Consider the following 56400-nt stretch of genomic DNA (forward strand, 5'->3'; position numbering starts at 1 on the left):
TGGCGCTGCATGTCGCGGACGCCAACCTCTACACTAAGAATGACGGCCGCAACCGCTGCGTGACGCCGGCGGCATGATGCTTAGTGCCGACCGGCTGCTCCTCCTGATGTCAGGCGGCACGCGGAGGATATTCGTTGGCAGCGAACACGTGATGATGCACTTTGCCGGTGAAAAGCTTCAGAAGCTCGCGGGTGACCTCGCGGCTCTGAAACCGCACGTCGGAGAGAAGTGCTGCGTTCACGGCCTCCATGTGAGGATACCGAATGGCCAGAGCCATGGCGTAGACCGGAGCACCCTCGTCGCGCTCGACCCCGTCCAACACCCGGATTTCTTCGGCTCCGGGAAATTTCGTCCACAAAGGGACAAGGCGCTGTCTCACAAAGTCGCGGAATTCCTCTTCCCGACCGGGATGGATTTCGCCCTCAAACAAAGCATAACGAATGATCATAGGTTCTCTCTTCCAAAACTCGCCGGAGCTGGATCGGTAGTGATGTGATGTCAGGGGATCAGGGCGTACCGGTCGATACGCCCTTGGAAAGGCTTATTTGCCCCAGATTTTCTTGTATTGATCGCGATAGCCATTATCGGGATCGAAGCTGTTCTTCGGTCCGCCGTCGAATTCGACATTCTCACTGGTCACTACGTGCAGCGGCGAGACATAGCCCGACCACGGCGCGTCGGCGAAGGCGCGGTTCAATTCATCGACGAGCTGCCAGCCCTGCAAATTGAGCGGCTCGGCCACCGTGACGGCCTGGTACTGCTTGGCACGGATACGCTGATAGGCGCTCTCCGAGCCGTCACCGGCCGCGACATTCACCGGTTTGCCGTCGCCGGCAATGCCGGCCGAGGCAAGCGACGGGCCCATGAAGTCATAGTAGAGGTCGTTGATCGCCAGAGAATGCGTCCATTTGGCGCCGTACTTCTGCAGCAGCGACGTCGTCAGCTGCGGCATGCGCTGGGAGGTTTCGGCGATCGGCGTGTCGACATATTCGAGCACGGTGCCGCCAAGATCTTCGATCTCCTTCTTCATGCGGTCGGCCTTGGCAATGGCGATCGCATAGGTGGAGTCGGTGAAGATGATGACGCCCGGCTTGCCGCCGGCATCGGCGAAGGCCCAATCGGCCGCAGACTTCGAGACTTCCATCGCGTCGGTGGTCACATTGGCGAAAACGCCGACCTCGGGAACCGGGCCGACCGCCGAGGCGGCGTGCCAGGAAACCATCGGAATGCCGGCCGCCTTGGCCGCTTCCATCGCCGGCTTCTGCTCGACGGCGTCGAAGCCGTTGATGATGATGCCATCGGGCTTCAGTGCCATGGCCTGGCCGAAAGCCGCCGTGCGTCCGCCGATCGAACCGGCGCCGTCCAGCACCTTCACCGTCCAGCCCAATGCGCCTGCCGCCTCCTGAACGCCATTGGCCACGCCGAGGATGCCGCCGTTCTTCATATCGGCAGCAAGAATGACGATGTTCTTGCCGGTGGTGCCCTTCGGGCCGCTCGTCGGCCCGTCCCAGGCGCTCACCTTGGACGCATACTTGTCGACCACGGCCTTGGCGTCAGCCATCGAATCCGCCATCGCCGGCACGCTCAGCATAAGGGCGACGGTTGCGACCGTTGCCTGCATTAAAGTCCTGCGCTTCATGTTCACTCCTCCATTTTGTTTGTTCTGGAATGCCGGATGAGCCGGCATCCTCATTTGGATGCGGGTGTGATCCTCCTCACAGCTCCGCGCTTGCGCTGAGCATAACCTGCTATGCCGATGGCAATCAGCAGTGTCACGCCGTTGAACAGCGGTTCGACGAAGAACGACCCGCCGAATTGCTGAATTCCTGAAATGCCGACCGCCAGGATGATGACGCCGATCAGCGTGCCCCAGACGTTCACCCGCCCCGGCTTGATCGTCGTCGATCCCAGGAACGCGCCGACAAGCGCCGGCAGCAGATATTCGAGCCCAACGCTCGCCTGGCCGATGCGCAGCTTCGAAGCGAGAAGAACCCCGGTCAGCGCCGCCAGCAGGCCCGATGTGACGAAGGCGCCGATCACGAATTTGCGGACGGGAATGCCATTGAGTGCCGCAGCCTTGGGATTGGCGCCGATAGCATAGAGATAACGGCCGATCGGTAGATATTCGAGCACGATCCACATGCAGATGGCAATCAGCAGCACGTAGAAGCCGGTGATCGGCAGGCCGAAGAGCATGGTGCCGTTCAGCGCGTAAAAACCCTCCGGCAACACGCCGACCACCTGCCGCCCGCCGGTATGCCAGAGGGCAAGCGCGTAAAGAACCGTTCCGGTGCCGAGCGTGGCGATGAAGCTGTCGATCTTGGCGACCTCGACCAAAAGGCCATTGATGAAGCCGGTGAGGATGCCGAGCGCGAGAACGATGAGGACGGCGACCGGCCAGGGCAGGCCGTAGACCGTCTGCAGGCTGATGGCGAGAATGTGCCAGAGCACGATGCCGTAACCGACGGTCAGGTCGATGCGGCCTGACGCCATCGGGATCATCGCGGCTAGCGACAGAAGCGCGATGATCGCCTTGTCGGAGACGATCGAGCGGACGTTTAAGACGGTCGGAAAGGTGTCGGGCAGCATGATCGAGAAGAGCAGGATCAGGCCGACGGTCAGGATCACCAGCCCGTAAACGGGGATCAGGCGCCCGATCTTCTGTCCTGTGGACAAGCCGGCCATTTCGCTCTTGGTCGGCTCCAGGGCCGTGGATTCAATGGATTGCATGGCTGTTCTCCCGATGGCTCAAGCGGCTTCCGATGCGGACGCGGCCGTGATGACCGCCTCCGTCGTGAGCGCGCTTCCAGTCAGTTCGCTGACGATTTTGCCGCGCGAGAAAACCAGCGCGCGGTGGCAGATATGGGCGATTTCCTCGAAGTCGGTCGACACCACGACGACTGCGAGACCAGCTTGCAGCGCCTGGGTGATCAGGCGGTAGATTTCCGCACGCGCGCCGATGTCGACGCCGGCGGTCGGATCTTCCGCAATCAGCAGCTTACGGCCGGTCGCCAGCCAGCGGCCGACGACCACCTTCTGCTGATTGCCGCCCGACAGGGCCTCGACAGGCAGATCCGGATCGTTCGGCCTGAGGCCGACGGACTGGCCGATCGCATGAGCAAGGTCGGCTTCCCCACGCGGAGACAGGAAGGAAAAAAGTCCGCGTCCGACGGCGCCGGGGTTGATATAAGTATTTTCCCGAATGGACAGCGAGAGCGCGACGGATTCCTCCGTCCGGTCGCGGGCGATCAATCCGATGCCCGACGCCATCGCCCTGAGCGGGCTGGAAAGATCCGGCGCCTCGCCACGCAGCAGAACCGAACCGTTGAAGGGCTCGCAGCCGAACAGCGCCCGGCCGATTCTTTCCTGGCCGGCGCCGCGCAATCCAACCAGGCCGAGCAACTCACCCTCGCGGATATCGAAGGAGATCGGGCTCGTGCCGGTGCAAACGAGATCGCGAACCTCGACGATTGCCTTGCCGGGTTTGATCTCGGCTTTGGAAAAGAGGCTGTCACTGCTGCGGCCGATGATCATCGTCACCAGTTCGTCGGGGGTGGTCTCGCTGACCGGCTTCTGCCCGACCATGCATCCGTCGCGCAGCACGGCGACGCGATCGGCGATGCGGAAAATCTCGTCGAGCCGGTGGGAGACATAGATCATGCCGACGCCGCGCTCCTTCAGGGGACGGATGGCGTTGAACAGCCGATCGACTTCATCGGCGGGCAGGCTCGCCGTCGGCTCGTCGAGCACCAGAACATCGGCTTCGACGGCAAGCGCGCGGGCGATGGCGACGAGCGATTTTTCGGTGCGCGACAGGGCCGAGACCCGCGTCGTCGGATCGAAGTCGCAGCCGACCAATTTCAAGGCTTCCTTGGCCCGCGCCTGCGTTCTTCCCCAGTCGATCAGGCCGCTGCGCATCGAGAAACCCTGCGACAAGCCCATATTCTCGCCGACCGTCATCCACTCAATCAGACCGAGATCCTGATGGATGAAGGCGACCGGCTGCCGCTCGTTCGGTTTCGGCGGACGATGATGGTAGCTCTGGCCGCGAAAGAGGATGTCGCCATGATCCGGCTTGTAGATGCCGGCAAGCGTCTTGATCAGGGTCGATTTCCCGGCGCCGTTTTCGCCCAGCAGCGCCAGGATCTCGCCCTCGCGCAGATCGATCGATACGTCACGCAGCGCCTGCGTGCCGCCGAAGCTCTTGGTGATCGATTGGAACTCCAGCAGTCTCTTGGCTTCCACTGTGGCTCCTCCCAAAGCTGCAGCTGTCCTGACGGAAATATGTTATCGATAACATTCATCTGTAGTCAAGCGGAAAGTGACAATCTCCAACGCCCTCGAAGAGGATGTCAGTCGGCCTGCAATCCGTCGAGCAGGCGCATCATCTCGGCCGAGTCCTTCGGCCCAAGACCGGCAGCGCAGAGCAGGCGGTGAATCTCGACCGCCGCGCCCGTCATCGGCAGCGGCGTCTTCGTCTTCAGCGCAAAGGCCTGAAGCGAATCCAGGTCCTTCAGCATGTTGTCGATCCTGCCCGTCGGCGAGAAATCGCGGGCCGCGAATTTCGCCATGAACTCCTGCAGGATGCGGCTATCTGCCCTGCCGCCGGCAAGAGCGGCCGGAATGGCGGAAGGATCGACGCCGCCGGCTTCCGCCAGCTTGACGGCTTCGGCGACCGCCTGGAACAGCACGGCGCAGAACAGCTGGTTGATCAGCTTGGTCGTCTGGCCGGCGCCGGATGGGCCCATCAGCGTGTAATTGGCGGCAAGATGCCGCATCACCACCCGCGCCCGCTCGAAATCCTCGGGGCTGCCGCCGGCCATGATCGTCAGTTTTCCGCCAAGCGCACCGGGCACGCCGCCCGACAGCGGGCAATCCACCCATGCCATGCCGGTTTCCTCGCGCAGCCGCTTTGCCATGTCGGCGGTCTCCGCCGGGTCGATCGAGGACATATCGATCAGCAGCTTATCGGCGTTTGCCGCCGCCGCAACCCCCTTCTCACCGAAGACCACGGCGCGGACGATGTTTGCGTGATTGAGGCTGAGCACACAGAATTGCGACGCGGCGACTGCATCCTCCACGGAACTCGCCGCGTGCGCGCCCTTTGCCGTCAATGCCGCGACCTTTTCGGCATCGAGATCGAAGACCGAGACGTTGTGGCCGGTTTCGATCAGTCGCGTGACGATCGCCGTTCCCATGATGCCGGCGCCGATGACGGCGACATCTGCTCTATAATCATCCTGCATGAAACCCTCCCTTGACGGCCGCGCTTTTCAGCCCCTCACAAGCCAGCGCCACCATATCATCCAAAGCCATATCGATCGCCACCGTGACCACACCGGCTTCACCGTTCGGCGGCTCCAGCGTCTGCAGCTGGCTATCAAGCAGCGACGCCGGCATGAAGTGGCCCTGACGGGCCTGCATCCGCGACAGCAGAAGCTCGCGCGGTCCTTCGAGAAAAACAAACGCCAGGCGTCCGCCCGCAGCCTGTCTCAGCCTGTCCCGATAATTTCTCTTCAGCGCCGAACAGGAAATCACCAATCCGCGCGACGCCTTTTGCGCCGCCCTTATTTCCTCGCCGATCCGGTCGAGCCAAGGCAGGCGGTCTTCGTCGGTGAGCGGGATGCCCTTAGCCATTTTCTCGACATTGGCGGCCGGATGGAGTTGGTCGCCTTCCACAAACCGCATGCCGTTTCGCGCGGCGACGCCCGCTCCAACCGAGGATTTGCCGCAACCGCTGACGCCCATGACCACGACGGCCAGAGGCAGCACTTCTTTCCCGAGCTCCATCGTCGCGTCCCTGTCAGAGGCAGGTAGTGATGCCGCCATCGACATAAAGCGTGTGGCCGTTGATGAAAGACGAGCCACGACCGGAGAGGAAAACGGCGGCCCCCACCAGTTCCTCGACATTGCCCCAGCGTCCGGCCGGCGTCCGTTTCTCCAGCCAGGAGGAGAATTCGGGATTGTCGACGAGCGCCTGGTTGAGCGGCGTCTTGAAATAACCGGGCGCGATCGCATTGATCTGCAGGCCATGTTTGGCCCAGTCGGCGCACATGCCGCGCGTCAGGTTGCGCACCGCGCCCTTGGTCGCCGTGTAAGGGGCAATGCCGGGACGGGCGAGCTCGCTCTGGACGGAGGCGATGTTGATGATCTTGCCATGCCCGCGGGCAATCATCGCCTTGGCAGCCGCCTGGCCGACGTAAAAGACGCTCGAAATATTGGTGGTCAGCAGCAGCTCCCATTTGTCCGCCGGGAAATCTTCCAACGGCGTGCGAAACTGCATGCCGGCATTGTTGATCAGGATGTCGAGCGGGCCGATATCGGCCTCGATCGCGTCGATGCCCGCTTTGGCGGCGTCCTTGCTGGTTACGTCGAAGATGGCCGCATGGGCAGTCAGTCCCTGCGCCTTGAGGCTCTCGACCGCGCGCTTGACGCTTTCGGGCGTCCGGCCGTTGATGACCACCGCGGCGCCGTGCTGCGCCAGGCCCTCGGCCAGCGCATAACCGATCCCCTGGCTCGAGCCGGTGATCAGGGCAAGCTGCCCGGTCAGATCAAACAGGTTCTTCATGCAAATCACTCCTCCGGTGTCGCTGCGAATGACGGCTTATACCGCCACTTCAGGTGAAACTCACTTGACATCCCTTGCTCGGATTATATGTTATCGATAACATAATCAACAGCCAAAATGCGGGATGGAAACGAAATGCCTGACGTAGAAATCTTGATGGCCGGGGCCTATCCGGAGTGGGACATGGTCGATCTGGAGGCGACCTACCGCATCCACCGCCTGTGGGAAGCCGCGGATCGGCAGGAACTGATTTCGAAGGTCGGCAGCAATATCCGCGCCATCGCGACGCGCGGCGAACTCGGCGCTTCCGCCGATCTGATGAAGCAACTGCCGAAGCTCGAAATCGTTTCCTGTTACGGTGTCGGCACCGACGCCATCGACCTCTCCTATGCCCGCGCCAACGGCATTCGCGTGACGAATACTCCTGACGTGCTGACCGAAGACGTCGCCGATATCGCCATCGGACTGCTGCTTGCCACGGCACGCCAGATTCCGCAGGCCGACGTTTTCGTCCGCGCCGGCCAGTGGGGCAATGTCGCCATGCCGTTGGTAACGCGGGTTTCGGGCAAGAAGGTCGGGATCGTCGGCATGGGGCGGATCGGCAAGGCGATCGCCAAGCGGGCTGCCGCTTTCGGCTGCGACATCTCTTATTTCGCCCGCAATAGGGACCAGGACGTCGCCTATGGTTATGAAGCCAATCTGGTCGCGCTTGCCAATTGGGCCGACTTCCTGATCGTCATCGTTCCCGGAGGGGCCGCGACCATGAAGATCATCAACGCCGAGGTGCTGGAAGCGCTCGGTCCGGAAGGCATGCTGATCAACGTTTCGCGCGGAACGACCGTCGATGAGGAGGCACTGATCGCAGCGCTTCAGAACCGCACCATCCAAGCCGCCGGCCTTGACGTTTTCCTCAACGAGCCGAAAATCGATGCGCGCTTCCTGACGCTGCCAAACGTCGTGCTGCAGCCCCATCACGGCTCCGGCACCATCGAAACCCGCAAGGCCATGGGCAAACTGGTCAGAGACAATCTCGCCGCGCATTTTGCCGGTCGCGCGCTTCCGACTCCGGTCGTATGAGGATCCCGATATGAAAGCCATCGTCATTCACGCCGCCAAGGATCTCAGGATCGAAGAGCGCGAGCCGGAGGTTGCCGGAGCTGGGCAGGTGGAGATCGCCATTGAAGCCGGCGGCATCTGCGGCTCCGACCTGCATTATTACAATCATGGCGGCTTCGGCACCGTTCGCCTGCGCGAACCGATGATCCTCGGCCACGAGATCGCCGGCACCGTCAAGGCGCTGGGTGCCGGCGTGAGCGACCTTGCCGTTGGAGACCGCGTTGCGGTTTCCCCGAGCCGGCCGTGCAGCCATTGCCAATATTGCCTGAAGGGACAGCAGAACCACTGCCTGAACATGCGGTTCTACGGCAGCGCCATGCCCATGCCGCACATTCAAGGCGGCTTCCGCCAGCGGCTGGTGGCGGAGCGCTGGCAATGCCACAAGGTCGCCGACGGCATTTCCATTCATGAGGCTGCCTTCGCCGAGCCCTTCGCCGTGACGCTGCATGCGGCAAGCCGCGCCGGATCGCTGCTCGGCAAGCGGGTGCTGGTCACCGGATGCGGCCCCATCGGCATGCTGGCGATCGTTGCCGCCCGCGTTCTCGGCGCCCGCGAAATTGTCGCGACCGACGTCACCGACAGCGTTCTGGCGATTGCCCGCACCAGCGGCGCAGATCGAACGATCAATGTTGCCACTGATGCCGCCGAACTTGCCGCCTACGGCGCCGACAAGGGATATTTCGATGTCATGTTCGAGGCGTCGGGCAATGAGCGGGCGGTGCGCGCCGGCCTGGAGGTGCTGAAGCCCCGTGCCGTTCTCGTGCAGCTCGGCCTTGGCGGCGATGTCTCCATTCCGCAGAACATGATCGTTGCCAAGGAAATTGAGATGCGCGGCACATTCCGCTTTCACGAGGAGTTCGGGCTCGCCGTCGAACTGATCAATGCGCGCCGCGTCGATCTGAAGCCGCTGCTGACAGGGGTTTTTGCCATCGAAGAGGCTGTCGCCGCCTTCGAACTGGCCAGCGACCGCAGCAAGTCGATGAAGGTGCAGATCGCCTTCTGACGCTTATGCCTAACCTATGAGGCGCCGCTGCGATCGGTACTTTCGCGCAGAACGACCCTGTAGCCTGTCAATGTAATCTCGTCGCCGGTCGCCTCGCCGCTGCCCTGTAGGGCATCGAGTAGGCGGGCGGCGGCCTGACGGCCGATGCCGTAACAGTCGACATTGATGGTGGTAATGCTGGGATGACAGATCGACGAGATCTCGTAATCGCCGAAGCCGGCCACGGCGATATCACCCGGCACGCTCATTCCCCTGCGCTTGCATTCCATGATCGCGCCGAAGGCGGAAAGGTCGGAAACGCAGAGGACCACTTCCGTGTCCGGCCAGCGCTCCAGCAGGCTCACGATCGCCTGGCCGCCCTGTTCCATGGTGATCGGCGGCACGCCGAAGGAAATCGCCCGACCAGGCCCCAGGCCCAGTTCCTCGACGGTCTTCAGGAAACCGCTTCGCCGCTGGCTGCCGCGCGTATCGCGCGCCGTCGTTCCGCCGATATAACCGAACTTCCGATAACCCTGGCTCGCCAGCGTCCGCACCAGCAGCGACATCGCCTCGCTGTTGGAAAAGCCGACCACATGGTTGATCGGCTCCTCCGGAAGCTCCCAGGTTTCCACCACCGGAATGCCGGCCTTATCAAGCATGCGTCGGGCGCGGTCGGTATGCGAACCGCCGGTCAGGATGACGCCTTCGGGGCGCCGTCGCAGCATCGCCTCGATCAGCTTTTCTTCTTTCTCGGCGGAATAGTCGGTATAGCCGAGAAGAAGCTGAAGGCCGGTATTCTCCAGCGCATCGGTAATGCCGCGGGCGGTGTCGGAGAAATTCGAATTGTTGATGGAGGGCACCAGCGCCGCGATGAAGCCGCTGCGCCGCGAGGAAAGACTGCCGGCCGAAAGGTCGAGCACATAGCCGAGCGCATCGACGGCTTCCATGATGCGCTTGCGCGTCTCTTCGGAAACACTCGCATCCTGCCGAAAGGCGCGCGAGACGGTCATAGCCGATACGCCGACATATTTGGCGACCTCAGCCATCGTCAGCTTCTGGGCGTCTCCTCCTTTGAGACGCTTGTCTTTTGGCTCATCCTCGTTTTTCAATGGGCCCCGCTTTCAAAACAGCTTCCGAGTTGGGCAACTCTGGACACGATAAAGTTATCGCTATCATCGCACAATCGATATTATTGCAGGAATGCGTCGTTCCACAGTCCGTGGGGTCTCTGTACGAAGACTGCAAAACAAGGCAGGATGATATCGATAACAAGTTGGAAGGGAGCATCATGTTCGGAGAAATCGAGGGTACGGGCTTTGAGGTTCTCGACCCGCGCTTTGAAAACTGCTTCGTCGGCCATGCCCGCGTCGAGCGGCTTTGGACGGGCGGTCGCTGGCTGGAGGGACCGGCCTGGTTCGCCGCCGGGCGCTACCTGGTCTTCTCGGATATCCCCAACAATCGTATGATGCGCTACGATGATACCAGCGGGCAGACGTCGGTCTTCCGCTCGCCCAGCAACAATTCGAACGGCAACACCGTCGACAACCAGGGACGGCTTGTTACTTGCGAGCATCTGACGCGCCGGATCACGCGGACGGATTTCGACGGTGGGATGACCGTCCTGGCCGATCGCATTGCGGGCAAACGGCTCAATTCTCCCAATGACGTCACCGTCAAATCCGACGGCACGATCTGGTTCACCGACCCGAGCTACGGCATCCTCCACGATTACGAGGGCGACTACGGCGAAGAGGAAATCGGCGGATGCCATGTTTACCGGCATGATGCGGAAACAGGCACGACCGAGCAGATGACGTCCGATTTCGTCAAGCCTAACGGGCTGGCCTTCTCCCCGGATGAGACAGTGCTCTACATCGCCGATACCGGAGGTACGCATCTGGCGGGCGGCCCGCGTCATATTCGAAAACTCGCCGTATCGGAGAATGGAAAGCTGGCCGATCTCGGCATTTTCGCCGAATGCACCTCAGGCTTTTTCGACGGCTTTCGCGTCGACCGGAAGGGCAGGATCTGGACGAGCGCCGCCGATGGCGTGCATGCTTACGATCCGGATGGCACCCTGCTCGGCAAGATCCATATTCCCGAGATCGTCTCCAATGTCGCTTTCGGCGGCGCGAAACTGAACCGCCTCTTCATCACCGCAACAACCTCTCTCTACGCTGTCTATCTCACGGCCAACGGCTCAAGACTGGGATAATCGCTGAGCCGCCTCTCAGGCGGCCTCGGTTTGTTGACAAACTCTCCTCCGTCATGCTCGGCCTTGTGCCGAGCATCTGACCACAATAATTTCTTGACGGTAAAACGTTTGTTTTCAGCGACTTACCTTGGTCGAGGCAGATCCTCGGCACAAGGCCGAGGATGACGTCGCGGGTTTTGCAGTGGTTGCCCGCAAGCCTGAGGCCGCCTTTTCAGGCGGCCCGCCTCTACCAGCGCATGGGCGATCCTCTCCTTAACGCTGGCTGAGGCTGTCAGCCAGCCTGACGAGACCGAGCAAATCCGATCTGTAGCCGAAGGGATCCGTCCCCCGCGACGCCGCAGCGAGGTCGGCAATCGCCTGGTAGGAATAGGCATCGACGGCGGCGATGCGGCTCAGTTTTTGGCCGAAGGCGGCGACGGCCACCGAGAAGCGGACGTCCTGCGGCGCGGCGTCGATGGTGGCGACCGCGTTGCCGTCACCGACCGGCGTGGTGATCAGGGCGCTCTTGTCTTCGCCCGGCCGCTTGTAGCGCATCTTGACGAAGGCGAGCTCGCCCTGATGCGCGCTGCCCGATGCCTCGGCCGGCGCCTTGCTGGGTACGCCGTAACGCAGGTCATCATTCATGACCGCGGGGCTTCCCTTGGGCGTAATCTCGTAGATCGCCGTGACGCTGTGGCCGGAACCGATATCGCCGGCATCGATGCGGTCATTGTTGAAATCCTCGCGGTTGAGGGCGCGCGTCTCATAACCGATCAGCCGGTATTCGGCGATCCGTTCCGGGTTGAACTCGACCTGGAACTTGGCGTCCTTGGCGATCGGAAACAGCGTCGATCCGGCTTCTTCGACCAAGGTCTTCTGCGCCTCCGCCAGGGTGTCGATATAGGCGGCGCTGCCATTGCCGTTCTGGGCGAGCGTCTGCATCAGGGAATCGTTGAGATTGCCGCGGCCGAAGCCGAGAACGGTCAGGAAGATGCCGTCCTTGCGTTTCTCCTCGATGATGCGTTTCAGATCCTCGTCACTCGACGGGCCGACATTGAAGTCGCCGTCCGTCGCCAGCATCACCCGGTTGACGCCGTCCTTGACGAAAGCCTTTTTGGCAAGATCGTAGGCCGCCTCGATGCCCTCCGCGCCGCCGGTCGAGCCTCCAGCCTCCAGCCCGTCGATCGCCGACAGAATCTTCGATTTCTCCGCCACCCGCGTCGGCTCGAGCACCGTGCCGGCATTGCCGGCATAGGTGACGATCGACACGGTGTCGTCGGCCTTCAGCCTGTTGACCAGCAGCCGGAAGGCGCTCTTCAGCAGCGGCAGCTTGTCCGGTTCGTCCATCGAGCCCGAGACGTCGATCAGAAAAACGAGATTGGCGTGCGGCGCGGTCGCCGGCGCGATGTCATAACCCTTGATCGCCACGTGCATCAGTTCCGTGTCGTGGTTCCACGGGGTCGGCATCACCGTCACGGTCGCCTTGAAAGGCTGATCGGCCTTCTCGGGACCCGGCCAGTCATAGGGGAAATAATTGATCATCTCTTCGACGCGAACCGATTGCGGATCCGGCATCGCCCCGCCGGTGAGCGACCGGCGGACAAAGGAATAGGAAGCGCTGTCGACATCGGCGGAGAAGGTCGAAACCGGATCCGTCGCGACACTCTTGATCGGATTAGCCGCGGCATTGGCAAAGCGTTCGCGGCTGGGATCGAGCTGAATCTGCATACGCCCATCTGCTGGCGGAACAGGCGAGGGGGCAACGGCCATCGGTTCAGCCAACAGCTGGCCCTGAGCAACCACACCAGGAGCGACCGGCGCAGCACGTTTGGCCATGCCAAGAGCCGCCGCGGAATCCTCCGACTTGCTCTTGAGAGCGGCGATTTCGCCTGCATCGAATTCAGCGCGCAACTCCGCGGCGGACTTTGCCGCCTGAGGCTCCTTGTCCTGCAAGATTTGAGCGCTATCAGCCGCAGACGATTGAGCCGGCCGATTCTCTTCGGCCGGCGCTTCGGAAAGCCTGGGTTGGGACGGTTTCGCCACCCCATTTGTCGAAACAGTGCCGGCGATCTTCTCCTGGTCGATAATCGGCTGATTGCGGGTCAGCTCGAGGGTGAGATAACCGGCGGCGGGAATGACGAGCAGCGTCGCAAGGGCTGAACCGGCGAGGACTTTCTTATTCACAGCAGGGCTCCATATCCAGTTGATGATGGAGCTTGGACGCCAGCCTTTGGCATTTCCTTGGGCTGCCGCTGCATTATTTTCTGCGCTGTCGAAGGCCTGCATCGCCGCCGCAAGGGCGCGCGCCCGCGCCTGCGGATCGATGGCGGGCGGGGTGAGGCGGGAGAGTTTTTCGAGTTCCTTGTCCATCATACCTCTTCCTTGCCAAACATGGCCTTCAGCCGCTTGCGCGCCTCGTGGACCTGCCAGGAGACGGTCGCCTCCGAGCAGCCCATGACATCGGCGGCGGCCGAATGGCTGAGGCCCTCGCCATAGACGAGCAGCACGGCGTCGCATTGCCGTTCCGGCAAAGCGCGCACGGCCGCCCATAATGCGCTCGATATCTCGTTGTCGTCTCCGCCCGGCGCATCCGCCTGCGGTTCGGCCGCATAGGCGCGGAACGTCTGCTGCTCTCGTGCGCGTTTGCGTCTGTGATCGCGAGCGGCGTTCAGCGTCAGCGTATAAAGCCATGTCCGGAAGCGGCTGGCGCCGCGAAAGTCGCGGATGGCGGCGCCGATTTTGACGCAGACCTCCTGGGCGATATCGTCCGCATCGGTGGAATTGCCCGACCATCGCCACGCCGTCGCGCGGACGAAATCATAATGGCGCGAGACCAGCTGCCCGAAGGCCTCCCTGTCGCCGCGCTGTGCTCGTTCTATGAGCTCCGCATCCAATGCGCACCTACCCCCAAGCTATCAAGCAAGATGCTATTTCAGGATTGAGACGTTTCTCCGAGGGCTTTCCTTGGGTCGTCGCCGAAATTTTATCGGATCTTTTTGAAAAAGACGGCAAAGCCCTGGAAATGCGAGATCAAAATAAGAAAGCATCGCGACATACATGGGTCGCGGCCAGACAGATTGCCTCCGCCGCAAAGGGGCATGATGCACGCAGAGTCGGCCAAGGGCATGATCCGCATGTCCAAAATCGAAAGGACCCTCAATGTCCGCTCCATCGCCTGTCCCCACCGAAAAGGGCATTCTGCAGTTTCTCCAGATTTGCGATAGCTTCTATCCCGCAGACGCCGTCGAAGCGCCGGTCGAGCAGCAGCGGCTTTGGTACGATGCTCTTTGTGCGCGCTTCGACCGCCCGCTGCCCCCGGATATGATCTTTGCGGACGGCATGGTTCAGCGCATACCGATCCGGCGCTACCGTCCGCGGAAAATCATCACCCGGACTGTTCTGCTTTATATCCATGGCGGCGGCTTCGTTGTCGGTTCGCTTGAGAGCCATCACGCCATCTGCGCCGAGATCGCTGATTTTGCCGGCGCCGAACTCGTTTCCGTCGATTACCGGCTGGCCCCTGAATATCGCTGGCCGGCGCAGACTGATGACGGCTTCGCCGTGCTCAAACATCTGCTTGCCGCCAGCAACAAAGTCGTGCTGATCGGTGACAGCGCCGGCGGCAATCTTGCAGCGGGCCTTGCCTTGCGGGCGCGCAATGAGGAGCTATCGGGCGTCGTCGGCCAGGTGCTGATCTACCCTAGCCTCGGCGGCGACCTCAATGCGGGGTCTTATGTGGAAATGACCGCCGCACCCGGCCTGACGACGGCCGATGTCGCCTATTATCGCGAGATCCTGCGGGCACCTGAAGGAAATGAGATCGCCGAGCCGCTGCAGGCAGCTTCGCTCGTCGGACTGCCGCCGGCCTTCATCACCGTCGCGCATTTCGATCCGCTTCGCGATGACGGCCGGCACTATGCCGCCCGGCTGACCGCGAAGGGCATCGAAGTCTGGTTCCGGGAGGAGCCGCAGATGGTGCATGCCTGGCTGCGCGCCCGCCATATGAGCGATGGCGCGCGCGATGGCTTCCGCGCTGTCTGCGAGGCCGTCAGGCATTTCGCGATGCTTTGACGATCACATCAGATCGCGCGCAACCTTCTTTTCCGCGAAGATCTGTTCGAAGATCTGCACGTCGTCCTCGAACGCCGTGACGACGGCGCTGATGATCCAATCGGATGCAGTACAGGCAATCCGCGCCGTGGCCACCGTCCGCACGAACCAGCCGGGACGGTGCATGTCGCAGGTCCAGGTCGACACACCGGTCATCGACAGCGGATCATCCGGCGAAATCGACCAGACTTCCTCGCGCAATTGCCGGGTCGACAGGCCCGTGTTGGGATGTTCGTAAAGCCCGGTCTCCTCATGGATGCGATAGTCCGTCCGATTGGCCGAGAGATCCCGGACGATCTGCCGTTTCGTCGCGGCAGCCGCATGCTCGATATATTTCGGCAGGGGATCGGGGTTGGCCGGTTCGGCGATTTCAATCCTGCGATGATCGCCGAGCATCGGCAGCCCCAGACCGAGCGAGGCGATATCGATGTCGATCCCTTCGTTCTCAGGCGGCGGCAGGATCATCGGCCAATAGGCGGTGGACAGCGAAAGGCGGATGCGATGCCCCTTGCGGAAACGATAGCCGCAGGCATCGAGCACCAGTCGGATCGACACCATCTCGCCCGGGATCAGCGGCTTCGGATCGGCATTGCCGTCGCGGTGGGTGAGATTGACGACGCCGAAGGCGACCCGCATGGAGGTGCTGTCGGGATGGACGTCGATCAGCCGGGCGCAGAGGTTCGCATGCGCCGCCCGGGACCGCAGCCGCAGTGTCAGCACCGGCCGACCGAGATAGTCGCAATCATCGGCAAGCGGCATGGTATCGAAGACCAGCGAGCCGGCATCGTCGCAGCGTTGATCGACCGCCATTTCGGCGTCGGGCTTCAGCGTGAAATATTCACCCGATGCCGTGCCGGTATCGAGTGAAGAACGCACATAAACCGGATGCTCGGGCGCATGCGGGATCGGCATGCCTTCGGTCAGCCTGCCGAATTGCTCGACGTAGAAACATTGCATGTGCGGCGGCGTCCAGACATCCCGCGCGATCCAGAATCCGGGATCGCTGTCGCGCCGCGGCGCCGGGCGGACGGCATCGAGAATATAGGCGCGGGCCTGCGGCAGTTTGTCGATGCCATTGTCCTCGCCACGCAGCCATTTGTTCCACCAGGCGATCGCTTCGCCATGGAAATCGGCGCGCGGTTTCGGCCAGGCGAAGTGCGGATATTTGTGCACCCAGGGACCGATCAGCGCCTTCGCCTTCTCGCCCAGCCCCTCGACCGCCATCAACGGCGTGTTGCGGTAGCCATCGGCCCAGCCGGCCACAACGAGCGTCGGGATTTCGACGCTCGAAAAATCCTCCGAGATCGAGCCGTGACGCCAGAAATCATCGCGCCGCTGATGGGTCAGCCACTCCTCCATGAAAAAGGGTTCGCCTGCCAGGCGCTCAAGCCACATCTCCTTCCAGCGCTCGCCGACAAGTGCCGGATCGGGCGGGCGTGACTGGTAGCCAAGCATCGTCGCCGCCCATGACAGCTGGGCGGAGAGATGGCAGCCGTTCTTGTAGTGGATATCGTCATTATAGCGGTCGACGGTCGAGGCGATCGAGATGACGGCTTTGAGCGCCGGCGGCCGCAATGCAGCGACCTGCAGGCTGTTGAAGCCCCCCCAGGAGATGCCCATCATGCCGACGGAGCCGTTCGACCATGGCTGCGCGGCGATCCAGGCGATCAGCTCGCAGGCATCGGCAAGCTCACGCTCGGTATATTCGCCGTCAATGACGCCGTCGGATTCCCCCGAACCGCGGATATCGACGCGCACGCCGGCAATGCCGGCGGCGGCGAACACCGGATAGGTCGACTCGTCCCTGGGGCTGGTCCCGTCCCGCTTCCGGTAGGGCAGGAATTCGAACACTGCAGGAACGGGATCCTGCTCAGCGCCGTCGGGCATCCAGATGCGTGCCGCCAGCCGCGTCCGATCCTTCAAGGTGATCCACTGATTTTCGATGGTCGTGAAGCTGCGGTCTGACATTGTCATATATCCAGAAGAGCTTTAGGCATTAAGCCACACGCGGCTGCCGATGTAGCCGTTGGACATATCGTTGCCGATATCGTCGACATATCCCTTCAGCATTTTCGAAGAGGCCATGATGTAGTCGTTGAAGACGGGCAGGATCAGACCGCCATCGTCTCGCACCATCAGGGCCAATTGCCGATAAAGCACCTTGCGCTTGGCCTCATCGAGTTCTGACCTTGCTTGCAGAACCAATTTGTCGAAGTCAGGGCGCTTGAAACGCGTGTCGTTCCATTCTGCGGTCGACAGGTAAGAGGTGGAATAGCGCGAATCCTGGGTCGGACGACCGCCCCAGAACGAGGCGCAGAAGGGCTGTTTGTTCCAGACATTGGTCCAGTAGCCGTCTTCCGGTTCGCGCTTGACGTCGATCGTGATGCCGGCCTTGCGTGCGCTTTGCTGGAACAGGATCGCCGCATCCACAGCGCCCGGAAAGGCTGCGTCTGACGTGAGCAGTTGAATGGAGCGGTCGAGACCCGCTTTCTTGAAGTGGAAGGCGGCCTTGTCTGGATCATAAGGGCGCTGCTCGATATCGGTCGGGGCGAGAGCGTAGTTGGAATTGACCGGATAGTCGTTGCCGATGACTCCGTAGCCGCCCAGAACCTTGTCGAGGATCGCCTGACGATCGATGGCATATTTCAGCGCAAGCCGAAGATCGGTGTTGTCGAAGGGAGCCGTGTCGCAATGCATTAGGAAACAATAGAAGCCCTTGCCTGCATTCCGGAGGATTTCGACGGTCGGTGCTCGCTGCAGCATCGGCACTGTCTTTGGGTCGACATTGTTGACGAAATGGACTTGACCGGAGGCAAGTGCGGCAACGCGGGCGGTGTTGTCGTTGATGACGAGGATTTCGATACTGTCGACAAAGCCGCGGTCGGAGCGCCAATCCTTCGGGTTTTTCTCGAAGGTTGCGTGAACGCCCGGTTCGAAGCTTTTCAGAATGTAAGGACCTGTACCGATGGCCGCCGCAGGCTTGTCGAGGCCGCCCTTCGGTTGGATGATCAGGTGATAGTCGGTCAAAAGCAAAGGCAGGTCCGCATTGCCTTCCGAAAGTGTGAGGACAAGGTCGCCCGCTTTTTCTTCGATGCCGGTGATCGAGGCCATGAGTCCCAGAGCGCCCGACTGCGAATTCTTCTCCGCGTGTCGCTTCAGTGTCGCGACGATGTCCGCGACGGTCATCTTGCTGCCGTCGTGAAACTGCACGTCGTTCCTGATTTTGAAAGTCCAGACGGATGCGTCCGCCGATGGCGTCCAGGAAGTCGCCAGCGACGGCAAGGGCATACCGGTCTTAGGGTCGGAGTCGACAAGTGTGTCGCCCCAGAGACGGCCAATCACGAACAACACGGAGGCGCTATAGGTCGCGGGGTCGAGCGCATCACTGGTGGCGCCGCCCTTGAGACCGAGTTTCAGATGACCACCGCGCTTCGCTTCCTGCGCGCGGGCATCGCGCGGCATCAGGAGGCCGGAGGTGAGAGCTGGCAAAGCACTCAGCGCGACGGCACCGCCAACGAAGTGACGGCGGCCGATACTCAGAGGCGAAGATTGATCCTTTTCACGTGTCATTTCAGTTCCCTTCTCAACGTTATTAGAAGGGAACGTAGAGATCAGGCTGCTTCACGCAATTTCGCGACTTGACGCATCTTTGAGCGAGTTTACGCTACTATCATTAAGACGGAACCGCCGATGCCTCACCTAGTCGAGAACCTCAAGATCGCCTGTGCCACGCAGCGTTCCATTTCGCATCTTTGCCGCGCGATCGACATCAACCGGCAGCAATTCAATCGATATATCAACGGCCAGACGAGGCCGTCTGCCCATAATCTCGCGCGCATAGCCAAGTATTTCGATCTCGACGCAGCCGACTTTGGTCTCGCTCCCAGGCTCTTTCGCGAGCGGCTTCGCAAACCGAATCTAGATCTCAATCAAAGTTCCGAACTATTAAAGGCGTTCCCGGGCGATCTGGCCGCGCTCCGGCGCCATATCGGCTATTTCCAGACTTATCATCGCTCCCCGTCCTGGCCGGGAATGGTTGTGTGTTCGTGCAGCCGCTTTGTGGAGAAGGGTGGGCTTGTGCATGTCAAATCCATGGAGCGTCTGCGGGACGCTGGAAACGGCATCCAGCAGTTTTCGAAATATGTCGGCCTTGCGGCCTTCTATCGAAACCGGATCTTCATTACGGAGCGAGTCGTCGGCCCGAATCCGGTACTTTCACAGACGATTCTCCTGCCATTCGATGAGTACCAGCGCTTCTATCTGCGCGGGACGACAATGGGAGTTTCGTGGCGACGGGAAAATCTCCCGTATGCGTCGCGGATGATCTGGCGGCATGTCGGCGCCGAGCCCAACCTGCGCGAGCTTCTGTCGCGTTGCGGACCACTGCCGCTGTCTTCACGCCAGCTGCCACCGACGGTGCGCTCGTTCCTCGCAGATCCATCCGCGGAAGTGTATGCGGTGCCGGCAGAGTATTGAAGACACCGATCAACGAAGCCATCATATCCGGATGAGTGCCGGAAGATTTCGAGCCTTCAATTCCCGGCGCTTGCCATCTTCCGCGTCGTCAGCACCCGCTCCAGCCAGCCGATCTCCATCTCGGGTACGGATTTGAGCAACAGGTCGGTGTAGTCGTCGAAGGGCGGCGACAGCGCCGTCGATTTCGGGCCGAAGCGCACCAGCTTGCCGCGATGCATCACCGCCACGCTGTCGGCAATCGCCCGGACGATCGCGATGTCGTGGGTGATGAAGATGTAGGACAGCTGTTCCTCCTGTTGCAGACGCAGCAGCAGCTTGAGGATGCCCTCGGCCACCAGCGGATCGAGCGCCGAAGTCGGCTCGTCGCAGAGGATCAGCTCGGGCTTGGCGGCAAGAGCTCGGGCAATCGCCACACGCTGCTTCTGACCGCCGGACAATTCCGCCGGGTAGCGATCGATGAAGCCGTTGCCCATTTCGATCTGGTCGAGCAGCTCCTTCACCCGTGCGGTTTTTGCCCCACCCCTCAGGCCGTAATAGAAGGTCAGTGGCCGACCGATGATGTCGCGCACCGTCTGCCGCGGATTCATCGCCGTATCGGCCATCTGATAGATCAGCTGGATGCGCCTGAGATCGTCGTTCGGCCGACTCTTGAGAGCCGGCATCAGCACCTTGCCGGCAAAGACGACACGCCCGCTGCTTGGCGGCAACAGGCCGGTGATGACGCGTGCCAGCGTCGATTTACCGGAACCGGATTCGCCGACGACGGCGAGCGTCTGACCCCTCGGCACATGCAAGGAAACATCATGCAGCACCTTGAAGCCGTTGGAATATTCGGCGCTGACATTCTCTACCTTGAGCAGCGCCGTGGATTGATCGGCCGCTTCCTCGCGATAGGCCTGCCTGACATTCACCAGCGCCCGGGTATAATCTTCCCGCGGCGCTTCGATGATCTGCTGAACGCTGCCATATTCGACCTGCTTGCCATGGCGCAGGACCATGATGTCGTCCGAAATCTGGGCGACGACGGCAAGGTCATGGGTGATGTAGAGGGCCGCCGTGCGAGTCTCCTCGATCGCATGCTTGATCGCCGCCAGCACGTCGATCTGCGTGGTGACGTCAAGCGCCGTGGTCGGCTCGTCGAAAACGATGAGTTCAGGATTCGAGCAGAGCGCCATCGCCGTCATCGCGCGCTGCAACTGGCCGCCGGAGACCTGATGGGCAAAGCGCTCGCCGAAGGTTTCGGGGTTGGGCAGGCCGAGAACACGGAACAGATAAAGCGCCCGTTTGCGCGCCTCCTCCCTCGTCATGAGCCCATGCTTGACCGATGCTTCGATTACCTGATCGCCGAGCCTGTGCGCCGGATTGAAGGCGGCTGCCGCCGATTGCGCGACATAGCAGACGCGGGCGCCCCGGATTTTCCTCACACCGTTCTTGCCGAGCGCCAGAATGTCGGTGCCGTCGAGCCGAACCTCGCCGCCGGTGATTTCGGCGCCGCCGCGGCCATAGGCAAGCGCCGAGAGGCCGATCGTCGACTTGCCGGCGCCCGATTCTCCGATCAGGCCGAGAACCTTGCCCTTCTTGAGGTCGAAGGAAACGCCGTCGACGATCGTAACACGCTTGGGCGGCTCGCCCGGCGGATAGCTGGTCGCCTCGATCTTGAGATTGCGAACGGAAAGAAGCTCAGGCATCGCCACGCCCTCCCTTGAGGCTGGATGTGCGTTTCAGCAGCCAATCGACGACGAGATTGACGCAGATGGCGAGTACCGCGATCGCCGTGCCCGGCACCAATGCGGCTGAAATGCCGAAGATGATCCCGTCCTTATTGTCCTTGACCATGCCGCCCCAGTCGGCGGCCGGCGGCTGGATCCCGAGGCCGAGAAAGGAGAGCGTCGAGAGGAACAGGATCGAGAAGGCGAAGCGCAATCCGAACTCGGCCAGCAGCGGCGACAGCGTGTTCGGCAGGATTTCGCGGAAGATGATCCAGAGCTTGCCTTCGCCGCGCAGCTTGGCCGCCTCAACGAATTCCATCACCGCCACATCGAGCGCCACGGCGCGGCCGAGACGGTAGACGCGAGTGGAATCGAGGATCGCCATGACAAGGATCAGGACGACGATATTCTGCGGCAGAACCGCGAGCACCACCAGCGCGAAGATCAGCGTCGGGATCGACATCATCAGATCGTTGAAGCGGGAAAAGACCGTGTCGATAAGGCCTCGCGAGACGGCCGCCGTGAAGCTCAGGATGATGCCGAGCGAGAAGGAGATGATGGTGGCGGCGGAGGCGACGAGCAGCGTCGTGCGCGCGCCGTAGATCAGCCGTGAGAGGATATCGCGGCCGAGATTGTCGAGGCCAAAGACATATTTATCGTCTGGCAGCTGCCAGACGTCGCCGACGACTTGGGTCTCCCCGTAGGGCGCGATCCAGGGCGCGAAGACAGCGAAAATGAAGGCGACGGCAATGCCGGCCATGCCGATCCAGGCGGTGATGGGTATGTCTCTTGCTCTCATCGCGGATGCCTCAGCCGCGGATTGGCGATGATCGCAAGGATGTCGGCAATCATGTTGAGGAAGATGTAGACGGCCGCGAAGATCAGGCCGCAGGCCTGCACCACGGGCATGTCGCGCACCGTGACCGCGTCGACCATATATTGCCCCATGCCGGGATAGACGAAGACCACTTCGACGACGACGACGCCGACCACGAGATAGGCGAGGTTCAATGCGACGACATTGATGATCGGCGCCAGCGCGTTAGGGGCGGCGTGCTTGACGATCGCGCGGAAGGCACTGAGACCTTTAAGCTCGGCGGTCTCCATATAGGCCGACGACATGACGGAGAGAATGGCAGCCCGGGTCATGCGCATCATATGCGCCAGCACGACAAGCACCAAGGTCGCCGTCGGCAGGGCGATCGCCTTCAGGCGTTCGAGGAAGCCCATGCTGTCATAGACGGTCGCCGGAAAGGTGGCCATGCCCAACTTCACGGCGAAGAAGAGGATCAGCAGGTAGCCGATGAAGAATTCCGGCAGGGAGATCGCCGCAAGCGAGATCACGTTGATGATCTTATCCGGCATGCGGTTGCGGAAATGCACCGAGAACATGCCGAGGCCGACAGCGAGCGGCACCGAAATCACCGCCGCGAAACCCGCCAGAAAGAGCGAATTGCCGAGGCGCTTGCCGATCTGTTCGCTCACCGAATTCTTGCTGGCCCAGGAAGTGCCGAAGTCACCCTGGACGGCATTGCCGAGCCACTCGACGTAACGTGTCGTCACCGGCCGGTCCAGTCCGAGATCCTGGCGGATATTGGCAACAGCCTGCGGCGTTGCCGACTGGCCGAGATAGGTGGTGGCAAAATCGCCGGGCAGTGCTTCGAGCCCGCCGAAGATCAGGATGGAAACCGCAAAAAGCAGAATAATGCTGAGCACGAAGCGCTCGAGGATGAGGGCAAGCAACGGAAAACGCTGCCGGAGCCTCAGGCCCGGCAAGATATTGCTTGGGGCAGGGTTGGTCATGGCAAATGCCTTTGGCTAAAACGTCGGGAGGACCGCGGGTTTTCTTCCCACGGTCCCAGCTTCGTCGGAGATCGGAGGGGCGATGCGCCCCTTGCCATCAGGCGTCCAGCCAGACGCGGGTTGCGACGTAACCGTTCGACATGTCGTTGCCGATATCGTGGACATACCCCTTCACCTGCTTGGTGGAGGCATTCACGAAGTCGTTGAACATCGGCAGGATCACGCCGCCTTCGTCGCGCACCATCATCGCCATGGTGCGGTACATGTCCTTGCGCTTGGCTTCATCAAGCTCGGATCGGGCCTGCAGCAGCAGCTTGTCGAAGTCAGGACGCTTGAACTTGGTGTCGTTCCAGTCCGCCGTCGAAAGATAGGCGGTGGAATACATCTGATCCTGCGTCGGACGGCCGCCCCAATAGGAAGTCGAGAAGGGCTGGACGTTCCAGACATTGGTCCAGTAGCCGTCGCCGGGCTCGCGCTTAACCTCGATCTCGATCCCGGCCTTTTTGCAGCTTTCCTGGTAGAGCACGGCCGCATCGACAGCGCCGGGGAAGGCGACTTCCGAGGTGCGCAAGAGGACCGAGCCGCTATGGCCCGACTTTTTGTAGTGGAAGGCAGCCTTGTCGGGGTCGTAAGTGCGCTGTTCGATGCCCTCTGGAAACAGCGCATAGGTGGCGTTGATCGGGAAGTCGTTGCCGACCTTTCCGTAACCGCCGAGGATCTTCTGCACCATGGTTTCGCGGTCCATGGCGTATTTGAGCGCAAGCCGCAGGTCGTTGTTGTCGAACGGCGCCTTGTCGCAATGCATGATGAACACGTAATGGCCGCGGCCGGCAGTCGAGAGGATCTCGACATTGGGGGCGCGTTTCAACAGGTTGACGGTCTTCGGATCGACGCGGTTGATGTAATGCACCTGGCCGGACGAGAGTGCGGCGATGCGGGCGGTTGCGTCGTTCATGCCGATGATTTCGATCGAGTCGACATAACCCCGGTCGCTGCGCCAGTCGTCCTTGTTCTTCTCGAAGGTGGCGCGCACGCCAGGCTCGAAGCTCGTCAGCTTGTACGGGCCGGTGCCGATCGACGCCAGCGGATCGTCGACGCCGCCGTTGGGCTGGATGACCAGATGGTAGTCGGACAGCAGCAGCGGCATGTCGGCATTGCCTTCGCTGAGCGTCAGCACGAGGTTGCCGCCGTCGGCCTTGATCTCCTTGATCGAACCGAGGACACCGAGCGCGCCTGATTCCGACTTTTTGTCGGTATGACGCTTCAGCGTCGCGACGACGTCGTCAATCGTCAGTTCCTTGCCATCGTGGAACTTGACTCCCTTGCGGATCTTGAAGGTCCAGGTGACGGCATCCTTCGAGGGTTCCCAGGATTCAGCGAGCGCCGGCACGGCGGCACCCGTCAGTGGATCGGATTCGACCAGCATGTCGCCCCAGCAGCGGCCGACGCAGAACATGAACTGTGACAGGAATTTTGCCGGGTCCTTGGAATCGGTGGCGGCACCGCCTTCGAGACCGAGCTTCAGATGGCCGCCGCGCTTTGGTTCGGCGGCTTCGGCGCTTTCGGTGAAAAGCTTGTCGGCGACGGCAAGCGTGATGCCGGCCGCCATGGCGCGTCCCATGAATTCGCGGCGGCTCAATCCGCCTGCAGTGACGCGACTTGTGAGATATTTCGTATGGTCGTTCATTCCCCAGTTCCTTCTTTGTGGTGCGTTGACAGAACTTCCGGGCAGGATCGCAGACGGTTTCCTCTCCGCCTCCGGTGCCCGCATCATGCGGGAAAACACTGCGGTTGCTGCCGCCTCCTCATCGTCCTTTCCAAACAGGGTTTCGCTTCTCGGCGAAGGCGCGGGCGCCTTCCAATTGGTCTTCGCTCGAATAGAGCCTGTCGACGGTTGCAAACTGCCGCTTGGTGATCTTGTTCATGGCAGTCTGGAACGTCGAACCCTCTGCTTCGCGCACGATCTCCTTGATGGCCGCATAGACGAGCGGCGGTCCGCTTTCGAGCAGCCGGGCAAGCTCCCAGGCTCTTTCCATCAGCCGGTCGGCCGGTAGAACCTCGTTGACGAAACCCCAGCGATGCGACTCGTGAACGTCGAGCCAGCGTCCGGTCAAAAGCATGTCCATGGCAATGTGATAGGGGATGCGCTTCGGCAGCTTGATCGAAGCGGCATCGGCGACCGTGCCCGAACGGATTTCCGGCAAGGCGAAACTCGCATGCTCGGCGGCGATGATCAGATCGGTCGAAAGCGCGATCTCCAGCCCGCCGCCGCAACAGATGCCGTTGACCGCACAAATGACCGGCTTGTTGAGGTCACGCAGTTCCTGCAGCCCGCCGAAACCACCTACGCCGTAGTCACCGTCGACGGCATCACCAGCGGCGGCCGCCTTCAAATCCCATCCGGCGCAGAAAAACTTCTCGCCCGCACCCGTGACGATGGCGACACGCAATTCGGGGTGGTCGCGAAAATCCCGGAAGATCAATCCCATGTCACGGCTGGTCGCAAGGTCGATGGCGTTCGCCTTCGGCCGGTCGATGACGACTTCGAGCACTCCGCCGTCACGTCGTGTACGAATATGGTCGTTCAAACCTGTGCTACCTCCTTCGCCGTATGAGGGCATCGACTACGGCTACACCGCGCCCTTCGGGAAGAACCATCAATGGATTAAGGTCCAGTTCCTCCAGGCGCACCGCATTCGTTACGACATATTCTGCCGTAGCTGCGACAGCATCGACAACGGCTTCGAGATCGCCCCTTGGCCGGCCACGATAGCCATGAAGCAATTTGGCAATCTTGAGACGCGAAACCGCAGCATAGATCTCGGTTTTCGTCGTCGGAAGCGGCAGGATGACGGAATCGTCGAGCAGTTCGACGAAAATTCCGCCCGCTCCCAATGTCAGCGACAGGCCGAAGACCGGATCGCGGGTGGCGCCGACGATCAGTTCTGCGACAGGGGGACCGATCATCTTCTCGACGAGATAACCGGCGTCGCACGCCATTGCCGCCGCCGCATCCGATACTGCCTTCGCATCCTTTAGATTGAGCACGACAGCTCCGGCCTCGGTCTTGTGCGCAATGCCGAGCCCCTTCAGAACGACGGGGAAGCCGAGCCGTTCGGCCTGTTCGGCTGCTTCGCGGGAAGAGAAAGCCTGCAGCCCCCAGGGAACAGGGAGGCCGCAGGCGGCAAGCTCGGCCTTCGCCTCGCTCTCCGTCAGCGTCTCGATTTCGCCGACTGTAGGGGCGACGTCGAGCAGCGGCAGGGGAGGCGGGCTATTCCAAGCTTGGCCAATGCCGGCGGCGACTTCCGCCGCAGCGATGGTTTCATCGATACCGGAAAAAGCGACGACGCCATTGGCCATCAGTCGGTCGGCGACCGGCTCCGGCATGTTCTCGGGGAGCGTCGCGAGCAGTCCGGTGAGCGCGCCGGTCGCAGAGGCCGCGGCAATGACGGCATCTGCCGTCGTTGCCCATTCGGACACATCGCAGCGGTCGCCCCGCGGGAAATCGAGCACGACGAGATTGAGGGCATAACCGCCTTCGAACATGGCGCTGAAGGCTTCTGTCTGGCGGGTGAAATCACCCCACACGAAAGTGTGGTAGTCGAGCGGATTGGAGAGCGTCACCATCTCCCCAAGAGCCCGCCGCAAACGCGGCAATTGCTGCGGCTGCAGGGCCGGGAATTCCACCTTGCAGCCGACGGCGGCGTCCGCCATCAACGAAGCCTCGCCGCCGGAGCAACTCATGGACGAGATCGAGTGGCCGGGGAGAGGACCGGCGACATGCAGCAGCTTCAGGGTTTCGAGCAGCGCCGGCAGGCTCTGGACACGGCCGAGACCGAGGCGGGCCAGCACGGCGTCCGCTACCGCATCGCTGCCGGCAAGCGAGGCGGTGTGCGATACCGCCGCATGTCTTGCCTGCTCGGACCTGCCGACCTTGAGCACGACGACCGGCTTCTTCAACCGACGGGCAATGGTGGCCAAGCGTTCAAGGGCGGAGAGATCACCAAAACCTTCGACGTGCAGCCCGACCGCCGTGATCCGCGGATCCTCCATGAGCGCGCAGGCGACATCGGCAAGCGATGTCTGCGCCTGGTTGCCTGCCGTGACCACATAGGCGATCGGCAGGCCGCGGGTCTGCATGGTCAGGTTGATCGCGATATTGGAGGACTGCGTGAGGATCGCTACGCCGCGTTCGATCCGCTGCATGCCGTGCTGGTCGGGCCATAACAGAGCGCCATCGAGGCCGTTGATCAGCCCGTAGCAGTTCGGCCCGAGGATCGGCATGCCGCCCGCCGCCTCCAGAAGGGCCTGCTGCAGTTCGGTGCCGTCGGCAAGTTCCGCCGTCGCCTCGCGGAAGCCCGATGCATAGCAGACCGCTCCACCGGCGCCGGCCTCTGAAAGGCTGCGCACGATCTCGACTGTCAGCGTCCTGTTGACACCGACGAAAGCAGCGTCTGGGGCAGAAGGCAGATCGGCTACGGAGCGATAACACGGCCGTCCAAGCACCTGCTCGAGTTTGGGATGGACGGGCCAGATCTGACCTGAAAAGCTCATGCGGTCGCATTGCTCGATCACCCTGCGCGCCTCGCGGCCGCCGAAGACGGCGATCGTTTGCGGTCTGAGCAGGCGGTCGAGCGGTCTTGAAGTCATCGGCTCACGCTCCCAGGGGCCGGAGCAGGTCGCGGCTGATGATATGCCGCTGGATTTCCGAGGTGCCGTCCCAGATGCGCTCGACGCGCGCATCGCGCCAGAAGCGGGCAAGCGGCAGGTCATCCATCAGACCCATGCCGCCATAGATTTGGATCGCCTCGTCAGTGACCCGAGCCAGCATTTCGGAGGCATAGAGCTTGGCCGAGGCAATCTGCCGGTCGGCTACAAGACCGGCATCGAGCCGCCAGGCGGCTGCAAGCGTCAGCCAGTCGGCCGCGTCGATCTCGGTGATCATGTCGGCGAGCTTGAACGACACGCCCTGATTGGCGCCGATCGGCCTGCCGAACTGCCTGCGTTCGGCGGCATAGGGCAAGGCCATCTCGAAGACCCGGCGTGCCCGGCCGACGCAGGTGGCGGCAACCGTCAGCCGGGTGCCGTAGAGCCATTGATTGGCGATATCGAAGCCACGATGCACCTCGCCCAGCACCTGAGCCTCAGGGATCCGGCAATCGGTAAAGCTGAGGGTACTATTGTGATAGCCGCGATGCGAAACGGAATCGTAGCCCTTGAGGATTTCGAACCCCGGCGTGCCGCGATCGACGAGGAAGGCGGTGATCTTCTTCTTGATGCCTTTCGGCGTTTCCTCCTCGCCGGTGGCGGCAAAGACGATGACGAAATCGGCGACATCGGCGTGCGAGATGAAATGTTTCGTGCCGTTGAGGACGAAATCGGCGCCGTCGCGGCGGGCGGCGCATTTCATGCCGCGCATATCGGAACCGGCATCCGGCTCGGTGATGGCAAGCGCATCAATCTTCTCGCCGCGCACCGCCGGCAGGAGATAGCGTTGGCGCTGCTCGCCCTCGCAGGCCATCAGGATGCCGGAAGGCCGGCCGAAGAAAACCGTCAGCCCCAGCGAGCCGCGCCCGAGTTCCCGCTCGACCAGCGTGAAGGTGACATGGTCGAGGCCGGCGCCGCCGACCTCCTCCGGGAAATTGCAGGCGTAGAAGCCGAGATCGATGCATTTGCGCTGAATCTCGCGCCCGAGTTCCGACGGAACGAAGCCGGTCCGCTCGACCTCGTTCTCATGCGGATAGATCTCTGTTTCGACGAAAGCGCGGACCGTCTCGACGATCATTTCCTGTTCTTCGCTGAGGCCAAAATTCATGCCGATCCTCCTACCGCCTCTGGCCGACGTGACGGCCGGTGCCTTCGGGCAGCGCCAGTTCCGCATGGGACGCGGCAATCGCCTTCACCCTGTCGAGCACCGCGGCGGGCGCTGCCACTGCCTTGCCCGCCTTGCTGTCGACATGCAGCAGCATCTGCTCGGCGGTTGCGATGACCGCGCCCGTCGCCGTGTCGCGCAATGTGTGGAAGACATGCAGCCGCTTCTCGTCGGCGCTCAGAATCTGGCATGCCGAATGGATCGCCTGACCGAGCTTCGCCTCGCCGAGATGACGGATATGGCTTTCCACAGTGTAATAGCTGTGCCCCGCCTCGACATAGGCAAGGTCGACGCCGACAAGACGCAGCAATGCATCGGACGTATCGCCGAACACCTGGAGATAGCGGTGCTCGGTCATATGGCCGTTATAGTCGACCCAGGCCGGGCTCACTTTGGTTTCGACAAGCCGCAGCGGCTTCGAAGGATCGGCAGAAGCGGCCGCATCACCGCCTCGCGCCCAGAGGGTTTGTTCGAAATCCTTCAGCAGCTTACCGGCACCCCAACCTTTGCCGCTATCACCGCCCTTGAGGGCCTGGAGGATGCCGACGAGGTTTTCGTCGCGGATGCGTTCGAGCGCGCGGATTGAGAGGCCGGCCGCCTGCTCGTCGGATTGCCGGCCGATCTTTTCGATCAGTGCATCGTCCAGATCGACAACATCAGTAAGCTTGGTCCAGGGCCAGGCGAGGCACGGCCCGAACTGCGCGAGGAAGTGGCGCATGCCGGCCTCGCCGCCGGCGATGCGATAGGTCTGGAACAGGCCCATCTGCGCCCAGCGCAGGCCGAAGGAATAGCGGATGACGTCGTCGAGCGTCTCGACGGTGCAGATATCGTCATGAATGAGCCACAAGGCCTCGCGCCAGAGCGCTTCGAGCAGCCGGTCGCCGACGAAGGCCTCGATCTCCTTGGCGATATGGACGCCCTTCATGCCGATCGGCGGCAGTCTTTCCATTGCCGCCCGGATGGTCGCAGCCGAGGTCTTTGCACCGCCGACGATTTCGACCAGCGGCAACAGATAGACCGGGTTATAGGGATGGGCGACGAAGAGGCGCTCGGGATGTTTCATGTCGCACTGCAGATCGGTCGGCAGCAGGCCCGAGGTGGACGAGCCGATCAAAGCGTCGGGCCGCGCCGCGGCATCGATCTCAGTCAGGACGCCGCGCTTGAGGTCCAGCCTTTCCGGCACGCTTTCCTGAATCCAGTCGGCATCGGTGACGGCTTCCTGCAACGTCGTGCAGAAGCGGAGCCTGCCCCGCGGCGGCAGCGGTGCGCCGGTCAACATGGCATAGGCCGTTTCGGCATTGGCGATCACTTCGCCGACGATCCGGCCTGCCTCCGGATGCGGGTCGAACACGTCGACGTCGATACCGGCGAGCAGGAAACGGGCGATCCATCCGCCGCCGATGACGCCGCCGCCGATACAGGCCGCCTTGCTGATCTTGGTCATGATATCCTCAGCGCTTCGTCAGCTTCAGCTTCTTGCGCACATCTTCCGGTCCGATGATGCGCGCGCCCATGCCTTCCACCACCTGCACGGCCTTTTCGACGAGCTGCGCATTTGTGGCGAGCTGGCCCTTGCCGATAAAGAGATTGTCTTCCAGGCCGACGCGCACGTTGCCGCCGGCCAGAACCGCCGCCGCCGGATAGGCCATGGCGTTTCGGCCGATCGAAAAAGCCGAGAAGGTCCAGCTCTGAGGCACGTTATTGACCATCGCCATGAAGGTGTTGAGGTCGTCGGGCGCGCCCCACGGAATACCCATGCAGAGCTGGATCAGCACCGGATCTTCGATCAGCCCCTCTTCGGCAAGCTGCTTGGCGAACCAGAGATGGCCGGTGTCGAAAGCCTCAATCTCCGGCCGCACGCCGAGATCCGTCATCTTCTTGGCCATCGCCCGCAGCATGGCCGGCGTATTGGTCATGACATAGTCGCCGAGATTGAAGTTCATCGTGCCGCAGTCGAGCGTGCAGATCTCCGGCAGGCATTCGGCGACATGACTGACGCGCTCGCTGGCGCCCGCCATGTCGGTGCCTTTCACGTTGAGGGGAAGGGGGCTTTCGACATCCCCGAAGATCAGGTCCCCGCCCATGCCGGCGGTGAGATTGAGGACGACGTCGACATCGGCCGAACGGATGCGGTCGGTGACCTCTCTATAGAGGTCGTTGCGGCGGCTGGCGGCCCCCGTTTCCGGATCGCGGACATGGCAATGAACAACGGCCGCTCCAGCCTTGGCGGCGTCGATCGCGGAATCCGCGATCTGCTTGGGAGTAATGGGAACGTGGCTGGATCTGGAAACCGTATCGCCGGCGCCGGTGACGGCGCAGGTGATGAAAACATCGCGGTTCATCGCAAGAGGCATGTTTTTGTTCTCCCCGTCTTGTCAGCCATTACGCGACAGGATGAGCGGGGATGCTTTGCAGTTTCGGCGACGATTGATACATTATCGGAAACCTTAGGAGGCGGCCTTGCTGCAGCGATCGACGGAACGGCTCGATATCGACCTTCTGATTCTGCCGGAGACGAACCTGATCCTGATCGCATCGGTCATCGAGCCGCTGCGCGGCGCCAACCGCATCGCCGGCGGCGAGCTTTATCGCTGGCGGCTGCTGACGCCGGACGGCGCGCCGGTCCCGACCACGAGCCATATCGCCATCCCGGCCGAAGGAACCTTCCAGGCGACGACCGAGGACAGGCCCCTCTTCGTGCTGGCCAGTTACAACTGGCACGACAGCGCGACACCAGCGCTGAAGATGCAGCTTTCCCGGGCCGCCCGCTACCGCAGCATCGTTGCCGGCATCGAGTCCGGCACTTGGCTGCTCGCCGAAGCAAGCCTGCTCGGTGGGCTACGGGCGACGGTCCACTGGGAAGATTACGAGGACTTTGCGCTTGCCTATCCTGAGGTGCGGGCCGTCAAGGATCGTTTCGTCATCGACGGCAAACGGCTGACGACATCGGGTTCGCTCCCGACCGTTGACCTGATGCTGGAGGTGATCCGGCAACGGCAGGGTTACTCGCTGGCGCTCGAAGTCAGCCGGCTGTTCCGCTATGAACAGCCTTCCTTTCATGCGGACGAACCACTTTCCGCCGCCTCGGCGGGGCTGAGCATGCATGATCCCCGCGTGGCGCAGGCGGTGCGGCTGATGGAGGAGCACATTGAGCAGCCGCTCATTTTGGCGCGGCTCGCCCGCCGGGTGGGCATCAGCGCCCGGCATCTGCAGGACCTCTTTCAGCAAAACATCGGCGCGCCGCCGCATGTGCATTATCTCGCGCTGCGCTTGAATGCGGCGCGCCGCAAGGTGATCGAGACGACGGCCTCGTTCGCCGACATCGCGGCGGCAACCGGTTTCAATTCGGCTTCGGCCTTTGCGAGAAGCTACCGGGCGAGTTTTTCCGAGAGCCCGTCCGAGACTCGGCGCCGCTTGCGCCGCCGCATCACGCTATCGGCGGCGCTACCATAGGCTGGAACGCCTCGCGCACCATCTCGGCCAGTTCGCGAACGGCCTCGCTGGAGCGGAAGGTGCTGCGGCGGAGCACGACCTTCGAGGAATCGACCGGCGGGAAACCATCCTCGGCGGTCAGTTCCCGGCAGCCGGGCGGGATGCTGCTGCGTGACAGCGTGGTGACGGCAAGGCCTGCAGTCAGAGCATTCTTCAGCCCCGAACCGGTATCGGCAATGAAGGCGATCCGGTAATTGCGGCCGATCTGTTCCAGTGACCGGAGCGCAAAATCACGTGACCAGGTGGAGTTGCGATAGGTCGCGACGGGCAGAGGATCTAAGTCGTGCAGCCGGTGGACCAGCGACGTCACCCAGACGGTCGGGTCGATGCACAGAACCTCGCCTTTCCTCTGATCGCTCCAGTCGAACACGACGGCAAGGTCAAGTTCGTCCCGCTCCAGGGCGGCGATGTTGCGGGCGGTGTAATCGCAGGACACGGTGACCTCGACCGCCGGATGGCGTACGGCGAAGGCCGCAAGCGCTGCCGGCAGCACCGTCTGGCTGTATTCTTCGGGGATTCCGATGCGGACCGGCCCGTCCAGCGGTTTGCTGCGGATCGTCGCGGCGGCCTCGTTCAGCAGGTCGATGACCCGACGGGCATAGGGCACGAGCTGTATGCCCTGGCGCGTCAGCAGGACGCCGCGGGCGACGCGCTCGAACAGAGTTTCACCGATCGCCGCCTCGAGCCGCTTGATCTGGGTACTCACGGCCGATTGCGTCCGCCCGATGCGCTGGGCCGCCGCGGAGAAATTCGACGTCTCAGCAACGACCAGGAAGGTTCTGAGAAGATCGCTTTCAAGAGGTTCTTGCATGGACACCATAGAAAAAATCGATGATAGCTATCACTACTATTCGTTTGTCTTATGTCAATCGCTGGCGCAGAAATGGGCGGCGTTCGACTTCCTTCTTTGAGAATCTCTGCGTGACCATTGACAATTCGACAACACGCCTCGCAGGCAGCGAGCATGAGAAGGGTGTGCTTCTCATCGTTGCCGCGACGCTCGCCTGGAGCGCGAGCGGCGTCTATTCGCGGCTGCTTACGACCGACGTATGGACGGCGATCGCCTGGCGATCGCTGTTCGGAGGCCTGTTCCTGCTGATCCCCTGCCTTTTCCTCGAAGGGGGCATCTCGCGGCGGCAATGGCGTTCCGTCCTCCGTCCGTCCGGTCTTGCGATGATCGCATGCCAGACCTTCAGTCAGGGATGCTTCATCGGGGCGCTCTACATGACCACCGTCGCCAATGTGACGATGATCTATGCGACGACGCCCTTCATCGCGGCTCTGTTCGGCTGGCTCGTCCTCAAAGAGAGGGTTGCCAGGCGGACGATGATTGCCGGCGCCGTGTCCCTCTTCGGCGTCGGCGTCATCGTCGCCTCGTCGATCGGCGGCGGCACCGGCTGGGGCGATCTTCTGGCCCTCGGCATGACCGCGTCCTTCGCGCTCGTCATCATCATTCCGCGCATCGACCCCGGCGTGCCGAGCCTGCCGCCGACCGTGGTCAGCGCCTTCCTCACTCTTGTCATCTTCGCGCCTTTCGGCTCGGTCGGCTCTCTCGACCTGCACAACTGGATCGTCCTTGCCGCCTTCGGAGCCACCAATTTTTCCCTCGCGCTGGTGCTCTTCCTTGCCGGGGCAAAGCGGATGCCGCCGGCCGAGGCGGCACTGATCGGCACAATAGAAATCGTGCTGACGCCCTTCTGGGTTTGGCTGTTGTTTTCCGAGCAGCCGCCGATCGCCACCTATTTCGGCGGCGCGATCATCATCGGCGCCGTGTTCTGGCACACGGCGGTCGACTTCAACCGGAACCACCGGCCGTAGGCGGCTAGCTGCCGCCTATCCTCCGGTCCACTGACGCGACGGGTTTGGCCGTGTTCGCTCATGCGCCGATGAGCGACCAAGCGATGCCGTGGCGACCGCTCCACCCGGCGGAACGGCCCAGCCCTTTGTAGCTCCAGGTGGCCTCAGCCTCGATCAGCCAAAGAACGCACGAAGCTGAGCGAAAAACCCGCCTGGTTTGTGAGCTGCCATCTTTCGTACGCGGCGAGCTAGTGTTGCAGCGCTGACGCGTTCTCCGAAATGACAAAAGCAGACCAGGTCGTGCAACTGCTCATCGCTGAGTTCAAAGAACCGCCTGGCTTCTCCATAGCTGTCATTTTCCATTCCTGCCGCCCGCAGAATGGGATCAGCGAACGCAACAGAGATCGGAGTGTCGTCGTCCCGCAAGGCAAGCCGATCGGCAATCGGCTGATATTCGGTTTCGTGAAGCGTCTTGAGAAACGGCCTGGGACTGTGTTCCAGACTGTCGGCCCACCGTTCAAGCCGTTCGCGCCTCGTCATTTCAAGGCGATTATAGGTCGTGCTGACCTTCGCGATCGTTTTCAACTGCTCGAGTGCATGCTGTTCCATTTCGGCCTCCTATCCCCGGAAAAATAGATGGTCCGCTCCCAAGAACAGCCTCGCTCAGGTCACAGCCGAAGTCCAATCACGATTGAAAACGACATCTGCCGCTGGCCACTAGATGTGATCGCAAGTGCCACGAGTTTAACGGGGGGAAGCCCGACAGCTTCGATAACATCATCCGGAGCGATCCGGAAAACTGCCGCATTCGCGAGATCAATCTGTCGCCCCCTACCGAAAGCGATTACAGCTTTGCCGCCCTGTCGCCTGGAGGTGCACCTATGTCGTTTTTTCGGGCGCCGTTTTCGGTCAGGCATGGTTTTCTGGTCATGTTCATGGCGCTGCCTCGCAAGTTGGCGACATGAACATGCGATGCTGGCCAGCCGCCGGCGCGCTGCCCTGCAGCGGTAGAAGAACTGAAGTCCTGAAAGCGGTCGCCGGATTGATATTCGGAGACCTCGAGACGGATCGAAAGGAGGTTCTGGAGCCCGAAACCAGCTCTTTGCGCAGCAGATCTCCGGATTGCGGCGGGCGATGACGAGCGGAACGACAGGCCAGACCTATCGTGCACACTCTCTCCTCGATCCAGCCTTTCCCCGCCTAGCTGCGAAATTCGAAATGTCGCCCGATGCGGCGATCTGAATGCCGGGCTGCAGAGGAGGCAGACCGGAGGAATAGTTGTCGTCGACTGCATCGGTTGCAGCTCGAGGCATTCAACACATGGGAGGAATCCATGAGCAAGAATAGAGGCGTCGTCTATCTCCGGCCGGGCAAGGTCGAAGTTCGCGACATCGACGACCCGAAGCTGGAGGCGCCCGATGGCCGCCGCATCGAGCACGGCGTGATCCTGAAGGTTATCTCCACCAACATCTGCGGCTCCGACCAGCACATGGTCCGCGGCCGCACGACGGCAATGCCGGGCCTGATCCTCGGCCATGAAATCACCGGCGAGATCATCGAGAAAGGCGTCGACGTCGAGATGCTCGACATCGGCGACATCGTCTCGGTGCCCTTCAACGTCGCCTGCGGCCGCTGCCGCTGCTGCAAATCTCAGGATACGGGCGTCTGCCTGACGGTAAATCCGGCCCGCGCCGGCGGGGCTTACGGCTATGTCGACATGGGCGGATGGATCGGCGGGCAGGCACGCTACGTCACCATTCCCTATGCCGATTTTAACCTGCTGAAAATCCCGGACCGGGATAAGGCGATGGCGAAGATCCGCGATCTCACCATGCTTTCCGACATCCTGCCCACCGGCTTTCACGGCGCAGTGCGCGCAGGCGTCGGGGTCGGATCGACCGTCTACGTCGCCGGCGCCGGCCCGGTCGGGCTTGCGGCTGCGGCTTCGGCTCGCATCCTCGGCGCCGCCGTCGTCATGATCGGTGACTTCAACAAGGATCGCCTGGCGCACGCGGCGAAAGTCGGCTTCGAGCCGATCGATCTCTCGAAGAGCGACCGTCTTGGCGACATGATCGCCGAGGTGGTCGGCACGAATGAGGTGGACAGCGCGATAGATGCGGTCGGCTTCGAGGCGCGCGGCCATTCCGGCGGAGAACAGCCGGCGATCGTGCTCAATCAGATGATGGAGATCACCCGCGCCGCAGGTTCGATCGGCATCCCCGGCCTTTACGTGACCGAGGATCCGGGCGCCGTCGACAATGCCGCCAAGCACGGCAATCTCTCGCTTCGCTTCGGTCTCGGCTGGGCAAAGGCGCAGTCCTTCCACACCGGCCAGACGCCGGTGCTGAAATATAATCGCCAGCTTATGCAGGCGATCCTTCACGACCGGTTGCCGATCGCCGATATCGTCAACGCCAAGGTCATCCCGCTCGACGATGCCGTCCAGGGATATGAGAGCTTCGACCATGGCGCGGCGACGAAGTTCGTTCTCGACCCACATGGAGAGGTCGCGAAAGCCGCCTGACGAGAAAGAATGTCGCGCGAAAGTGCGCAGCAGCGCGCTTTAGCTCAAAACGGAGATGGCCGGGAAAACCGGCCTTCTCGCAGCAGTCACATGAAAATTCTGTTGCCTGCTACTGGATGCTGAACGGGAAATATTTGGCATTGATCATGTCATAAGACCCGTCTTCCTTGATCGTCTTCAACGCCTCGTTCAGGCGTGCAAGGCGGTCCTTGTCATCTAGACGCACCGCAATCCCCGCACCTTCGCCAAAATAAGTGACGTCGACGAGATCCGGCCCCTTGAACGCGCAGCAGGTTCCCGCCTTCGTATTGGCAATCCAGTCGTAAATGGCGAGCTTATCCTCCAGGATAATGTCGACGCGCCCGTCCGACAGGCCCTTATACAATTCCGGCGATGACCGGAATACCGTTTTCTTCATGTCGGGATAGAAGTGGTTGGCGTAAGATTCCTGCGCCGTCGACGACGTCACGCCGAGCTTTTTGCCACTGAGGGCGGCGGGGCTGACGTCAGTGATCGGCGAATCCTTGCGAGCGATGAACACTGATGGACTGTTGTAGTATTTCTCGGTGAAAGCGACCTTCTGGCGCCGCTCCAGGCTCATCGACATCGATGAAATGATCGCGTCGTATTTTCCGGCAACGAGATCGGGGATCATGTCGTCCCACTTCTCGATGATGAATTGGCATTCGAATTTGCCGGTCTCGCAGAGGGCATTGGCAATATCGATGTCGAACCCCTGAAGTTTGTTGTTCGCGTCGAGATAGTTGAAGGGCGGAAACGCACCTTCGACGGCCACTCTCATCGGCATCCGCTCTTGCGCGGCCACCGGCAGCGGCGAGACCACAGCCAAAACGACACCGACCCCGCCCAACATCAGCGCTCCGCGCAATAAAGTCTGAATGGATATTCGCAACATCGCCGGAACCCCCTGGGCGTGATCGATCTCGTCCTATAGTGCGCCGGAGGCTTTAATTCTACGTGAACGCTTATTTGTTAGCGTTGGCGAATGCGCCCGTATCGTGGTGTCCAGGGGTCCAGGCTTGCACATCGTTGTTCCTTCCAGCTCCAACACGTTTCAGAAGTCCTGGATCGCCTCGGGAAGAATTCTCTTTCTGATCGCCGTCAGCGGGCTCGGAGCGATTGGATTGGTCGTTCTCTCCGCGCTTTGGGCGGGAACAGAAAGCGACGCTGCGGCGCTTGATCGTCAGCGCCAGCTGGTCAACGCGCGCCTGCGGGAACAGGTCGATCAGGTCGCCCATGTCATCGGTCAGTTTGGCAACGGCTATCTTGCCCGCGTTTATCCTGCGTCCCGGTCGGCAGGCATTTCCTCCAGCCTCGATACGGTTCTGACCGGGGCGGCCGGCAGCGCAATCAGCGAAACGGCGATGTCCGCCTTCGGATACGACCAGGCCTTTGTCGTCGACGACAAGGCTCAGTTGAGCATGCTGACCGATGCGAAAACGGAAAAGCGCTATCGCTGGATGAAACCTCTGTTTTTGCCGCTTCTTAAAGACAGTCGTCTTACCGCAAGCCAAAGCCCCACATTCACCGACCGAATGCCATCCTCGCTGGAAAGCCGCCGGGCGCGCGCGGTTCGCCCCAACCATGCGCTGGCCAATCTGATGCGGCTGGAGGGGCGGCCGACGATCGTCGGCATCGTTGCCATCAACGAAGCACCCGAGGGACAGCCGCAGCCGACGCGGCAATTCCTGATCGTCGTGCGGTTCCTCGATGGTGCGGCCCTCGACGAATTGAGCCGGCAGCAGGGTCTCAATGGGGCGCGTTTTGCCCGCACAGCCGATCCCGACGAAAATGAGGTGGCATTCCAAATCGACGCGACGGCAAACGGTGAGCCGATCGGATTCATCGTATGGCGACCCGATCTTCCGGGTTCGCGGGTGATCGGCCGATTGATGCCGGCGCTTTCGATTGCCGCCCTGGTGATCGCCGTGCTGTTTTCGGTGCTGCTCGTGCGGTTGCGCAGCAGTCTCGGCGAACTGAAGAAAAGCGAGCTGCACGCAAGGCAGCTCGCCTTGCATGACGTGCTGACCAACCTTCCCAACCGCGCTTTGTTCGCCATGCGGTTCGAGGAGTGCCTGGCCGATACGCGGCATTCGACCGAGCGCTCGGCCGTCGCACTGCTCGACCTCGACCGCTTCAAAGCGGTGAACGACACGTTTGGCCATGCCGCCGGTGATGAACTCATCCGGATGGCCGCGGAGCGGATCCGGTCCGTGCTTCGCCCTGATGATACGCTAGCCCGGCTCGGGGGCGACGAATTTGCCTTGCTTCTGCGGGACATCAAGGAGGACGATCAGACCCTGTTGTCCATTTGCGACGCGATCGTTGCCGAACTCGGCAGGCCCTTCCCGCTTCTGAGAGGCGAAGCGGTCGCCCGGGTCGGCGGCTCGATCGGTCTCACCATCGTGCCGGACGCCGGACGCAATGCCGACGATCTCATGCGTTATGCCGACGTCGCGCTCTACGAGGCTAAGATGGGCGGAAGAGGCCAGTGGCGCGTCTATTCGCCATCCATGGACGGTGGCAGGAATGCGCGTGACGTCCTCAAGAACGAATTGCGGGATGTTCTGGCGAAGAGCACGGCCTTGTCGGCCGGCGTTCCACAACCCGGTCCGATCGGCCACAGACCGGACTTCGGGTCGCTTGAGGTCTACTATCAGACAGTGCATCGCGCCGAGGGCGGATACTCGGCGTCGGGCGCGGAGGCTCTCGTGCGCTGGCGTCATAGTCAGCGCGGACTGTTGATGCCTGCCAGCTTCATCCCTGCGGCCGAGGAAGGCGGCCTCATCGACGCCCTTGGTCTCTGGGTGCTGCGCGAAGCCTGCAGAGCTGCCTGCAAGTGGCCTAAAGACACCTTTGTGGCCGTGAATGTGTCTCCCTCCCAGCTGAGAAGGCCTAACTTCGCCGAGGAGGTCTTCGCAGTGCTTGAAGAGACCGGCTTGCCGCCGTCTCGATTGGAGCTCGAACTCACCGAGTCCTCGCTGATCGAGGACAGCTCGGATGTCTACACGGTACTGAAATCGCTGCGTGGCCACGGAGTTCAGATTTCGCTGGATGATTTTGGAACCGGCTTTTCGTGCCTCAGCCATCTGGTCCGCTTCGACATAGACCGCATCAAGATCGATCGTTCCTTCGTCTCGCAGCTGGGCGCAAAAGCCAACGGCGCTGCGATCATCGGCGCCATCGTAACCCTCAGCCGCAACCTCGGGATTTCGACGACGGCCGAAGGGGTCGAAACCGAATATCAAAGGGACTTTCTGGCCGCCCTCGGCTGCACCGACCTTCAGGGCTACTTCTTCTCCAAACCCGTTCCGCTTCGCGAACTCGAGTGCTTCGGCAAATCCGAAAGCGGCGCCGCACGGACGATCGCTCCAGGAGCCATTGCCTGAGCACCGTTTGATCTTGGCGATCAGGAACTTTTGTCCCGGGCAGCGGTTGACGCCCCAGAGCCTTTCCTCGTCAGATTGAAGCATTCTGACCAGGAAAGGCTCTAGGACGAACGGAGGACGTGATGGGTGAGATCGGCGAGTGGCGGCACCTTTGCGTCGACATGCAGCGGATGTTTGCCGAAGACACGCCATGGCACGTTCCATGGATGGCCCGGATCTCCCCTCAGATCGAGGAACTCGCCGGCCGCTATCCGTCCCGAACGATCTTCACCCGTTTCGTGCCGCCCCAGCACGCGGATGCGATGCCCGGAAAATGGCGCGACTATTACCGGAAATGGTGGATGATGACAGGTGAGCATCTTCCGCATGGCCTCGTCGAGCTGACTTCCTCGCTCGCCTCGCATGTTCCGCCGGCAAGATATTTCGACAAACGCACCTATTCCCCCTGGATCGACGGCCGCCTTCATACGATCCTTCAATCGGAACGGGTCGACACCCTTGTAATTACCGGTGGGGAAACGGACGTCTGCGTGCTCGCCGCGACGCTCGGCGCCATCGATCTCGGCTATCGTGTCATCATGCTGAAGGACGCCGTCTTCAGCAGCGCCGACGACACCTATGACGCATCGCTGGAACTTCTGCACGACCGCTTTTCCGTGCAACTGGAGCTCATGGAGACCGTTGAATTCTTGAGCGGCCTTGGCTGAGAAGCCGTTCCGACGATCTTTTCTTGATACGCGGCTGGGTTCCCCGCGCCGGCATAAGCTCGCCGGGCAGCCTGCCAGAGGAGCCCGGCAGCGCTTCTTGCGACAGGTTTGCGAAATCAACCGGTCCGGAGATAAGCAATGTCTTTGAAGCTGATCAGTGGAATGATGAAGTCGTCCGGCGAGGAAGCCCTGCTGGTCATGGATGCCGGCGGCACGAACCAGATGGTCGTTATCGACGGGAAGCCCCAGACCGAACATCGAGGCGTCTCGGACGATGCTGTGTTGTCAGATCGAGTTACTGACGTCATTCCGGCGCAGGCTTCAACTCTATCAAATCTTCCTGGACGACCTCACCGAAAGTGCCGTACTGAACGATACGTTCGAGGTCGTGGCCGACTTTGCGCAGAATGCCTTGGCCGAGGCGCCTCGAGAGACTGCGCGACTGGCCGGAATCGCCTCGAAAATGGGGGTGGTGTCCGCAAAGGTCGTGCGCAAGCTGGCGGATGAGACGGTCAAAGACCTGGGCGCTCGAACCTGCGCTTGAGGCGTCCGGCATTCAGCCCGCTCTCTCGTCTTCTGCTTTTTCCAGGGCTGCGTTCAACAGTTGGAGCGCGAACTCCTCTGCAGCCTTTTCGTCATCCGCGCAAAGCTTCAATGGGGCGCACCGCTCTTTCAGATTACTGATAAGTCTCCGGCGGAGCCTGGGGACCAGGCGCGATTCCGTTTTGGCGAGAAGCTCCTGCAAACAGGTGACGGCAACCGCTTCGAACATGAGAAGCTTGCCTTCGACTTCACCTTGGGAAGGAATGGGCGACCGCTCGCCGCCCCGTTTGAAGTCTCGTTCCGTCGACAGCATTTGCGGCCTCCTAGCCGATGACAGGCTCCGCACCTCTCCGAATTCCGTGATCAGGACGTCCATGGCCACGCATCTCAATCGAGAAGCAGCCTACAGGGCAGAAATCGAAACCGCTTTGAAGAAGGTCAAGGAACCCGGGGCCATGGCGACTATTCAACCAGGTATATCGACATGACCATCAGGACGGTACTCAGCATCCTCAGCGTTCATCAGTTCGAGGAAGACCTCCAAACCGCAATCGACTTCTGCAGCGCCCATGGCGCGCATTTGAATGCGCTGGTGATCTCTTTGGGAACTGCGCCAACCATTATAACACCATCTCTTCTGTCTGGCTTGACGAACGCCAGCGCGAAATCGACGTTCTGTCTCAGAAGACAGACGACATCAAAACTGCTCTAGACCGAAGCGAGATCTCCTGCGAAGTCAAGGACGCGCCCACACGAAAGAGCGCCCCATGCCGACATCGTCCTAGTCGATGGCGAAAGCTGCGCGGCCTGACAATGTCCGCAGATTAGGCAAGGATCGGAACCTCCCTCGGGCATGGCGACCGACCTCTCACCGGTCCGGGTGCTCCTGCATGTCGGCCGGCACCAGGCGGCTCCTCAACTCCGTCGCAGCGTCTTACCGGATTCCGCATCGAACAGATGAAGCTTGCCCGGCCGGGCAGCGATCGTTACGGCCTGCCCCGGCTCGAAATCGTGACGTTCGGACAGCACCGCGACAAGCTCGCCAGATCCGTAGCGCAGAAATACCATCGTCTCGTGGCCGGTGGGTTCGGTGACGTTGACGGTCGTCTTCAAGCCGCCTGGGGCGAGCGACAGATGTTCGGGCCGTACGCCCAGGCGCACAGCCTGGCCATCGGACGCCTCAGGCGTGAAGCCGAGCGCAATCTCATCGCCTGTCTCCGTGACGAAAACCGCACCTTCGGCCTTGTAGTGACCGTTCAGCAGATTCATCGACGGCGAGCCGATGAAGGTGGCCACGAACGTATTGCGCGGACGATCGTATAGCTCCAGGGGCGTTCCCGTCTGTTCGATCCTGCCGCCCTGCATGACGACGATCTTGTCGGCCATGGTCATCGCTTCGACCTGATCATGGGTGACGTAGATCGTCGTGGTTCTCAGTCTTTGGTGGAGTTCCTTGATCTCCTTGCGCATCTGCACGCGCAGCTTGGCGTCGAGGTTCGACAGGGGCTCGTCGAACAGGAAGACCTGCGGCGACCGGACAATAGCTCGTCCCATCGCCACGCGCTGCCGCTGGCCACCCGAAAGCTGGCGCGGATAGCGGTCAAGATAGGGCACGAGGTCGAGTGTTTCGGCCGCCGCCTGCAGGCGCTGCTTGATGACATCGGCCGGCTGCTTCTGCAGGCGCAGCGCAAACACCATGTTCTCGGCAACGGTCTTGTGGGGATAGAGCGCATAACTCTGGAAGACCATTGCGATATCACGATCCTTCGGCGGCAGATTGTTGACGATCTTTCCGCCGATCGAGATGGTGCCGCCGGTAACGCTTTCGAGCCCCGCGACCATGCGTAACAAGGTGGACTTGCCGCAACCGGACGGACCGACGAGCACCACGAACTCGCCGTCGCGAATGTCTATATCGACCCCATGCAGGATATTTAAGGCGCCGTACGCCTTCCGCGCCTCTGAAATATTGACCTCAGCCATATGCCTCCCACTCGCTTTCCGGTCATCCCCGGCAAGGATTCCAGGGGATGAATCTCTCGACAGTATCCAGAGTCTGAGGCACAGCGAAAGCGTGCTCTGCCACGTCCCGAAATACCGTCAAAACCTCCTCCATGAAACGTTTCATTTTTTATTGACTTTTTCCGCTTCCCGTCTAATGCTCAATGATGAGACCGAGAGGAGCGGTTTCAAACAAGAATTATGAAACGTTTCATTTTCTTGTTTACCAGATAGTTCTGCACGAGACCAGTCCCAAATTCGGGCCGGAGCCTATCCGGAATACTGGCTGGCGGCAGCGCACCAAACGTGGAGGAGGAAGACATGAAAGTCGAAATTTACGATGCATTGATGCGCCGTCAGGCAAGTCGCCGCGACGTTTTGCGCGGAACGGCAAGTGCGGCGGCTCTGCTCGGCCTGTCCGGCGCGATGGGCGGAATTGCCGGCACGGCGTTCGCCGCCGATGATCTGCGTGCGCAGATTCTGCAGATCCCGGGCGTCGGCAAGGGTTCGCCGACGGACACAGACTGGCAGAAGGTGGGCGAGCTCTGCCTCGGCCCGACAAAGGCCAATGTCAAGCAGGGTGAATTCGCCGGTGTCGAGCTGACCTTCATGGGGCTCAACAACCAGAACCTCCACAACTTCCTGTTCCGCGGCTTCCTGAAGCCGTGGGAAGCCTATACCGGCGCCAAGATCAATTGGATCGACCTTGCCCAGGCCGATTACAACGCCCGCCTTCAGCAGTCGATCGCAACCGGCACTGTCGATTTCGACATCCTTGAAATGGGCGCGCCTTTCGAAGGCGATACCGCCGGACGCGGGCTTCTCGACGAGATGCCTGATTGGGCTGCAAAGCAGGTCGAAGCCGACGATCTGGTGAGCTACCTGAAGCCGCCGGTCGGCACCTGGGACGGCAAGACCTATCGCGTCACGATCGACGGCGATTGCCACACCTTCGCCTATCGCAAGGACTACTTCGGCGAAGGCTCGATCAGCGGCATGGCCGAGCCGCCGAAGACCTGGCAGGACGTCAACGCAGCGTCCAAGGCGCTGATCGGTAAGACCGATCCGCTGACCGGCCAGCCGGCCTACGGCTATCTCGACCCGCTCAAGGGCTGGGGCGGCTTCGGTTTCTATTTCATCGAGAACCGGGCGACGGCCTATGCCAAATACCCCGGCGATCCGGCCTGGCTGTTCGATCCCGAAAACATGAAGCCGCTGGTCAATAACCCCGCCTGGGTCCAGGCGATCCAGGATGTGCTGGATCTGATCGCGGCCAAGGCCTATCCGGCCGACCAGATCAATGCGGACCCCGGCACCACCGCCTTCTCGCAGTTCCTGGCGGGCACCGGCGCAATGCTGATGTGGTGGGGCGACGTCGGCTCCAGCGCGCGCACCTCGGATACGTCGGTCGTCGGCGACGTCGTCGGTTTCGGCATCAACCGCGGCTCCAATCGCGTTTACAACCGCAAGTCCGGCCAATGGGAAGACAAGTATAACGAAGCGCCCAACATGGCCTATCTCGGCTGGGGCATCTACGTCACCAAGCGGGTCTCCAGCGACGAGAAGAAGCGCAAGGCGGCCTGGTCTGCTGCAGCCCATCTCGGCGGCAAGGATCTTTCCCTTTGGACGTCGGCCTATCCGTCCGGTTTCCAGCCCTATCGTCAGTCGCACTTCAACTACGACGAATGGGAAAAGGCAGGTTACGACCGCGCCTACATCGAGGACTATCTGGGCTCGAACGCCGACAGCTACAACCATCCGAACGCAGCGATCGAGCCGCGCATCCCCGGCATCTTCCAATACTACTCCGTTGCGGAGGACGAATTGGCGAAGGGCTTTGCCGGACAATACAAGTCGGCACAGGAAACCGCGGATGCGATTGCCGCCGCCTGGGAAAAGATCACCGACCAGATCGGCCGCGATAGCCAGCTGAAGCTCTATCGGACGAGCCTCGGGCTCTGATCGATTGACATAAACGCGCTGGCGGACCGAAAGGCTCCGCCAGCGCCCATCCTGTCCGTGCGAGGAATATCAATGTCGACAGTCGAAGGCGACCTGCTCCACACGGTCGAAGCCGGCTCCATTTCCGCGAGCCGCCGTTTCTGGGGCCGCGCGGCTCTGTGGCTAAGCGCCCTATGGTTCATGGCAGCCTTTGTATTGCAGGCTGTCCACGAACTTGGCTGGACCGATTGGGGCTTTGCCAACTGGCGGCCGGTTCTTTACGCCTATTTCATCTGGGCCGCGGTTCTCTGCGTCACCCGCGTCGTCATCTACGGCGAGGCCGGCAAGAAGGCGCTCTTTGTTCTGCCGGCGGCGCTTTTCGTCGTATCGATGGTGGTCTTCCCGTTGCTCTTTGCACTCTGGATCGGCTTTTCCGACTGGAACCTCGCCTCTTCTGCCGGGCGGCGCTTCAACGGGCTCGACAATGTGCGCCGGATGATCGCCGATCCGTTTTATGCCAACGCCTTGCTCAACATGATCCTTTATTGCCTTGCGATTGTCGTGGAATATGCGATCGCCTTTGGCCTGGCGCTGCTCCTCAACCAGGAAATCATTGCTCGGAAGTTCTGGCGCGTCACCTTCCTCGTGCCCTTGATGCTGTCGCCGGTCGCGGTGAGTTGGATGGTCGGCAAGTCGATGCTGGAGACCCGTTTCGGCCCGATCGCACGCCTGGCCCGCTGGCTCGGCTGGGAAAACCCCTCCTTTTTCGGCGATCCGCTGACGGCGCGCCTCTCGATCATGATCATGGACGCCTGGACCTTCATTCCCTTCATGATGATCATGCTGCTCGCCGGATTGCAGGCCTTGTCGAGGGAGGTGCTGGAGGCGGCCGAAGTCGATGGCGCCACCAAATGGCAGCGCTTCTGGCAGGTGATTTTCCCGCTGATGCTGCCTGTGTCGGTCACGGCAGTGATGATCCGCATCATCTTCAAGCTGAAGCTCGCCGATATCATCATCACGGTGACATCGGGAGGTCCCGGCGGAGCGACGGATTCCGTCACCAGTTTCATCTACCGCGAATATCGTGATCGCTCGAATGTCGGATATGGGACCCTGCTCGCGCTCGTCTATCTGGTGATCATCGTCGTCGGCATGACGGGGCTGATGAAGATCTCCGACCGCATCGTCAAGCGGATGACAGGAAGGCTCTGATGGTTCGCATCGATTTCGAAAAATACGGACGGGGCCAACGCATTCGCTGGTGGGCCATGCGTTTGACCGTCTACGGCCTACTCATCATCTGGGCTTGTGTCTGCATCTTCCCGCTGTTCTGGACGGTTTCCACCTCGTTCAAGACAGCCGCGGATGTCATGCGCGGCAATCTGATCCCGTGGTTCAATTTCGCGCCCAACTGGCTCGGCTGGCGCTCGCTCGGCCTCTCTCCCGATACGATTCCCCAGATCTCGACCGTGCGTGACGAGTTCATGCGCAGGCTCTGGAACAGCGTCATCATCTCCGTCACCGCATCCGCTCTTGCGGTTGTGCTCGGATCGCTCGCCGCCTACGGCCTCAGCCGCTTCTCATACAAGTTCGGCCATATGCGCAATTCCGACATTTCCTTCTTCTTCCTGTCGCAGCTGATTATGCCGCCCGTCGTCCTCGCCCTGCCATTCCTGGTTCTCTACAAGGAACTGGCGCTGCTCGATACCTATGCCGGCATGATCGCCGTTTATACGCTGATGGTCCTGCCGATCGTCGTCTGGATCATGCGCGATCAGTTCGCCACCATACCGGTCGAGCTCGAGGAAGCCGCGCTGGTCGACGGCCTGTCGATCTGGGGCGCGTTTGCCCGCATCATCGTGCCGCTCGTTCTGCCGGGCATGGTTGCCGCCTTCCTTTTGGCGCTGATCCTGTGCTGGAATGAATATTTCTTCGCCGCATTGCTGACCTCCACCAATACCAACACGCTGCCGGTGATGATTGCCAGCCAGACAGGCAGCCAGGGCATCAACTGGTGGTCGATGGCCGCCCTTTCCACCGCCGGTATCCTTCCGCTGGTCATCGTCGGCGTGGTGTTGGAAAAGCACATCATCGCCGGGATGACCGCAGGAGCGGTAAAATAGCTGCGGAACGTTTGAACATGGCAAAGATGCCCACAGTCAAGGATGTCGCCGAATATGCGGGCGTCTCCGTGGGTACTGTTTCGCGCGTTCTGTCGGGCGAAGCCGCGGTCAAACCCATGCTGCGCGAAAGGGTCAACGACGCCATTTCGGCGCTCGGTTACCGACCGAACGTGACTGCACGAGCCTTGCGCACCAGCAGAACCGACGTCATCGGCCTCGTCGTTCCCGACATCACCAATCCTTTTTTTGCGCAGCTTGCGGCAAGCATCGAGCGCGCGGCGCTCGAATGCGGTCACAGCCTGATGCTGGCAAGCTCGCACAACGACAGCGAGGCGGAGCAGAGCCATGTTTCGGCTTTTCTCGACCGATCGGTGCGCGGCATCATCGTGGTGGCTTCGAGCGACGGTTCTGGTCTCGATCTGCCAGCCTCGGTGCCGGTCATATCGCTGGACCGGCGTTTCGGCGCCTTTCCCCTGGTGTCGACCAACCATGCGCAAGCGGCCACACTGATTGCCGATCATCTCTATGGGCTGGGGCACCGACGCATCGCCTATATTGCCGGGCCGACCGACACCGAAGCAGGGCGCATCCGCAAAGAGGCCTTCGTCAGCCGCATGGACGGCTTCGGCAAGACCGGCGAGCCTGTCGAACTGGAAATCGCCCATGGCAGATTCGACTACGAATCCGGCGAAAGAATTGCCCGTGAGCTGCTTTCGCGCCCGCCGCCGGAGCGGCCGACGGCGATCGCTGCCGCCAGCGACCAGCAAGCGATCGGCGCATTACGTGCCGCCCGCGACCTCAAGATCGATGTGCCGCGAAAACTGTCCGTGACGGGTTTCGACGACATTTCGCTTGCCAATCTGGTGGTGCCGCGGCTGACAACCATCCGCCAACCGGCCGACATGCTGGCGCGGCGCGCGGTCAGCCTTCTCTTGGAGGAACCGCCGGGCAAGGGGGACGAAATGGTGGACGGATCGCTGATCGTGCGTGGTTCGAGCGGCCCGTGCCCGCAACCTGGCGCACCGGCCCGAAAATCGGAATCGATTCTCGGAAAGCCCGACGCGTAGATCCAAAGCGTGAAAGCGTCCTTTCTGCGTCCGAAAGGAAGCGCGGCACTCCAGGGTGGATGTCGACGGACACAAAAATTGAAGCACGGCCGGGCGTACCGGCTAAAGAAAGGGTGGAAGATCAATGCTCAAGGGAATTCGGGCCGAACTCAACGGCGACATTCTTCAGGCGCTTTGCAACATGGGACATGGCGATTATCTCGTCATCTCCGACATGAATTTTCCGTCGGATTCGATAGCCCGCCAGACGCGCCTAGGCAGGCTGCTGACCATGGAAAACATTCCCGCGCCGCAGGCGATCGACGCGGTCCTTTCGGTCCTGCCTCTGGACACGCCGATCCAGCCTTCGGTCGGCCGCATGGAAGTGATTGGCAAGCCGGATGAAATCCCGCCGATTCAACAGGAAGTGCAGGCGATTGTCGACCGCGCCGAAGGCAAGCCATCGCCGATGTATCCCGTCGAACGCATGGCGTTCTATGACATCGCCAAAAAGGCCTATTGCGTGATCGCAACCGGGGAACTGCGGTTCTATGGATGCTTCCTTTTGACCAAGGGCGTCATTCCGGCGGAAGAGGCCGTGAGATGAGCGAAAAAAGCGGGATCGTCATTTTAGGCATTTTTGCCGCCGACACCGCCTATAAGGCAAAGCGCCTGCCCCATATTGCCGAGACGCTGATGGGGTCGGGTTTCACGCTCGGGCCGGGAGGCAAGGGCTCCAACCAGGCGATCGCCGCGGCAAAGGCAGGCGGCAAGGTGACTTTCATTTCACGGGTCGGCAACGACGCGTTCGGCGCGATGGCCCTTGCGGCCTATGCGGAGGCGGGCGTCAAAGCCAATGTGATGCAGATGGAAGGCGTTTCGACGGGCGCTGCCTTCATCTTCGTCGACGAAGCGAGCGGCGACAATGCCATCATCGTGGTGCCGGGCGCCGCGGGGCTGATCGGCATCGAAGATGTCGAAGTCAATCGGGCGGCGATCGAAAGCGCCGCTATCTTCATGACACAACTCGAACAACCGCTGGAAGCGGCCTTGCATGGCCTGTCGATCGCCAAGAGGGCAGGGGCAACGACAATCTTCAATCCGGCGCCGGCCAGCGCCATCCCGGACAGCATCTATGGCCTGTGCGATTTCATCGTTCCCAACGAAGTCGAAGCAGCGGAATTGGTGGGGCATGCGATCGAAACCGATGAGCAGGCACGTGCAGCGGCACACACGCTGGTCGATCGGGGGGCGAAAGCAGCGGTCATCACGCTCGGCGCCCGCGGTGCGTTCTATCACACAGCCGGGCAGAGCGAATTCGTGCCCGCATTTTCGGCCGGAAATGTCATCGACACAACCGGGGCCGGCGACGCCTTCCTCGGCGGGTTCGCGACGGCGATTTCGGAAGGCCGGGCGCCAATCGAGGCCGTCCGTTTCGGCTGCGCGACCGCCGCGATTGCGGTAACACGGCCGGGCACGGCTCCCGCCATGCCTTCTCGCGCCGAGATCACCGCCCTATTGCGCTCCTTATGATTGGATATCCCAAGGGATATGGGAGATGGTGCATCAGCCTCATCATCTGCTGACACCGTCAAATACGGCTTAGCGGTAAAGAAAGAACCGACGCCGCGCGCGGCTTCGATGCTTGTTCCGAAGCGTGTGGTCTCCCGGAATGGCTTGACAGAAAATAGCCGAAGATGGGCGCTCGGTTGAAACGCGGGCGCCCGCCGGGACAATTCAGCGGCCGTTTTTTTGTCGCCAGGCCTGGTATTTCTGCTGATGTTCTTCCTTGGTGCAGGGGTAGAGGCCGATGATCGTTTCCCCAGCCTTGACCTGCTCGAGCACGAAGTCCTCGTAGCTTTCCATATTGGTGCATTCGTCCGCAAGTTCATCGGCCAGATGCGCCGGGATGACCATGACGCCGTCGCGGTCGCCGACCAGGACGTCACCGGGAAACACGGCGACATCGCCGCAGGAAATCGGCACATTGATATCGAGCGCCTCGTGCAAGGTTAGATTGGTCGGCGCCGACGGCTTGGCGTAATAGGCCGGCATATCAAGCGCCCCGATCCCCTCGGCATCACGAAAACCGCCGTCGGAGACGACGCCCGCCGCACCACGGAGCGCCAGCCGGGTGATCAGGATGGAACCGGCTGTCGCCGCCCGCGCGTCCTTGCGTGCATCCATCACCAGCACGTGCCCCGGAGGGCATGTCTCCATCGCGACTCTCTGGGGGTGATTTGGGTTCTGAAAGACCGTGATCGGATTGCGATCTTCACGGGCCGGAATATAGCGCAACGTGAATGCCTGCCCGACCATCACCTCGGCCTTGGGCGCCACGGGCACGACCCCCTGGATGAACTGGTTTCGAAGGCCGCGCTTGAAGAGGGCAGTGGCGATCGATGCGGTGGAGATCGTCTTGAACTTCGCGCGTGTCGCCTCGCTCAGCACGTAATCGGTCATTCTCATTCCTTCCTCAATAAATATCCGGTTCGCCGGCGCTTTTGCCGAAACCCGTCTCAAGAAAATCGAAGTCGCAGCCCTGGTCGGCCTGGGTGACGTGGCGAGAAAACATCCAGCCGTAGCCCCGCTTGAAATGCGGCTCTGGTGCCTTCCATGCATCTCGGCGTCGGGCGAGTTCGGCCTCGTCCACCAGCATGTCGAGCCGGCGGTTCGGCAGATCGAGGCGGACGATGTCGCCGGTCCTCAGCAGCGCCAGCGGGCCGCCGATATAGCTCTCCGGCGACACGTGCAGAATGCAGGCACCGTAGGAGGTGCCGGACATGCGCGCGTCGGAAATGCGCAGCATGTCGCGATGACCTTGCTTGATCAAAGCCTTTGGGATCGGCAACATGCCCCATTCCGGAAAACCCGGTCCACCGAGCGGCCCGGCGTTGCGCAGCACGAGGACGTGGTCGGGGGTGACATCGAGATACTCGTCATCGATCGCCTTCTTCATCTCGGGATAGCTGTCGAAAACCAGCGCCGGCCCTTGATGCACATGGAACCTCGGATCACAGGCCGCCGGCTTCATCACTGCGCCGTTGGGGCAGAGGTTGCCGCGCAGGACGGCGAGCGATCCCTCGTGATAGACCGGGTTCGAAAGCGGCCGGATGACATCGTCATTATAGACCTCTGCGCCGATCAGGTTTTCGCCCATGGTCTTTCCGGTGACGGTCATGGCCGTCAGGTCGAGCCGGTCCTCGAGCTGTTTCATCAGCGCCCGCAGCCCGCCCGCGTAGAAGAAATCCTCCATCAGATAGTCCTTCCCTGAGGGGCGGACATTGGCGATGAGCGGCGTCACCCGTCCCAGCAGGTCGAGATCGTCGAGCGTCAGGTTGATGCCGGCACGCCTGGCCATCGCGATCAGATGGACGACGGCGTTGGTGGAACAGCCGGTGGCCATGGCGACGATCGCCGCATTGCGGCATGCCGCTTCCGTGACGATCCGCTCGGGCGTCAGATCCTCCCAGACCATCTCGACGGCGCGGCGCCCGCAGGCGGCCGACATCCGCTGGTGGTTGGCATCAACGGCAGGAATGGACGAGGCCCCCGGCAGCGTCAGCCCCATCGCATCGGCAATCGCCGTCATGGTGCTGGCGGTTCCCATCGTCATGCAGGTGCCGGCCGAGCGGGCGATGCCGCCTTGAACGCCGAGCCACTCGGCATCGGTGATGTTGCCGGCGCGGCGCTCGTCCCAATATTTCCAGGCATCCGAGCCGGAGCCGAGGATTTTGCCGGCGTAATTGCCGCGCAGCATCGGCCCGGCCGGCAGGTAGATCATCGGCACGCCGGCCGACAGCGCCCCCATGACGAGGCCGGGCGTAGTCTTGTCGCAGCCGCCCATCAGCACGACACCGTCGAGCGGATGCGAGCGGATCGTCTCCTCCGTCTCCATCGCCAGCATGTTGCGGTAGAGCATGGAGGTCGGCTTCGTGAAGCTTTCGTCGACCGACAGCGACGGCATTTCAACCGGGAAGCCGCCGGCCTGCGAGACGCCGCGCTTCACATACTGCACACGCTCCTTGAAGTGGGAGTGGCAGGTATTGAGCTCGGACCAGGTGTTGAGGATGCCGATGATCGGCTTGCCGCGAAAATCCTCCTCGGCATAACCGAGCTGCATCATGCGCGAGCGGTGGCCGAAGCTGCGCAGATCATCAGGCGCGAACCACCGCGCGCTTCGCAGCAAATCCGGCGTTTTTCTGTGTGTCATGAGGATACCTTCTCGGGATGGGAAAATCGCATTTGCGGCTATTCCTTCATTCCCCATTTCTGGATGGTGTGGCGCTCGATCGTCTGGAAGACCAGGTTTTCGACGATCAGGCCGATGATGATCACGGTCAAGAGGCCGGCGAAGACTGCCGGAATATCGAGAAGGTTGCGGTTCTCGAAGATGAACCAGCCAAGGCCTCCCTGGCCCGAGGAGACGCCGAAGACGAGTTCGGCGGCAATCAGCGTGCGCCATGCGAAGGCCCAGCCGATCTTCAGGCCGGTGAGGATGGAGGGGAAGGCGGCCGGCACAAGGATCCGCAACACGTAGGAAATCCCTGTCAGGCCGTAATTCGCGCCGACCATGCGCAAAGTGCGCGATACGCCGAGGAAACCGGAATGGGTATTCAGCGCCACTGCCCAAAGGACCGAATGCACCAGCACGAAGACGAGGCTGGACGCGCCAAGGCCGAACCAGATCAGCGCCAGCGGCAGGAGCGATATGGCCGGCAGCGGGTTGAACATCGCCGTCATCGTCTCGAGGAAATCCGTGCCGATGCGTGTGTTGATGGCGAGCACAGTCAGGAGTGCGGCGAGCACGGTGCCGAGCGCATATCCCATGAACAGGATCTGCAGCGTCGTCCAGATGCGGGCCGGCAGCGTACCATCGGCGAAACGGTCGACCAGCGTGACGATCGAGTCGCTGAGCGTCGGGAACAGAAGCGGATTGTCGAGATAGGAGGCGTAGAGCTGCCAGACGATTGCCAGCGTGAGGATCAGCAATGTCTTGCGCAATGCGCCGACGCCCCAGAGCGTTTCGAATGCACTGAGCCTCTGTTCGACCGGTTTGACGTTGTCGTAGGGCTTGGCGGCCTCGACATCGGGCGCGAGAATGATGTTTGCGGACAACATGGTTCTATTCCTTGTGGCCGGGTTCCGAGGAGAACAGCAGGTTATGGATGTCGCGCTCGAGCGCCGCGGCGCTGCCGTCCTCATGGCTGACCTTGTCGACATCGACTACTTCGGCCTTGACCCTGCCGGGGTGTGGTGACAGGAGCAGGATCCGGTTCGAGATCTTGATCGCTTCGGCAATCGAATGGGTGACGAAGATGACTGTGAACTTGGTGTCTTCCCAAAGCTGGAGCAGCTCGTCCTGCATCTGCCGGCGGGTGAGGGCATCGAGCGCTGCGAAGGGCTCGTCCATCAGGAGGATATCCGGCTGCATCGCCATGCCACGGGCAATGGCGACGCGCTGCTTCATGCCGCCGGACAGCGTGTGGGGGTAGCTGTCGACGGCGCGGGTCAGCTTCACCTTGTCGATATAATCGCGTGCCAATGCCTCGGCTTCGCCCTTCGGCAGCTTGCGGGCGACCAGCAGCGGGAACATGACGTTCTCGAGCACGGTTTTCCAGGGCATGAGCTGGTCGAACTCCTGGAAGACCATCATGCGGTCAGGCCCCGGACACTTCACCTGCCGCCCATTGATATGGATGGAGCCAGCAGACGGCGTCATGTAGCCGCCGACGGCTTTCAGAAGCGTTGACTTGCCGCAGCCGGACGGACCGAGCAGCACGAACCTGTCGGATTGGCTGACGGAGAAACTGACGCCCTCGGTGGCGGTGACCAACAGGTTCGGGGTCTTATAGCGCAGCGTCACATTGTCGACCTTGAGGAGGGGCTCTCTCTCGGCCGCCGGCGCGGTCTCGTTGCCGGTGCGGGCAATGGCCTGAAGCATTGGAATTACTCCTTGAAGAGGGGGAGCGGCGGGTTTAAGCGCCGCCGCCCTGGTGCCGTCAGTTGCCGTTGAGATAGGCGGAGTCGGGCAGGTAATAGTCGGTCCAGGCTTTCGGCATGGTCTTGAGCGTACCGATCTTGTGCAGATGCTCGGCAAACTTCATCGTGCCCTGCGGGTCGGTGCGCCATTCATCCATGCCCGGTTCCTTCAGCATGGCGAGCAGATCATCGAGGCTGGCCTTGTCCCCCGACACCGTCTTGTAGGCTTCGAGGGCTGCCTTGGGATCCTTCTTGATGAAAGCGACCGCTTCTTCCGTCGCTTCGCGCAACGCCTTGACGATCTTCGGGTTGGCATCGGCAAATGCAGTGGTGGTAAAGAAGGTCGCCTGGGTCAGCGCACCTCCTAGGATCTCCTTGGAATCGGTCACCCTATGCACGCCTTGCTGCTTCAGCTCGATATATTGGAAAGGCGGCGCCGAGAAATGGTTCTTAACCTCGTGGTTCGGGTTGGCGATTGCAGCAACCGCGTCCGGATGTCCGAGTTGAACGGTGTTTGCATCGAATGTCTTGACCTTGTCCTCACCGAACATCTTCGCCGCGGCCATCTGCAACAGGATGGCCTGCGTGGACACTCCGACCGTCGGCACGGCGATCTTGTCGGATGGGGTAATGTCCTTCAGCGACTTGATGCGCGGATCATTGCTGACCATGATCACCGGCTGCGCGGAGCTGGTGATGATCCCCTTTACCTTTCCCCTGGTGCGGTCCCAGAGCAGAAGCAGATTGCCGGTGCCGGTATTGACGACGTCGACGTTGCCGGCAAGCAAGGCATCCGTCTGAGCGCCGCCGCCGCTGAAGGTTCGCCACTCGACGGTCACATCAGCCACACCCTCGGCAGCCGCATGCTTTTCGATCAGCTTCTGCGTCTCCATGACATGGCTGGCGAGATAGAGAATGCCCGGCTGGCGGGTGATCGAAATAGCGGTCTTCTCTTGCGCCTGGCTCGCCGAGGCAAGGCCAAGCGTCACGGCCGCAGCCACAAGACAATGTTTTAGAATTTGCATCTGGTCCTCCCAAAGGATGCGGGCATCAGCCCTCTGCCGCCTTTCCCGAGGCGGAATTTAGTCATTGAAGCACTAATGCATCAGTGCATCAACCCTGAAAATGTGGTTTAGTCGGTTTGCACGACGCAAAAACAGAGCAGGGACATGAGCGGAATGGTTCGGGAAAGCCAGTTGGATCGATCACGACAGGTGGCGCTGCAGATCCACGAGATATTGCGGGCAAGGATACTGACGGTTCAACTTGCGCCAGGGACGGTATTGTCGCGCGCGTCGCTCCAGCTTGAATTCGGTGTGAGCCAGACCCCTGTGCGCGATGCCTTGATGCGACTTCAGGAGGAGGGGCTTGTCGAAGTCTATCCCCAATATGCGACTGTGGTGGCCAAGATCGACACCGACCATGCGAGGCAGGCACAGTTTCTGCGACTGTCGATCGAACTCGAGGCGGTGCGGCGGCTGACCGAGGAGGTGCCGGGTGAGACGGCGGCGGAGCTGGGCGAGATTCTTGCGCGGCAGAAGTTGGTTCGGTCTCCCGAAACCTACGACATCTTCGACGACATTGACCGCGATTTTCACCGGAAGCTCTACGAGAAGGCGGGCATATTGCAGCTCTGGGCCAATGTGAGGCGCCAGAGCGTGCATCTCGATCGGTTACGGCGACTGAACCTCCCCATGCCGGGCAAGATGCAGACTGTCCTCGCCGACCATGAAGCAATCGTTGACGCCATCGCCTCGGGTGATCCTCATGCGGCGACGGCAGCGCTCAGAAAACATCTGTCAGGCACGCTGTCGATCATTGATGTGATCAGAGCCCAATATCCGAACTATATTCGCGGCTGACGCACCAGCGGCGTCAGCCCGGCTCTCGTAAACGTCAAACACGCGTCCGGCGCAATCTACCGGCGTCATCTCTTAACGAGAGCCGGTCTAAGCTACGCCGCGTTATGGTTCAGCTTGGTGGTATATTGTCACTGGTTTGGTT

51 protein-coding genes (1 of these 51 cut by a window edge) are annotated in these 56400 nt (G+C 61.5%); 20 read left to right on the top strand and 31 right to left on the bottom strand.

The window, feature by feature from the left end; translation table 11 throughout:
* Positions 1–77, top strand: partial view of a hypothetical protein gene (locus tag B5E41_RS31690; RefSeq protein WP_176439384.1) — the 3' portion only. It extends 76 nt beyond the left edge of the window; the window shows 77 of its 153 coding nt (coding positions 77–153); the start codon falls outside the window, past its left edge; the stop codon is at positions 75–77.
* Positions 78–109: 32 nt separating this feature from the next.
* Here B5E41_RS31690 and B5E41_RS14500 read toward each other — a convergent pair whose 3' ends face one another.
* From B5E41_RS14500 to B5E41_RS14530, 7 genes are all read right to left on the bottom strand, one after another.
* Entirely contained in the window at positions 110–448 is a 339-nt protein-coding gene (locus B5E41_RS14500) for a hypothetical protein (protein WP_088394630.1), read from the bottom strand.
* Positions 449–541: 93 nt separating this feature from the next.
* Entirely contained in the window at positions 542–1639 is a 1098-nt protein-coding gene (locus B5E41_RS14505) for an ABC transporter substrate-binding protein (RefSeq protein WP_088394632.1), read from the bottom strand.
* Positions 1640–1689: 50 nt separating this feature from the next.
* The gene (locus B5E41_RS14510) at positions 1690–2730 is read right to left on the bottom strand and encodes an ABC transporter permease (protein WP_064807015.1); all 1041 of its coding nucleotides are present in this window, start codon (positions 2728–2730) and stop codon (positions 1690–1692) included.
* 18 nt (positions 2731–2748) lie between these two features.
* Complete coding sequence (locus tag B5E41_RS14515; RefSeq protein ID WP_088394634.1) at positions 2749–4245, bottom strand: sugar ABC transporter ATP-binding protein; 1497 nt, start codon at positions 4243–4245, stop codon at positions 2749–2751.
* Positions 4246–4352: 107 nt separating this feature from the next.
* Positions 4353–5246: an NAD(P)-dependent oxidoreductase gene (locus B5E41_RS14520; RefSeq protein ID WP_088394636.1), complete on the bottom strand. Its 894-nt coding sequence runs from the start codon at positions 5244–5246 to the stop codon at positions 4353–4355.
* Positions 5236–5790, bottom strand: coding sequence for a gluconokinase (locus B5E41_RS14525; RefSeq protein WP_088394638.1), 555 nt, complete (start codon positions 5788–5790; stop codon positions 5236–5238). Before B5E41_RS14525 ends, B5E41_RS14520 begins: the two co-directional genes overlap by 11 nt.
* Positions 5791–5803: 13 nt before the next feature.
* The gene (locus B5E41_RS14530) at positions 5804–6568 is read right to left on the bottom strand and encodes an SDR family oxidoreductase (protein WP_064826033.1); all 765 of its coding nucleotides are present in this window, start codon (positions 6566–6568) and stop codon (positions 5804–5806) included.
* A gap of 135 nt (positions 6569–6703) precedes the next feature.
* Between B5E41_RS14530 and B5E41_RS14535 the strand changes: the two genes are divergently transcribed.
* Both B5E41_RS14535 and B5E41_RS14540 read left to right on the top strand, forming a co-directional pair.
* Entirely contained in the window at positions 6704–7645 is a 942-nt protein-coding gene (locus B5E41_RS14535) for a 2-hydroxyacid dehydrogenase (protein WP_088394640.1), read from the top strand.
* Between the two features lie 10 nt (positions 7646–7655).
* The gene (locus B5E41_RS14540; RefSeq protein ID WP_085861257.1) at positions 7656–8687 is read left to right on the top strand and encodes an L-idonate 5-dehydrogenase; all 1032 of its coding nucleotides are present in this window, start codon (positions 7656–7658) and stop codon (positions 8685–8687) included.
* A 14-nt stretch (positions 8688–8701) separates the two neighbouring features.
* Here B5E41_RS14540 and B5E41_RS14545 read toward each other — a convergent pair whose 3' ends face one another.
* Positions 8702–9775 carry a LacI family DNA-binding transcriptional regulator gene (locus B5E41_RS14545; protein ID WP_064807004.1) on the bottom strand — a complete coding sequence of 358 codons (1074 nt, stop codon included), beginning with the start codon at positions 9773–9775 and terminating at the stop codon, positions 8702–8704.
* Between the two features lie 179 nt (positions 9776–9954).
* On the opposite strand from B5E41_RS14545, the gene B5E41_RS14550 reads away from it, so the two are divergent.
* Positions 9955–10881 carry an SMP-30/gluconolactonase/LRE family protein gene (locus tag B5E41_RS14550; protein WP_088394642.1) on the top strand — a complete coding sequence of 309 codons (927 nt, stop codon included), beginning with the start codon at positions 9955–9957 and terminating at the stop codon, positions 10879–10881.
* Between the two features lie 252 nt (positions 10882–11133).
* Here the strand turns inward: B5E41_RS14550 and B5E41_RS14555 are convergent, their stop codons facing one another.
* Together B5E41_RS14555 and B5E41_RS14560 are read right to left on the bottom strand one after the other, a co-directional pair.
* Positions 11134–13233 carry a vWA domain-containing protein gene (locus tag B5E41_RS14555; protein ID WP_088394644.1) on the bottom strand — a complete coding sequence of 700 codons (2100 nt, stop codon included), beginning with the start codon at positions 13231–13233 and terminating at the stop codon, positions 11134–11136.
* On the bottom strand, positions 13230–13754 hold the full coding sequence (locus B5E41_RS14560; RefSeq protein ID WP_085861254.1) for an RNA polymerase sigma factor: 525 nt from the start codon (positions 13752–13754) through the stop codon (positions 13230–13232). Before B5E41_RS14560 ends, B5E41_RS14555 begins: the two co-directional genes overlap by 4 nt.
* 265 nt (positions 13755–14019) lie before the next feature.
* Between B5E41_RS14560 and B5E41_RS14565 the strand changes: the two genes are divergently transcribed.
* The gene (locus B5E41_RS14565; protein WP_088394646.1) at positions 14020–14931 is read left to right on the top strand and encodes an alpha/beta hydrolase; all 912 of its coding nucleotides are present in this window, start codon (positions 14020–14022) and stop codon (positions 14929–14931) included.
* Between the two features lie 3 nt (positions 14932–14934).
* On the opposite strand, the gene B5E41_RS14570 is transcribed toward B5E41_RS14565, so the two are convergent.
* Together B5E41_RS14570 and B5E41_RS14575 are read right to left on the bottom strand one after the other, a co-directional pair.
* Entirely contained in the window at positions 14935–16938 is a 2004-nt protein-coding gene (locus B5E41_RS14570) for a CocE/NonD family hydrolase (protein ID WP_088394648.1), read from the bottom strand.
* 21 nt (positions 16939–16959) lie between these two features.
* Positions 16960–18540, bottom strand: a complete 1581-nt coding sequence (locus B5E41_RS14575; RefSeq protein WP_088394650.1) for an ABC transporter substrate-binding protein — start codon at positions 18538–18540, stop codon at positions 16960–16962.
* A 120-nt stretch (positions 18541–18660) separates the two neighbouring features.
* Here B5E41_RS14575 and B5E41_RS14580 point away from each other — a divergent pair, with 120 nt between their 5' ends.
* Positions 18661–19446, top strand: a complete 786-nt coding sequence (locus B5E41_RS14580) for a helix-turn-helix domain-containing protein (protein ID WP_086083210.1) — start codon at positions 18661–18663, stop codon at positions 19444–19446.
* 56 nt (positions 19447–19502) lie between these two features.
* Here B5E41_RS14580 and B5E41_RS14585 read toward each other — a convergent pair whose 3' ends face one another.
* The 9 genes from B5E41_RS14585 to bcoG all read right to left on the bottom strand — a co-directional run bounded on the left by B5E41_RS14585 (position 19503) and on the right by bcoG (position 31184).
* Positions 19503–21134: an ABC transporter ATP-binding protein gene (locus tag B5E41_RS14585; protein ID WP_088394652.1), complete on the bottom strand. Its 1632-nt coding sequence runs from the start codon at positions 21132–21134 to the stop codon at positions 19503–19505.
* The gene (locus B5E41_RS14590) at positions 21127–21954 is read right to left on the bottom strand and encodes an ABC transporter permease (protein ID WP_088394654.1); all 828 of its coding nucleotides are present in this window, start codon (positions 21952–21954) and stop codon (positions 21127–21129) included. Before B5E41_RS14590 ends, B5E41_RS14585 begins: the two co-directional genes overlap by 8 nt.
* On the bottom strand, positions 21951–22958 hold the full coding sequence (locus B5E41_RS14595; RefSeq protein WP_088394656.1) for an ABC transporter permease: 1008 nt from the start codon (positions 22956–22958) through the stop codon (positions 21951–21953). The genes B5E41_RS14590 and B5E41_RS14595 overlap by 4 nt, the downstream gene beginning before the upstream one ends.
* Positions 22959–23055: 97 nt before the next feature.
* Positions 23056–24645: an ABC transporter substrate-binding protein gene (locus tag B5E41_RS14600; protein WP_088394658.1), complete on the bottom strand. Its 1590-nt coding sequence runs from the start codon at positions 24643–24645 to the stop codon at positions 23056–23058.
* A gap of 118 nt (positions 24646–24763) precedes the next feature.
* Positions 24764–25546 (bottom strand): carnitinyl-CoA dehydratase, encoded by a 783-nt coding sequence (locus B5E41_RS14605; protein WP_088394660.1) that lies wholly within the window; start codon positions 25544–25546, stop codon positions 24764–24766.
* 7 nt (positions 25547–25553) lie between these two features.
* On the bottom strand, positions 25554–27608 hold the full coding sequence (locus B5E41_RS14610) for an acetate--CoA ligase family protein (protein WP_088394662.1): 2055 nt from the start codon (positions 27606–27608) through the stop codon (positions 25554–25556).
* A gap of 4 nt (positions 27609–27612) precedes the next feature.
* Positions 27613–28773, bottom strand: a complete 1161-nt coding sequence (locus tag B5E41_RS14615; RefSeq protein WP_088394664.1) for an acyl-CoA dehydrogenase family protein — start codon at positions 28771–28773, stop codon at positions 27613–27615.
* Between the two features lie 10 nt (positions 28774–28783).
* Complete coding sequence (locus B5E41_RS14620) at positions 28784–30274, bottom strand: carnitine 3-dehydrogenase (protein ID WP_088394666.1); 1491 nt, start codon at positions 30272–30274, stop codon at positions 28784–28786.
* 7 nt (positions 30275–30281) lie between these two features.
* Complete coding sequence (gene bcoG / locus B5E41_RS14625; RefSeq protein ID WP_088394668.1) at positions 30282–31184, bottom strand: 3-dehydrocarnitine:acetyl-CoA trimethylamine transferase BcoG; 903 nt, start codon at positions 31182–31184, stop codon at positions 30282–30284.
* A 106-nt stretch (positions 31185–31290) separates the two neighbouring features.
* On the opposite strand from bcoG, the gene B5E41_RS14630 reads away from it, so the two are divergent.
* Complete coding sequence (locus B5E41_RS14630) at positions 31291–32283, top strand: GlxA family transcriptional regulator (RefSeq protein WP_088394670.1); 993 nt, start codon at positions 31291–31293, stop codon at positions 32281–32283.
* On the opposite strand, the gene B5E41_RS14635 is transcribed toward B5E41_RS14630, so the two are convergent.
* A complete protein-coding gene (locus B5E41_RS14635) occupies positions 32258–33133 on the bottom strand; it encodes a LysR substrate-binding domain-containing protein (protein WP_088394672.1) in 876 nt (291 codons plus the stop codon). The two genes, B5E41_RS14630 and B5E41_RS14635, sit on opposite strands and share 26 nt — an antisense overlap.
* 110 nt (positions 33134–33243) lie before the next feature.
* On the opposite strand from B5E41_RS14635, the gene B5E41_RS14640 reads away from it, so the two are divergent.
* Positions 33244–34140, top strand: coding sequence for a DMT family transporter (locus tag B5E41_RS14640; protein ID WP_088394675.1), 897 nt, complete (start codon positions 33244–33246; stop codon positions 34138–34140).
* A gap of 153 nt (positions 34141–34293) precedes the next feature.
* Here B5E41_RS14640 and B5E41_RS14645 read toward each other — a convergent pair whose 3' ends face one another.
* Positions 34294–34728, bottom strand: a complete 435-nt coding sequence (locus B5E41_RS14645; protein ID WP_064806965.1) for a hypothetical protein — start codon at positions 34726–34728, stop codon at positions 34294–34296.
* A gap of 724 nt (positions 34729–35452) precedes the next feature.
* Between B5E41_RS14645 and fdhA the strand changes: the two genes are divergently transcribed.
* A complete protein-coding gene (fdhA, locus tag B5E41_RS14655) occupies positions 35453–36643 on the top strand; it encodes a formaldehyde dehydrogenase, glutathione-independent (RefSeq protein ID WP_088394762.1) in 1191 nt (396 codons plus the stop codon).
* Positions 36644–36752: 109 nt separating this feature from the next.
* On the opposite strand, the gene B5E41_RS14660 is transcribed toward fdhA, so the two are convergent.
* Entirely contained in the window at positions 36753–37559 is an 807-nt protein-coding gene (locus B5E41_RS14660) for an ABC transporter substrate-binding protein (protein ID WP_088394679.1), read from the bottom strand.
* A 124-nt stretch (positions 37560–37683) separates the two neighbouring features.
* On the opposite strand from B5E41_RS14660, the gene B5E41_RS14665 reads away from it, so the two are divergent.
* The 3 genes from B5E41_RS14665 (at position 37684) to B5E41_RS31695 (ending at position 41304) form a co-directional block, all read left to right on the top strand.
* Entirely contained in the window at positions 37684–40053 is a 2370-nt protein-coding gene (locus B5E41_RS14665) for a putative bifunctional diguanylate cyclase/phosphodiesterase (protein ID WP_088394681.1), read from the top strand.
* A gap of 122 nt (positions 40054–40175) precedes the next feature.
* Positions 40176–40760, top strand: coding sequence for a cysteine hydrolase family protein (locus B5E41_RS14670; protein ID WP_088394683.1), 585 nt, complete (start codon positions 40176–40178; stop codon positions 40758–40760).
* Between the two features lie 274 nt (positions 40761–41034).
* A complete protein-coding gene (locus B5E41_RS31695; RefSeq protein ID WP_176439396.1) occupies positions 41035–41304 on the top strand; it encodes a hypothetical protein in 270 nt (89 codons plus the stop codon).
* Between the two features lie 12 nt (positions 41305–41316).
* Here the strand turns inward: B5E41_RS31695 and B5E41_RS14680 are convergent, their stop codons facing one another.
* Positions 41317–41616 carry a hypothetical protein gene (locus B5E41_RS14680; RefSeq protein ID WP_088394764.1) on the bottom strand — a complete coding sequence of 100 codons (300 nt, stop codon included), beginning with the start codon at positions 41614–41616 and terminating at the stop codon, positions 41317–41319.
* Between the two features lie 171 nt (positions 41617–41787).
* Here B5E41_RS14680 and B5E41_RS31295 point away from each other — a divergent pair, with 171 nt between their 5' ends.
* A complete protein-coding gene (locus B5E41_RS31295; protein WP_141098768.1) occupies positions 41788–42015 on the top strand; it encodes a hypothetical protein in 228 nt (75 codons plus the stop codon).
* A gap of 203 nt (positions 42016–42218) precedes the next feature.
* Here the strand turns inward: B5E41_RS31295 and B5E41_RS14685 are convergent, their stop codons facing one another.
* Positions 42219–43286 carry an ABC transporter ATP-binding protein gene (locus B5E41_RS14685; RefSeq protein WP_088394685.1) on the bottom strand — a complete coding sequence of 356 codons (1068 nt, stop codon included), beginning with the start codon at positions 43284–43286 and terminating at the stop codon, positions 42219–42221.
* Between the two features lie 339 nt (positions 43287–43625).
* Between B5E41_RS14685 and B5E41_RS14690 the strand changes: the two genes are divergently transcribed.
* The 6 genes from B5E41_RS14690 to B5E41_RS14715 all read left to right on the top strand — a co-directional run bounded on the left by B5E41_RS14690 (position 43626) and on the right by B5E41_RS14715 (position 49947).
* Positions 43626–45266 carry an extracellular solute-binding protein gene (locus B5E41_RS14690; RefSeq protein WP_088394687.1) on the top strand — a complete coding sequence of 547 codons (1641 nt, stop codon included), beginning with the start codon at positions 43626–43628 and terminating at the stop codon, positions 45264–45266.
* Positions 45267–45338: 72 nt separating this feature from the next.
* A complete protein-coding gene (locus B5E41_RS14695) occupies positions 45339–46457 on the top strand; it encodes a carbohydrate ABC transporter permease (RefSeq protein WP_088394689.1) in 1119 nt (372 codons plus the stop codon).
* A complete protein-coding gene (locus tag B5E41_RS14700) occupies positions 46457–47368 on the top strand; it encodes a carbohydrate ABC transporter permease (protein WP_088394691.1) in 912 nt (303 codons plus the stop codon). Before B5E41_RS14695 ends, B5E41_RS14700 begins: the two co-directional genes overlap by 1 nt.
* 17 nt (positions 47369–47385) lie before the next feature.
* Positions 47386–48435, top strand: a complete 1050-nt coding sequence (locus B5E41_RS14705; RefSeq protein ID WP_088394693.1) for a LacI family DNA-binding transcriptional regulator — start codon at positions 47386–47388, stop codon at positions 48433–48435.
* A gap of 124 nt (positions 48436–48559) precedes the next feature.
* Positions 48560–49021: an RbsD/FucU family protein gene (locus B5E41_RS14710; protein WP_011427726.1), complete on the top strand. Its 462-nt coding sequence runs from the start codon at positions 48560–48562 to the stop codon at positions 49019–49021.
* Positions 49018–49947, top strand: coding sequence for a ribokinase (locus B5E41_RS14715; RefSeq protein ID WP_088394695.1), 930 nt, complete (start codon positions 49018–49020; stop codon positions 49945–49947). Before B5E41_RS14710 ends, B5E41_RS14715 begins: the two co-directional genes overlap by 4 nt.
* Before the next feature lie 204 nt (positions 49948–50151).
* On the opposite strand, the gene B5E41_RS14720 is transcribed toward B5E41_RS14715, so the two are convergent.
* From B5E41_RS14720 to B5E41_RS14740, 5 genes are read right to left on the bottom strand one after another with little or no spacing between them, the layout of a single operon-like run.
* Positions 50152–50877 (bottom strand): ribonuclease activity regulator RraA, encoded by a 726-nt coding sequence (locus tag B5E41_RS14720; protein ID WP_088394697.1) that lies wholly within the window; start codon positions 50875–50877, stop codon positions 50152–50154.
* Between the two features lie 13 nt (positions 50878–50890).
* On the bottom strand, positions 50891–52627 hold the full coding sequence (gene araD / locus B5E41_RS14725; RefSeq protein ID WP_088394699.1) for an L-arabinonate dehydratase: 1737 nt from the start codon (positions 52625–52627) through the stop codon (positions 50891–50893).
* A gap of 38 nt (positions 52628–52665) precedes the next feature.
* Positions 52666–53535, bottom strand: coding sequence for an ABC transporter permease (locus B5E41_RS14730; protein WP_088394701.1), 870 nt, complete (start codon positions 53533–53535; stop codon positions 52666–52668).
* A 4-nt stretch (positions 53536–53539) separates the two neighbouring features.
* A complete protein-coding gene (locus tag B5E41_RS14735) occupies positions 53540–54358 on the bottom strand; it encodes an ABC transporter ATP-binding protein (protein ID WP_088394703.1) in 819 nt (272 codons plus the stop codon).
* Positions 54359–54416: 58 nt separating this feature from the next.
* Positions 54417–55421, bottom strand: coding sequence for an ABC transporter substrate-binding protein (locus B5E41_RS14740; protein ID WP_088394705.1), 1005 nt, complete (start codon positions 55419–55421; stop codon positions 54417–54419).
* Positions 55422–55565: 144 nt separating this feature from the next.
* On the opposite strand from B5E41_RS14740, the gene B5E41_RS14745 reads away from it, so the two are divergent.
* Complete coding sequence (locus B5E41_RS14745; RefSeq protein ID WP_088394707.1) at positions 55566–56258, top strand: GntR family transcriptional regulator; 693 nt, start codon at positions 55566–55568, stop codon at positions 56256–56258.
* The last annotated feature ends 142 nt before the right edge of the window (positions 56259–56400 follow it).

Origin of the sequence: Rhizobium esperanzae (assembly GCF_002204185.1) — a bacterium.
GTDB lineage: Bacteria > Pseudomonadota > Alphaproteobacteria > Rhizobiales > Rhizobiaceae > Rhizobium > Rhizobium esperanzae.

What these genes read in the sequence shown, in the direction of transcription:
- B5E41_RS14735 (WP_088394703.1), bottom strand. Translation starts at nt 54,358, where the DNA reads ATGCTTCAGGCCATTGCCCGCACCGGCAACGAGACCGCGCCGGCGGCC.
- fdhA (WP_088394762.1), top strand. Translation starts at nt 35,453, where the DNA reads ATGAGCAAGAATAGAGGCGTCGTCTATCTCCGGCCGGGCAAGGTCGAA.
- B5E41_RS31695 (WP_176439396.1), top strand. Translation starts at nt 41,035, where the DNA reads ATGCTGTGTTGTCAGATCGAGTTACTGACGTCATTCCGGCGCAGGCTT.
- B5E41_RS14705 (WP_088394693.1), top strand. Translation starts at nt 47,386, where the DNA reads ATGGCAAAGATGCCCACAGTCAAGGATGTCGCCGAATATGCGGGCGTC.
- B5E41_RS14615 (WP_088394664.1), bottom strand. Translation starts at nt 28,773, where the DNA reads ATGAATTTTGGCCTCAGCGAAGAACAGGAAATGATCGTCGAGACGGTC.
- B5E41_RS14670 (WP_088394683.1), top strand. Translation starts at nt 40,176, where the DNA reads ATGGGTGAGATCGGCGAGTGGCGGCACCTTTGCGTCGACATGCAGCGG.
- B5E41_RS14520 (WP_088394636.1), bottom strand. Translation starts at nt 5,246, where the DNA reads ATGCAGGATGATTATAGAGCAGATGTCGCCGTCATCGGCGCCGGCATC.
- B5E41_RS14505 (WP_088394632.1), bottom strand. Translation starts at nt 1,639, where the DNA reads ATGAAGCGCAGGACTTTAATGCAGGCAACGGTCGCAACCGTCGCCCTT.
- B5E41_RS14635 (WP_088394672.1), bottom strand. Translation starts at nt 33,133, where the DNA reads ATGCAAGAACCTCTTGAAAGCGATCTTCTCAGAACCTTCCTGGTCGTT.
- B5E41_RS14575 (WP_088394650.1), bottom strand. Translation starts at nt 18,540, where the DNA reads ATGACACGTGAAAAGGATCAATCTTCGCCTCTGAGTATCGGCCGCCGT.
- B5E41_RS14645 (WP_064806965.1), bottom strand. Translation starts at nt 34,728, where the DNA reads ATGGAACAGCATGCACTCGAGCAGTTGAAAACGATCGCGAAGGTCAGC.
- B5E41_RS31295 (WP_141098768.1), top strand. Translation starts at nt 41,788, where the DNA reads ATGACCATCAGGACGGTACTCAGCATCCTCAGCGTTCATCAGTTCGAG.
- B5E41_RS14565 (WP_088394646.1), top strand. Translation starts at nt 14,020, where the DNA reads ATGTCCGCTCCATCGCCTGTCCCCACCGAAAAGGGCATTCTGCAGTTT.
- B5E41_RS14730 (WP_088394701.1), bottom strand. Translation starts at nt 53,535, where the DNA reads ATGTTGTCCGCAAACATCATTCTCGCGCCCGATGTCGAGGCCGCCAAG.
- B5E41_RS14570 (WP_088394648.1), bottom strand. Translation starts at nt 16,938, where the DNA reads ATGTCAGACCGCAGCTTCACGACCATCGAAAATCAGTGGATCACCTTG.
- B5E41_RS14690 (WP_088394687.1), top strand. Translation starts at nt 43,626, where the DNA reads ATGAAAGTCGAAATTTACGATGCATTGATGCGCCGTCAGGCAAGTCGC.
- B5E41_RS14740 (WP_088394705.1), bottom strand. Translation starts at nt 55,421, where the DNA reads ATGCAAATTCTAAAACATTGTCTTGTGGCTGCGGCCGTGACGCTTGGC.
- B5E41_RS14550 (WP_088394642.1), top strand. Translation starts at nt 9,955, where the DNA reads ATGTTCGGAGAAATCGAGGGTACGGGCTTTGAGGTTCTCGACCCGCGC.
- B5E41_RS14600 (WP_088394658.1), bottom strand. Translation starts at nt 24,645, where the DNA reads ATGAACGACCATACGAAATATCTCACAAGTCGCGTCACTGCAGGCGGA.
- B5E41_RS14620 (WP_088394666.1), bottom strand. Translation starts at nt 30,274, where the DNA reads ATGACCAAGATCAGCAAGGCGGCCTGTATCGGCGGCGGCGTCATCGGC.
- B5E41_RS14610 (WP_088394662.1), bottom strand. Translation starts at nt 27,608, where the DNA reads ATGACTTCAAGACCGCTCGACCGCCTGCTCAGACCGCAAACGATCGCC.
- B5E41_RS14555 (WP_088394644.1), bottom strand. Translation starts at nt 13,233, where the DNA reads ATGATGGACAAGGAACTCGAAAAACTCTCCCGCCTCACCCCGCCCGCC.
- B5E41_RS14500 (WP_088394630.1), bottom strand. Translation starts at nt 448, where the DNA reads ATGATCATTCGTTATGCTTTGTTTGAGGGCGAAATCCATCCCGGTCGG.
- B5E41_RS14580 (WP_086083210.1), top strand. Translation starts at nt 18,661, where the DNA reads ATGCCTCACCTAGTCGAGAACCTCAAGATCGCCTGTGCCACGCAGCGT.
- B5E41_RS14590 (WP_088394654.1), bottom strand. Translation starts at nt 21,954, where the DNA reads ATGAGAGCAAGAGACATACCCATCACCGCCTGGATCGGCATGGCCGGC.
- B5E41_RS14660 (WP_088394679.1), bottom strand. Translation starts at nt 37,559, where the DNA reads ATGTTGCGAATATCCATTCAGACTTTATTGCGCGGAGCGCTGATGTTG.
- B5E41_RS14535 (WP_088394640.1), top strand. Translation starts at nt 6,704, where the DNA reads ATGCCTGACGTAGAAATCTTGATGGCCGGGGCCTATCCGGAGTGGGAC.
- B5E41_RS14695 (WP_088394689.1), top strand. Translation starts at nt 45,339, where the DNA reads ATGTCGACAGTCGAAGGCGACCTGCTCCACACGGTCGAAGCCGGCTCC.
- B5E41_RS14680 (WP_088394764.1), bottom strand. Translation starts at nt 41,616, where the DNA reads ATGCTGTCGACGGAACGAGACTTCAAACGGGGCGGCGAGCGGTCGCCC.
- B5E41_RS14540 (WP_085861257.1), top strand. Translation starts at nt 7,656, where the DNA reads ATGAAAGCCATCGTCATTCACGCCGCCAAGGATCTCAGGATCGAAGAG.
- B5E41_RS14510 (WP_064807015.1), bottom strand. Translation starts at nt 2,730, where the DNA reads ATGCAATCCATTGAATCCACGGCCCTGGAGCCGACCAAGAGCGAAATG.
- B5E41_RS14585 (WP_088394652.1), bottom strand. Translation starts at nt 21,134, where the DNA reads ATGCCTGAGCTTCTTTCCGTTCGCAATCTCAAGATCGAGGCGACCAGC.
- B5E41_RS14745 (WP_088394707.1), top strand. Translation starts at nt 55,566, where the DNA reads ATGAGCGGAATGGTTCGGGAAAGCCAGTTGGATCGATCACGACAGGTG.
- araD (WP_088394699.1), bottom strand. Translation starts at nt 52,627, where the DNA reads ATGACACACAGAAAAACGCCGGATTTGCTGCGAAGCGCGCGGTGGTTC.
- B5E41_RS14700 (WP_088394691.1), top strand. Translation starts at nt 46,457, where the DNA reads ATGGTTCGCATCGATTTCGAAAAATACGGACGGGGCCAACGCATTCGC.
- B5E41_RS14710 (WP_011427726.1), top strand. Translation starts at nt 48,560, where the DNA reads ATGCTCAAGGGAATTCGGGCCGAACTCAACGGCGACATTCTTCAGGCG.
- B5E41_RS14525 (WP_088394638.1), bottom strand. Translation starts at nt 5,790, where the DNA reads ATGGAGCTCGGGAAAGAAGTGCTGCCTCTGGCCGTCGTGGTCATGGGC.
- B5E41_RS14720 (WP_088394697.1), bottom strand. Translation starts at nt 50,877, where the DNA reads ATGACCGATTACGTGCTGAGCGAGGCGACACGCGCGAAGTTCAAGACG.
- B5E41_RS14685 (WP_088394685.1), bottom strand. Translation starts at nt 43,286, where the DNA reads ATGGCTGAGGTCAATATTTCAGAGGCGCGGAAGGCGTACGGCGCCTTA.
- B5E41_RS14715 (WP_088394695.1), top strand. Translation starts at nt 49,018, where the DNA reads ATGAGCGAAAAAAGCGGGATCGTCATTTTAGGCATTTTTGCCGCCGAC.
- B5E41_RS14530 (WP_064826033.1), bottom strand. Translation starts at nt 6,568, where the DNA reads ATGAAGAACCTGTTTGATCTGACCGGGCAGCTTGCCCTGATCACCGGC.
- B5E41_RS14595 (WP_088394656.1), bottom strand. Translation starts at nt 22,958, where the DNA reads ATGACCAACCCTGCCCCAAGCAATATCTTGCCGGGCCTGAGGCTCCGG.
- bcoG (WP_088394668.1), bottom strand. Translation starts at nt 31,184, where the DNA reads ATGCCTCTTGCGATGAACCGCGATGTTTTCATCACCTGCGCCGTCACC.